Raw genomic sequence first — 52,508 nt, 5'->3', positions numbered from 1 at the left:
CAGAACACAAACAGGGCTTCCATGCTGGGAGACAGCGTCATTTCCTGCTCAACCAGTACGGATAAGCCATCGATGGATTTACGCATATCCACGGGCTCAGCGTACAGGTAGACCTGTATGCTGTCAGAGGGGCGAAGCATCAGAGGTCCTCCCGTGCTACTCGATTCAGCAACAGCAGCACATCAGCCAGGGTATGAATAGGTACTTCCAGGCGGACGCCGTTGGGTAATGACACCCTGGCCTGGACGTTTGGCCCCAGATCGACCGGGATGAATTTATTGCTCCGCTTGGGTTTGCTCAGGCGGGTGCGCCAGTAGCCGAAATTGGCGAGTTTCAGATCATGCTGTTTGCAGTACTCTGGCTGAGAAAGTCCGCTCTGCTGCCAGCCATCGATGTGCTTTTGCCAAAAGGTGCGTTTTTGTTCAGTCGTCATGGAATTGCCCTCTATTGTTGTGAGGGTGCAGGTTAGCGGGTAAGGTGGAATATTATTAGATGGGGTTTATCGACCGCTTACGCTAGACGCGGCTTCGCCGCTTGCTAGTAGCTAGAAAAAGCAAAAAGCCCGGCAGTGATGCTGGGCTTTTTTTGGTTTTAAGTAACTGCGATAGATGACAATATTGTGGGAGGCGCGCTGGCACGCCCTTTTGGTACCTCGCGGCAATGAAGTAATCGTTGTTCGAACGTCGCTTCGGGACTTGCTCGTAGTGCTTCGCTCGAAAAAACAAAGAGCCCAGCAGGTGTTCTGGAATTTATTAGCACTTAATCATAGATCTAAGGTATGTGTTCCCTTATCGTAATATGGTCCTACACCAAACTGGTCATTATTTAGCTCTGGATCAACCATTGATGTAGTCATGATAACTTGATAGCCAGTTTTTATATCTGAGCACAAATTCTTAACTATCAATTGAAAATTCTGACTTCGCTCCTGTGTCATACCTTTATCTTCTATATTATCAAGCATGGTAAAGCAGGGAAGCCTAAAACCTTCATCTTCGACAGCAACCAATAAAGCTGCTAAGTGAAAAGCGTTCTTTAAGACCACATTGGAGCTTGCAGAAAAATTTGCTCGCCCATCTAATCTAAAACTATCTGAAGGAAAATCAAAATCAAACAGCTTTGCAGAATCAAATGTTTTCTCAACCCCTCCATCTTTTTTCAGAATATCGACAACCTTATCAGATATTTTACTCTTAACTTTTGAAATTCTATTCGCTCGCTTTAAATTAAGCTTTGATAAATCTTCTTCAACTTTGTTTATTAACACTTGAATCTTTTGTTTTTCTTTTATCTTACCATCAATTTCTTTAGTTAGCTTAAGCTTCTCATTAAGCTCTTGAATCTGAGCTTCAATATAGCCTTTCCTTTCGGAAGTCTGAGCTATTTTCTCTTGATAATCATTTGTCAAAAGTGATGATTTATTATAATCATTTCTTAGAATCTCAACTTTCTGCTTAGACTCAGAAATCGAAAAAACCAATTCAACCTTGCGTTCTTTTTGCTCCTTTAATACTTTTCCGGTTTCACTAATTTGAAAATCTATAACATTTAATGCTTGCATATAGGAATCGCCAACACCTCTACTATTAGAGCATTTGCATAGATAACAAGTATTTTTACCCTCTCTTTCTAAAATTTCAGAGAAACAACTAGGACAAAATATAAAATCCACCTTATCAATTTCACCACTAACTATATTAGCCTTATTAAGAGCAGACCTCCTAAACTCCAAACTTTTCAAAAACTCTAAACTTTCTGCAATATCATATTCCAATGAAACATATTCACTCTCAAGTTTCGCTAAGCCTTTAGAGTTAGTTCCAATTTCATTCAAAACATCAGAAACCTTAGATTTTATTAAATCTGTAGACTTTAAAAGTTTTTCATCAGGACTAGCAGAATCTATATTCTTGTAAAGTTCAAAAATTAGAGTTTTAATTTCAGACTCAACTTCTTTGGTACTAAATCTTGTTCCGACTTTACCCAGCACGCCATATATTGTTTTAAGCTCAGATTCAGCCTTATCAAAGATTTTTCCTAGCTCGTAAAGCTTTTGTCTCATCGCATGAGATTCTAAGTCATCAAACCCAAAAGAGTACTCCCCTATTGCCATACGCATAGTTTCTTTATCATATGTAAAAGGCTCTGTTCGAAATATCTTTGAAGCAGGAGTATCTTGATCAACATATATAATTCTTAGAAATTGATGCATGGTCAGAGACTCTGCATCCGCAGTATTGTGCTGCTGCAAACCTAACAAACTAAAAATTTGCATAGAATAGCTTTTTCTAATATCACTTTTTGAATTCTTATAGACTTCCCACTGAGCATCAAAACCTATAGATGATTCATAATCACCTTCATGTATACTTATTGGAGGCCTGCTACCCTCTCCTTCAATCTGTCTCTTTAAAACATACTCCCTACCAGTCAAATTCACCGACAAAATTACTTCTGTACACTTTAGAGCTTCTTCCTTCCAATTATTCTTTTTAACATCTCCACCGAGCCCATAGGACATCAACTCCATTATCGTTGATTTTCCAGTTCCATTATGACCACGTATAACATTTAGACCAGAATGAAAAACTTGATCATAAACACTCTTGCCACCACACTTTACGATCATTCTACGAACAATCAACTTTGTACTATTGGTCATATTTATATTCCACTAAGCCAGACCTTGCCTTTAATCCATTAATCCCATCAAATGGAGTTACTGCAAGCCCATTTACCAAAACCTCAAAAACTTCATTCTTAATGTTTTCATCAGCGTATATTACTTCCATTATGACAGCAGGAACTTTATTAAAATAAACAAAGACATCACCTTCAAGAAAAGCATCTCGATCAATAATACCCTTTGATACAAGTAAAGAGATTGCAACATCAAAAGACTTAGAAACATCAAAAAATAATTTTTTCAAATTACCAACATGCTCAAAGCTTTCCTTCACTTTACCCACCGTCTTTTTATACTTTTTAATATCATTCGGCCACGGCTTTATTTTTTTCATATATTGAGGAAAAACAAAATAAAAACAAACAACTTTTAACCGCTCCAATTCCATGGGTTGAGCTGAGGAGTACATCACAAGCAAAACTCTATATATTATATGATTAATATCCTTTGCAGGATGAAACATATGAATCATTCAAACCACCTCAGATAACAATTACCGGTTAAAAGATACATCATCCCTCTTATTTGTTTAGCTGTCAGAGTTGCATCAGCAGGAGCGACTTCGTTTGCAATTGGATCTATAATCAATTTTGATATAGCTAAATCAATAATTTCAAAGGGCTCGTTATTTTTTATCATAGGAAATATTTGGGCATTAAACCGTTCTTCTATCTTAGATAGTAAATTCAAATGCAGTGCGCTTTCTTGACTTGCAAGCTGAAACTTTAATAATCTAGTAGCAAACTTATGCTTTTCATTCCTTGCGATAGAAATTAAGTCTTTTCTACCTGCCTTACTAAGCTTATTTTCTAATCCAAAGACTTTTCTTGAGTCTAAAGGCTCTTGGTAATATTCAAGTTCTTCTTTAACATTAAGAAAATTGACATCACTTTCATCTAAGTCACGATATCTTTCGATTAGGCTAATAAGTGCATCACTATCAACTTTTGGCGGATCAAAGTTAAGAGTATACTGATATTTACTCCCTATAAAAACATCACCGTTATCTATATTAACATTTGATATACTATTATCAGACTCTCCTTTCATTTTAGATGCGACTCCTTATTTCCAACAAACACATCACCGCTATTAACTTTAACGTCATTAATTTTCCCTTTAACTTCAGAAACACTCCCACCCTTACTTCCGACAAAAACATCACCATCACCTACCACAACTTTACTTATTCCTCCTTGTACTTTAGGCATATAGCTTTTTCTTTTATTCCCTATAAAAACCAACAACGCTATCGAAAACAAAAAAGTAAGAACCGCTAATACAATCAACGTATTATCGCCAATCTCTTTTCCTAAAATTTCTAAAAACAGGAAATACATCAATCCCGTAGCAATAGTTGCTATTGGAGATGACTTTACTGCTATTTTAAAAAGCTGTTCCATATCAGTCCCTAGTTATATAAGATAAATTTATTGAATAATTAATCACAGCAGTCCCTCTCGATAAATGGGGTCAGCGATAAATGGGGTCAGTGTAAAACTAGTCACGCCAACTCTCCTTCTGCTTTTAGTCCGGCATCATCTTTTTTCGTCTCTACACCGCCGCCCAGTTCTTTTGCCAACATCATCTTCAGCACTTCCGTTTTATAGGCGTATTGTGCGGGGACTCGCAGGAGTGGGAAGTCTGATTGTTTGCAGATGTTTTTCAGGAGTTCGTCGCGTTTTTGGCGGTGTTTCTGGTTGTGGGTTTTATCGTCGAGTTCGATGGCGGCGACGGGGGTCAGGTCGTCGGTTTTGCAGATGACGAAGTCGAAGTGTTTGGCGCTGATGCCGTTGAAGGCTTTCTGCCACTGGCTGCGGTTGCGGCTGGGTTGGGGTTCCAGCAGGTCGGCAACGCGGACTTTGCCGAACAAGCAATATTTGTCACTGTCTATGGCTTGCAGCAGTACGCCGTAGAAGGAGCGTTCCGCAGGGGTGAATAGCGGGCCTTTTTTTCGATAGCCTAATGCTGAGCTGTCATCTTTAGCGGATGAGCCGGTGCCTTTTAGGTTTTTAACAAAACCCGCAAGAATAACCACCGCGATTAACAGCAGTAGCGGGAAGAGCAGCGCATCCATATTACATCCATTTCAACAAGACGCTGTGCGTCTTCGATCCTCGGGTCTTCATGACCAACTACTGATTGCTGTCGCAATCTGGTAACGAACTAAAAGTTATTACCCGAATGTACTCCCAGACAGCACTCCGCTCAAGCCTAAGCCAAAATAAAAACGATCACTTATCCCCAAAACGGGCATGGCTTTTCGCTTTTCCGAAAACAAGCTTCGAATCAGGTTTGAAGCTAAGCTATGATAAGCGCCATAGATGGATATCAATACAAGGAATCGTATGAAAGAAGTAGCTAAGGAACCAAGAAAGCTTTCAGAAGTAATCAAAAATAATTCTTATATTTTACCCATCTCGGCTGGGCTCTTGGCCTTATTAGCCCCGATAGGATACCTCATTGGACTTGGATACCAGGCAGGTTATCTAGGTGCTTTTGGTGTTCCTACTTCTGCATTCCCACTATCTATCACCGACGGTTATATAAACGGCTACTATGTAATCCTTTTCTATGCCATAGATCTATTTGTCTATATAGCTGACAGCTCTTTTTGGTGGAGCGTTCTATGTACACTACTAATCTTATTTTTTATTTTCTATGTTTTCGTTAAAGCAGTGAGATATGGTCATCCAGAATCAGAGAAGCACATCCCGCTTCCAGAGAAAATACAAAATTTTCTCCACTATTTTCATCCCTCGCAAAACGACCTGACAGCTACTGCTCTGCTTTTCTTCAAAATGCTCAGCGTAGTCAGCACAGTTGTTTATCTGATGATTTTATTCATGCTCATTTGGATGATGATTACCCTCCTAAGCCATGAAAAAGGTATACAACATGCTACTGATTCTAAAGAGAGTTTTGTAAAAAGTGGGTGCATTCTTGATGAACACTCTCAAACATCTAAGTGCATAATCATCTTTGATAAATCCGAGCAAACTGTCGTCGAAGGACTACTGATAGCCCTTAATGATAAAAGGTATGCGGTATTTACAGAGGATGGTCCTGTCATTTCTGAGCTACCTGATGGAGCTAAAATCGTAAAGCATTTTGATAAACAGCATTTCTTAGATACCAAGCTAACTTCGCCCTAGTAAAGGCTGTCAATCAGTCAGCTTGTTTCTGAGAACAACCTATTGGCTTTACACATCTAGCCACTCTTGCGCTCTCTACGAGCATGTAACTCCCACACAAACTGCATATAGAGGCCAAGCCTCGCAGGCTTTTGCTTTTCGAGCAACGAACAACGAGCAAGTCGCGAAGCGACGTTCGAGCGACGGCTCTTCCCTAGCAAGCGACGCAGTCGCGTCTAACCCCTAGCAAGTCACGCAGTGACGTCTAACCACTCTCGCGCTCTTTGCGAGCCCTAGCAAGCGACGCAGTCGCGTCTAACCACTAGCAAGCGACGCAGTCGCGTCTAACCACTAGCAAGCGACGCAGTCGCGTCTAACAACTAGCAAGTCACGCAGTGACGTCTAGCCACTCTCGCGCTTTATGCGAGCACGCGAAGCGACGTTCGAGCCACGGCTTTTTCCATCAAAGTTTCCGTTCTGGTCACTGTCCGTGAGTCGACCTATAATGTTTAAAATAATCAATTTAATTATTGGATGCGGTTATGGAAGTGTTAAACGCCAGTGATGCCAAACGGGAATTCGGCGAGCTGATTTTAAAAGCTCAAAATGCGCCTGTTGGCATCAATAAAAACGGTAAACCTGTCGCCGTGATTGTCTCTGCCAGAGAGTATGAACAGCTAAAGACCCTGCAACAGCAGGCTCTGAAAGCTGAGATTGAGGCAGGCCTTGAAGATATTAAGCAGGGTAAAGTCAGCTCCGGATCTGAAGTTATTAACCGGTTAAGGCAGAAATTCTAGGAGACTATGATGCTCTACAGCTTTACGGATAAAGCTGAGAAAGACCTGGAGGGAATTCTGAGTTTTACCTTAGGACATTGGGGAAAGAGGAAAGTCGTCGAATACCTCAACGGCATTGAATCCACAGCACTCAATCTCAGTAATAACCCGGAGATGGGTGTTGATCGATCAGAACTCATCACTGGCGTTCGAAGCTTTCCTTATGAAAGCCATGTTATCTATTACACTCAAAGTAACGCTCATCTGATCATCATCCGTATTCTCCACTGCTCGATGGACCCAAATCTTCATATCAAAGGCTCAAGTACAGGGTAATACACTCGTTAACTGAGATTTCTTTTCGCTTTTGCTCTTCCGAGCAACTAACAACAAGCAAGTCGCGCAGCGACGTTCGAGCAACTAGCTAGCAAGCGGCGCAGCCGCGTCTAACCACTAGCAGGAAACGAAGTTTCCGTTCTGGCAACTTGTTCCCTCTCTTCCCAAATGCCAGAATACCCCCCTGTTCCTTAATCGTTTAAGTGCCATCCGATGCCTTCTATCCGTTTTGAATCTCGAACCGCCACACCTGCAGCCCTGCTACTGATGTTTCATGGTGTCGGGGCCAGCCCGGATTCACTGCAGCCGCTGGGTGAGTATCTGCACCAGTACCATCCGGGTCTGGAGATCCGGATTCCGGCCGGGTTCTCCCCTTCGACAATCTCCCCTGCGGGTTTTCAGTGGTTTGATCTGATCGGCGTGACCGAAGAGAACCGGCCTGCCAGAGTTCAACAGGTAATGCCTGCATTTGCTCAGCTGATTCGCGATGAGGCAACATCGGCTGGCGTACCACTCGATAAGGTCGTGTTACTGGGCTTTTCGCAGGGCACGATTATGTCGCTGGAATGGCTGAAACAGAGTAATGATGCAGTTGCCGGTATTATTGGCATCGCCGGACGTTTTGCCGGGTTACCACAACAAACACCGGCCTGCTCTGCCCCTGACAACCCTCTGCCGGTCTGTCTTATTCATGGTGAAGCAGATCAGGTGATCAGCGTGACCCAGTCGCAACAGAGCCAGCAGCACTTATCCGAACTTGGCATCAACAGCGAACTGCACCTGCTACCAAACACCCCACACACCATCACCCAGAACATGTACCCGCTGATTACAGACTTCATCCAAAAAGTAATATAGTCGCTCGTGTTTCTTTTCCGAGCCACAAGCAAGTCACGCAGCGACGCTCGGCCTTCGGCTGCTCTACCATCGGCACGGGGCGTGCCTCCCACAAAACCAAACCAGTCCGATTCAACCCCGCAGGCTTTTGCTCTTCCCTAGCAAGCGACGCAGTCGCGTCTAACCACTAGCAGGAAACGAAGTTTTCGTTCTAGCGACTCTCGCGTTCTTTGCGAGTCCGTTCTAGCGACTCTCGCGTTCTTTGCGAGTCCGTTCTAGCCACTCTCGCGTTTTTCGCGAGTCAAAGCGATTCAAAATTCGGACCTCTCGATAATTTTTTCGTTTCAGGATTTCCCCTCCATAGGATTTAGCCTACACTGAGATTTATGAAGCACGCAGAAAGCACTACCTTACCTCTCACCGCTACCCGCCTTACTCAATGGTGGCTGGCGTTGCTGCTTTTGCTGGTGCTGATTGTCATGCAGAGTCGGGTGTTGCCGCTTGAGACGCTTGCCAAACAGCTATTGTCGGTCAATGAGAGTAATGCAGAGCAGTTTTTGCTTCCGGCGCCTGTCGATGATGAGGATCAGCCTTGCGATATAGTGCTTTCAACTGCGCCTCACTACGCACTGCTATCACCGGACTCCATCAGGGTTTACTCCGAAAAATCACCACTGCCCAGCACTCGCTGGGTTACCCCATCCCCACGAGCACCACCCACCTTCGGCTAATTACTCATCACTTTTTCTATCTATTGATGACAGCCTTAAAGGCAGGATTACGCTATGAATAATTATAATGAACTGAAAACTATTCTTCTGGATGCGAACGATGATATCGCCCGTCCCTATGAATTACACGAATACACACTGGACACCCATGCGATTGAGGTGATGACCGATTTCGAAAAAGTCCAGCCGCTGATGATGGAACAGGATGTGTCCATTGATGAAGCCCGACAGATGATGCGCAAAGTACATGTGCGCTCTATCCTGGTGATCGACAAGGACGAAAACTTTCGTGGACTACTCACCATTGCTGATCTGGAAAGTCGTTCCGCGATGAGTATCGCCACCTCCGCCGGACTAAAACGGCATGATATCTCAATCAAAGAGGTGATGACCCCCCGCGAACGGTTACACGCGATGCCTCTGAGCGAGATAAACCATGCCTGTATCGGTGACCTGCTGCGCACTTTGCAGCACACCGGCACCCCGCATATGCTGGTTGTCGATACCACAAAGCATGAGATTCGGGGGGTGATCTCTTCCAGTGATATCGCCCGTCGCCTGAAAGTCCCGGTGGAAATTTCCAAGCGCGCCGCACACTTCCGTGAGGTTGTGAACGTACTGTTTGCCGGACGGGATACTTGATAGAGCAGTGGCCAGATCGTCGCTACGCGACTGGCTAGACGCGGCTTCGCCGCTTGTTAGTGGCTAGAAAAAGCATACAGCAGGCGCTGCGGTTTATTGGCGTTTTGTAGGAGCTGTGCCCACACAACGATAAACCTGGGAAAAGAACAGAACGTCGTGTAGGTACAACAACCTCGCTACGATAAACCAGGGCAATATAGACAACGCAGAAGACTCGGTTTGAAGGGGCTATTGTTCGGGGTGATGTCCGGGCAGTAGTATAACGGGTCATGATCTGCATTTAAGTGAATGGCTCGTTTATCAAAGCCCGGCTTTTTACCGGGCTTTTTATTCGGTAAAGATCTGATCTGACTATTTAAGCGGCAGATAAATATCGGTTAGCAGATCACACTCATCAACCTCGTGAATGAAGTTCAGGTATTGAAAAAAGCAGGGATAGTCCCGCAACTCTTCACCGCTTTCGGGCAGCCAGGTGCGGTACAGATAATAGATGCTCTCATCAATCTTCTCGTGACTGCCCCGAAGATGAATCACCGCACAACGCCCGCCTGGAATAACCCCGGACTTCACACCATAACCATTCGCCGGAACCTCTCCGTCAAACGAACCACAGACATCGAAGCGAAACTCTTCCGGCGCTGAGGTATTGGGGTCATTATAGGGTATGCCAAAGGTTTGACTGCTGTTAACCGGAGACAGACCGGTTTCTTTACGCCAGGCAATAAACTGCCCCACCGCATTCAGCACCTGTTCTCGGGGCCCTTTATGCTCAACCAGCGCCACCGGGGTTTCAGCAAAATTCAGAATCTCAACATTCATTTTCAGCACGCCTCCTGAAGGCATATCAAACTGGAATTTAGAGTGCCATTCCGGCCACTCAGGTGATGCCCTGAATCCACTGGGAGATTGTCCAAAAGTTCGCTTAAACGCCCGGGAAAACGCTTCAGGGCTATCAAACCCTGCTTCATACGCGATATCGATAATCCGCTGCTCATGCTCAAACGCTAACCGGAATGAAGCCCGTTTTAACCGCATCAGCTGGATAAAACGGACCAGACTAACGCCGGTAAACGCAGAAAACAGTCGATGAAAATGATACTTCGACAGCAAAGCGACATCGCTGAGTTGCGCCAACGTCAGCTCAGCATCAAGATTCTGATTAATGTAATCACAGACCCGGTTGATGCGCGAATCTTCGCTTTTCAGACTCATGCAAACTCCTCAGTATTCATGGCAGGGCTAATGATCGCACTGAGCGGGAACAGAATCCTGATCCCCGTTGCTGAATGTTAAAAGCAGTCGTTAGACGTCACTCCGTGACTTGCTAGTTGTTAGAAAAAGCGAAAAGACGGGTAGTGATACAGAGTTTTAACGTATTTAATGCATTTTCAAAGGCACATCCCTAGAGGCTTTTTGCTTTCCGAGCAACGAACAACGAGCGACGGCTTTTATCTAGCAAGCGACGCAGTCGCGTCTAACCACTAGCAGGAAACGAAGTTTCCGTTCTAGCGACTCTCGCGTTCTTTGCGAGTCCGTTCTAGCCACTCCCGCGTTCTTTGCGAGTCCGTTCTAGCGACTCTCGCGTTCTTTGCGAGTCCGTTCTAATCACTCTCGCGCTTTTAGCGAGTCCCCGCTCTTTTGGCGAGCCACGCCCTGCGGCCAACTGCATACGACTCTGTTGCGGCCGCTGTGTTTCGCCTGATATAGCATTTTGTCGGCGGTAGCAAAAAGCGATGAGCGGTCAAGTTTATCGGTTGGCACCATAGAGGCAACGCCAGCACTGATGGTCAACATGTTGCCAACATTCGAACCCGGATGGGCAATAGAGAGTTCGTAGATCTCCCGACGGCAACGTTCGGCAATATCAAGGGTGGCTTTGCGGCTGGTATCCGGCAGCAACAGGACAAACTCCTCTCCGCCATAACGAGCAATAAGATCTGTTGATCGGGCAACCACTTTCTGCAGGGTTTCAGCAACCCTTTTCAAGGCTTCATCACCGCGAAGATGGCCAAAATGGTCGTTATATTCTTTGAACATATCGATATCAATAACGATCAGCGACAGTGGCGCACGGTTGCGCATCGCATGAGCCCACTCCCGTTCCAGGGTCTGATCGTAAAGACGCCAGTTGGCAACGCCGGTGAGGCCATCCTGGAAAGAGAGTATTTCCAGCCTTTTGTTGACGCGCTGCAACTCGTCTTCCATCGCTTTACGCTCAGATATATCAAAGATAAATCCTATCAGCGATTTGGTGATGCCCTCTTCCCGGATAACATGAATAACATCCCGCACCCAGACATACTGTCCATCGGCGGTCAGTGCCCGGTAATCGATTTCGTGATCGAAGCCTTTATCACTTAAGGCGATACAGTTGTTAGCTGACTGCTCCCTTTCATCTTCATGAATACGGTCTATCCAGTCCTGCGCAGATGCCCAGCTGTCCTGAGACCACCCCAACAGCGACTCAATCTGCGGGCCAATATACTCAAACGCCTTGGTCTCCCAGTTAATCTTCCAGGGAATCGCCTTAGTAGACTCAAGTAACGCTTTGTATACGCCGTCCTCATCTTGATCGATCACGTTATCACTCTCCTTGCAACATAAGGAAACAGGGTAGTAAAACTTCGGAACAATAATTAAACACAACCTGATGGCTTAAATCGTCAGCACTCAATATAGCTTAGTTGGGCCAGTCGGGTACAATTCCCTGCGCCATACTCATGCTGTTTTCGTTATAAATCAGAACAGTATCAGCGCTCGCCAGCGCTGAATCAGCAACCGTCAGACCGTACTCACCCACCAGCGTGCCATCCCCATGAATCGTGCCCGAAGGGGTAATAAGGCCATAACCAAAGGGGATTCTGAAGGCTGTGAAGTGATACTCACACTCCACCTTTTTTCCGATCACGATATAACCGCCACAGGTATCAAAGAGCGGAATATGTACATGAGGAAAATCATGGGTTTCGACAAAAATACCGCCACCACCCGCCGTTTGCATGAGGAACTCTTTCTTATAGTCTTTGCCATATTCATAGCGCATCATCGCGGTCTGATATCTGCCTGATGAGATTGAAAAATGCTCACCGGTTTCGATCAGTGAAAGACCGTAATACTTAACGTTCGCACGGGTCGCGGTGACCGTTGGAATCGCAAAACCATCCGGAACCAGCAGCGTCCCCATGCTGCCAAAATTGTTGGCACTGCCGCCGTAAAATACTTCAATGCCGGCTTCCAGCGATTCCTGGGCGGTATACCATCGAGCGTTAACGGCCACATGGGGGGTGTCAGGTTGCGAGGCTGAAATTGCTTGCTGTGAGGCAATATCTATCACCCAGTTGGTAACCCCCTTCTCAACAAAGGCGATCTCCCCGTCGGTGCTCATAACAACCTTACTGGTATCTGGCTCACCATCTTTCACCGCATAGCGGGTCAGTTCTGCGCTTTTAACGATGGTTTCTTCCAACAGACTTTTATCCGGTTGATGCATATCCAGTCATCTCTTTATCGGGCAGCACCCGTGTAAAATAAACCTGAGCCCAAAAACGACTCCACTACTCGGGTAATGGCAATCCGGTTTTGATTTAAAGCGAGCTTAACCCGCAGCCAGATTTGTGTCAGGACCGGTGGCCTTAATCGGCCAGCTGCAGGCAAAGCGATTGCGGCCATTACGTTTGGCCTGATACAACATCCGGTCGGCGGCTGAAAACAGTTCACTCTGGTCAGTCCCCTGCTTCGGTTCCATGCTGGCAACTCCGGCGCTGATGGTCAGCAGTGGTCCGGTGCTCGACGCCGGATGTGGCAGTCCAAGTTCAAGAATACAGCGGCGGCAACGCTCGGCAATATCACGGGCAGCTTCGCGAGCGGTATCCGGCAACAGCAATACAAACTCCTCACCACCATAACGGGCAAAGAAGTCAGTTGAGCGAACCGCAACACTCTGCAACGCTTCGGCTACCTGTCTCAGACACTCATCACCCTGAATATGTCCACACTGGTCGTTGTAGTCTTTGAAATGGTCAATATCGATAACAATCAGGGAGAGGGAGCTACCGGAGCGCAGCGCTCGCGCCCACTCAGTGGTCAGAGTCTGGTCATAGAGGCGACGATTGGGGACTCCGGTCAGGCCATCCAGATAGGAGAGTGCTTCGAGCTTTTTATTCGCCCGCTGAAGCTCCTCTTCCATCGCCTTCCGCTCGGATATATCAAACATAAAGCCGACCAGATCAGTCGTCACACCATTCTTGCGAATAACATGGACAACATCACGCACCCAGACATACCGGCCATCGGCGGTCAGCGCCCGATAATCCGCCTCATGATCGGTGCCTTTTTCACACAGGTTGATGCAGTACTGCGCAGTGCTATCCCGCTCATCCACATGAATCCGATCGATCCAGTCCTGGGCTGATACCCAGCTGTCCTGACTCCAGCCTAACAGCTGTTCGATCTGGGGCCCGATATACTCAAACGCCTTGGTCTCCCAATTTATCTTCCAGGGAATAGCATTGGTTGACTCGAGCAACGTCTTGTAAACATCATCTTCTTGATTAATCACGTCATCTAACTCCATGAAACGTCCGCACCTAAGGTCGACTACCCAACCCCGATTAAGAAATGAAACGTTAAGTATAAAAACTTAATTTCCCGAATATAGCGTACTTCTCCCAGAAAAGGGCTATTCAGTACCTAAACTGCTAACTGAATAAATACTAACCAATTATTATTTCAATGCGAAGGCCATACATCTATCTGGCGACGATAGCGCCGCGATGATACTTCTGCTGCTCTATTCAAAGCAGCTATGCTATGCTCCGCGTCCATTTAAATGAATACCTCACCCATGACGGAGCACGACTGTGGACTACGATTTCACCCACGATATTTACGGCGCGTTCCGGGCTGAGTTTTCCATGGGCCATGAAGCCCTCGGTTATTGGCTGACCTATGAGTTAAGAAGCCGCCAGACGGTTATCGCTGAACTGATGACAATCATCGCTGAACTGCAAAACCATCAGCGCATGGACTATCGGATGGAAGGCGCTGAATACAATCTATTGCTCAGCCGGGATGAGGCCGTAGTGCGTGCTCATGCCCTGGATTCGGAGTTTGAAGAGGAACAACCGGAGGACAACCTGGTGTTCTATGATCAGGAGTCCACCGCCAGCTGCGGCCTGGATGACTTCATCGAGATTATTGAAGGCTGGCAAAGCTTTACGGCTGAAGACTAAACAGCCAGCCGCTAAGTTTACTTACTTAGCTTAATACGGCTTTAACGACTAAGCTCTAAGATTGGTTTTTCACGAAGTATAAAATAACTTCGCTCTGGTTATGTTCAACCAATGAGATCTTGCTTTATCGCCAAAAAAGTAAAGAATGACAAGACGTTTACAGGAGTGACGTAAAAAGCTTATCTACATTTGAGAGGGATCTGGATGTTTTCATTTTTTAATAAAGCCTTTTTAGCCGTATGTCTGACAATACTAAGTTTCTTTGCTATGGCAGGAGAGAATCAGGTTAAGCTTTATACTGTGGAGTTCCCCCCCTACACGATTATTGGCCCGCAAAACGCCATCAGTGGGATCGATGTAGAGGTCGTTAAAGCTGCGTTTGCCGCCGTTGGCATCGAGGCCACCATTTCCGAAGCTCCCTGGAAACGTATTGTCAAAAATATGGAGCATGGCAAAATTGCCGGCACACTTTCCTGCGCCAAAAACCCCACTAGAGAAGCGTTTATGCTCTTCAGCGACCCCACCAGTGAAAACAACCGGGTTGCCATCACCGCTAAAGATTTCGATACCCGCAAGCTGATAAAATTTGCTGATCTACACCATTACCAGGTAATTTCTGTAACTGAATGGGGAGTGGAACAACAGCTGACCCAACACGATGTAAACCATTCAACTACCCCCGATGTTGACAGTGGTATCCGTTCGGTGGTGTACCGAAATGTCGATGTATTCTATAGCGGCGAACTGACGACGCTGTACCATGCCCGAGAACTGGGCCTGCAAAATAAGATAAAGTCCCATCGATTAAACGATATAAAAAGTACACCATTACACCTGTGTCTCAGTAAGCAATACCCAGGCAATGAAGCATTGCTGGATCAATTCAACGCCGGACTCAACAAAATTAAAACTTCGGGGGAATTTGATGCGATATATAAACAGTATTTTTGACACAGCTTTCGCTGAATTTTCACATAGTTTTAGCGTAAAGCAGGAACATTGCCGATGAGTTCAACCTTTACTCAGCGTATCGCTTTTAAGCAAGCCCGGTCTGTACTACTGATCTCAGTGTTGTTGGGGCTTCTCTCAACCAGCTGGCAGATCTATATGGACTTTGATCTGGAAAAACTCAAGCTGCAGCAAGCGGTTGAGCGGATTACCCTTATGAACAGAGAGACGGCAACCCGTGCGGTCTATAATCTGGATAGCGAACTGGGGGGTGAGATCACCGCATCGCTGATATCCAATCCGATTATCATTCATGCCAGTATCATTGATGACTTCGGCGATAAACTTGCCGAACATAGCCGGGAACCCGCTGAGCAAACCCGGACCGCCTCCATAGTCAGCTCCTTTTTTCAGATCAGCAGTCATATTGAAACCCCGTTAACCGTAAGCCCATCCAGTAAGGATAGCGCGAAGCTGATTATCGACCTGGATACATCTCAAATTATCAACAACTATGCCCGCCGCATCACCACCAGCCTGACCGTCGGCATTATCACCAGTCTTATACTGGCAATGATATTCTTGGTGTTAATCTATCGTTACCTGTCGCGACCTATTCTCGATATTGCCAATTGGGTTAACCTGTTACGTCATAATGACCACTGTCCGCAACCACCTTACAATAAACCCGATGAGATCGGTGAGCTGGCTGAGGGGTTTGCCCGTCTCTGGCAGGAGAAAAACGAGAAAACAGACCTGCTAAATGAAACGATTAACAACCTGTCTAAAAGTGAACACTTTTCCCGCTCGCTGATGGATAACGCCGGTGATGCGATGTTTCTCTGCCGGCCTGACAGCACCATTGTCAGGGCCAACCATCAGGCTGAACAGACACTCAGGATCGATGGACAGTTGTTGATCGGTCAGTCGCTGGCAAACTTCAGTAAAAACTATACCGCCGAAGCACTGCAGGTGCTGTTTACCACCATCGATGACAAACAGATCAGCACCATCGAGGACGAGCAAAGCAGCACGCAGGGAGACCAGTTTCCGGTTGAAGCCCGCTGTATCAGAATGTGTCTCAACGATGAAGACTATATTATGATTCTGGCCCGGGATATCTCAGTCAGAAAAGCCGCGGAGAAACAGATCTTCGAACTGGCGTTTTTCGACACCCTCACCGGGCTCGCCAACCGCAGACTATTTATCGATCGCCTGAGTGCTGCGATAAACTTTCATCAGAACAGCCACCATTTTGGCGCAATCCTCTATCTGGATCTTGATCGTTTTAAAACGATTAATGATTCACTCGGCCACCCGGTTGGTGACGCCATTCTTTGCGAGGTAGCAACACGGCTCACCCGGATATTGCCGGAAAAAAGCACCTGCGCCCGCTTTGGCGGAGATGAGTTTGCTGTTCTACTGCCCGATACCGGAAAAACAGCGGAACTCTGTGCTGAAGTTGCAGCCTCCTGCGCGTTGAACATTTTGCAGGAGATGGCGCTTCCCTTTGTGATTGGTGACCACCAGCTCTACTGCAGTACCAGTATAGGCATTGCCATTTTCCCGGATAAACAAAATAACGCACTCGACGTCCTGCGCCATGCCGACACCGCACTCTATCGCGTAAAAACACTGGGCCGTAATAGTTACCAGTTTTTCGATCCGGAGATGCAATCCTCTGCTCAGGAACGGATGGAGGTGGAAAAAGGCCTGCATCAGGCGCTGGAACATAATGAGTTTGAGCTCTGGTATCAACCCCAGGTGAACAGTGATGATCAGATTCTCGGCGCCGAAGCGTTGCTGCGATGGCGACATCCGGACAAAGGCATCATTATGCCCGGGGACTTTATTCAGATCGCTGAAGAGAGCGGTCAGATTCTCGAAATAGGTAACTGGGTGTTAAAACAAGCCATCTCCCAACTGTCAGCCTGGCAAAAGCAGGGTTTGCCTGACCCATTTAAACGCCTCGCTGTTAATATCAGCCCGCTGCAGTTTATGCAGGTTGATTTTGTTGATCGTCTGCTGGATACGCTTGAAAAGGCTGAACTTCCCGGCTTACTGCTAGAGCTGGAGATCACCGAAAATATGTTGTTGAATAACTTTGACATTGCCTGCGGCAAGATGAAACTGCTTAAGCAACAGGGCATATCATTTGCCATTGATGACTTTGGTACCGGCTACTCTTCTCTGCGCTACCTTCATAATCTACCGCTGGATATACTCAAGATAGACAGGTCATTTGTTACCGGTCTGCGCCCCTCATCTGAACAGGCAGCCATTGTAGAGGTTATTATTGCCACCGCGGACCGGTTGAACCTGACAGTGATCGCCGAAGGCGTTGAAACCCTGAATGAACGCAGTGCGTTGATGGAGTTGGGCTGCAACTGCTTCCAGGGTTATCTGTTTTCCAAACCGATCAAAGCTGAGCAGTTCTACGACCGGTTGCAGCAAACAGCACAGAGCAGTCTGGTTGACGGGTAAGAGCATCGATGCCAATAACCCTGTCGTCTTATAACAACCCTGACCGGATCAGGTCGAAGCACTCCATGATCCGGGCAACATACTGATCTTTTGGTCGAAAGCTGCTACTGCTCTTACGCAGCATATCCTGCTCCATATGGTTCAACATCTTATTGAGTCGATAACGATGCAAGCCGGTAGCGGCCTGAAACGGATCGGAAATAATTCCCGCCAGCGCCGCAAAGGCCGACAGCAACGACAACACCCCTGCAATAGTGGCCACAGTAACACCAATGGACGGCGATGGCGGAAACACGCTGTAATACAGGTTACCTAAGGTTTCACCTAAGAAAAATTCACTGGCAGCCAGCTTAGTGCTGACCATCGTCGCCAGCATCAGCGCAATACCGATGCCGCCCGGGGTGAATTTCTGAAAGGCGAAGGCACCCAGTACGGTACAGGAGAGAGTATTGGTAATATCGGCGGAGGCGGTACGGGTAATGCGATACTGAGCCAGCGCTTCATCAACAATAGGCTCCATACGGGCATGAAAATTTACGCTATTCGCGCTACTCATCTCTTCCTGCTGATACAGCCCTCTCAACTCTTCCGCGATAAACCAGCTCAGGGACATCTCTGACTGGCCATGTTGTAACAGATCATTCAGCACCAGTTCACTGATATGGGTCTGCACCTGGGTGGTAAACCCCGCCGGAAAACGCCCCATTATGCGATATAACCCGCCTAGCCGGGAAGAACGACCGACAAAAAAGCGGATCATACTCACCAGCGCAAACAGCGGCGCCCAGAACAAATTGACCGGCGCTCGTAAAACATCAAAACCGAATGCCACCCGGTTAGTTTCTAATGCCGCCGGATAACTAAAGTGCTGTTTGATAAATCCAGGCACCCGCCCGCGACAGCTATCAAAATATCGACGAATACCGCTGACGACGGCCACTTGAATCGCCGCTTGCAGGGCGGCATCGGTGATCTGTTTATCAGGTTCTGAAAAGTGCATCGGGTTTGGCTGTTACTCAGTATTGGATTCTATAAGACCCGCAAACAGTTCCGGGGGTTCCTTGAATGAGTGATGTCTCATCGGTTTGCCGGACAGTTTAACGGCTTAGCATTACAAACAGCTTCAGTTTTGTAAAATTTCACCCCAATTTATACATCCGCCATGAATTTTCAGGTTCATTTCAAGTTCATCATGAATAGTGGTCTTGTAACCGCTAAAGACTCTCTGAACTACTGCGCTTTAGGGACATTTTTACGGGCCTCCGCGATCAACTTAACTGATCAGCCTGAAAAGGCCGGAGGCCACCATAAACCAGAGGAAGAATAATAATGATCACCACGATGAAAACCAAACTTTCCGGTGCGGCTATCGCAATGGCGGCTGCGGGTCTGGCCGGATGTGTAGGCGCTAATGCAGCCAGCTCTTCGACTGCAGCCCCAACAGATACTGTAGAACTCGGACATTGCTATGGGGTAAACAGCTGTAAGGGTCATAACGACTGCAAAACAGCAAATAATGCCTGTAAAGGGATGGCATCCTGTAAAGGTCAGGGTTTTGTTGCTATGCCAATTAAAGCCTGTAAAGATGCTGGCGGCACTGTCAGAGATGACTGGCGTGCTCAGATTGCTAAAGCAGAGCTTACCCAGTGCTTCGGTGTAAACGTATGTAAAGGGCATAATGACTGTAAAACGGCAGATAACGCCTGTGCCGGTCACGGTTCCTGCAAAGGTACCGGCTTTGTTATGAGCACCGCAAAATCCTGCGCGGATATCGGTGGTACAACCAAGTAAGTACTGCGGCTAAACGCTTTGCCTAACGCCCCTTTCCAACCAGCCAGGGGCGTTTCTGTTTACCTGATGGAGTTGCCATGAACGATCATTTTCTGGGCTTTGGCCTGGGGTTGAGAACCCAGCACTTTAATGATGTGCTTGAAAGCCGCCCCGATGTCGACTGGTTTGAGATTATCTCAGAAAACTTTATGGTTGCCGGAGGCAAACCCAAATATTATCTGCACGCCATTCGTGAGCAATATCCGCTGGTGATGCACGGCGTGTCTATGTCGATCGGTTCCACCGAGCCGTTGGACAAAGATTACCTGCAACGTTTGAAACTGCTGGCCAATGAGGTACAGCCGCAGTGGATCTCTGACCACCTCTGCTGGACGGGTCTGGAGGGTGTTAATAGCCATGACCTGCTGCCGATGCCCTATACCGAAGAGGCAATAGACCATATCGCCGGACGGATAATGCAGGTACAGGAAACACTGGGCAGACAGTTGCTGCTGGAAAATGTATCCAGCTATATCAGCTATACAGAATCAGTGATGTCCGAGTGGGAGTTTTACAGCGAAGTGGTTGAGCGTGCCGACTGTCTGATGTTATTAGATATTAACAATATCTATGTCAGTTCACGCAACCATAACTTTGATGCGCAAACCTACCTCAACTCAATCAACCCGGAGCGGGTTCGCCAGTTTCACCTCGCCGGCCACAGTGATTACGGCACCCATGTCATTGATACCCATGATCATGATATCTGTGATCCGGTGTGGGCGCTTTATCGCAAAGCTCTGCAACGCTTTGGGGCCGTCAGCACCATGATTGAACGGGATGATAATATCCCACCCCTGAATCAGTTACTGGACGAATTGCAGATCGCCCGTGATATTGCCGCCGAGGTACTGCCCTGCCCACACGCTGGAAAGCCTGCGGCACAGCTGGAGATCAGATGAGCAAATCAAGCGGAATGCTACACCTGCGCCAACAACAGATGATGGCAGCACTGCTGGCTGGGGATGATGCAATCACCGCTCATATCGCGGGTGACCATAACCTCGATGCACAACAACGTCTGTCAATCTATCAAAGCGGCTATCGATTACGCCTGCGGGAGGTGATCGATAACGATCATCCGGTGCTGGGCAGCTATCTGGGTGATGACCTGTTTGAACAGATGGTGGATGGGTATATCGAATCCGTACCGAGCAGATACCGCTCGCTACGCTACTATTGTGACCCACTGCCGGATTATCTGAAGCGCGACTCGTTTTTCGGTCAGTATCCTCACATTGCAGAACTCGCTCGGTTCGAACGCGGCTTGTTATCATCCTTCGATGCGCCGGACTGGGATACCGCATCAGTGGAAACACTGCAACAACTGCCACCGGAATTGTGGCCCGGGATGCAGTTACGATTTCACCCCAGCCTGCAGCTGTTTAGCAGCCATGATAATGCTGTTGAGATCTGGCAGGCGATCAAAGCTGACCAGACTCCCCCCAACCCGTCACAACAATCGGCCTGCTGGGTTATCTGGCGCAACCGGGAACGACTGACGGAGTTTCGTTCAGCAGCTCCGCTGGAACAGCGGTTAATACACTGTTTCATTGAGGGAGAGAACTTTACCACCGCGGCGGAATTAACCGCTGCAGAGGTCGGCGAAGAGGCCGCGGCGGCGGAACTACTCAGTGTATTAGTACGCTGGCTTGAGCTCGGCTGGATATCTCAGTTAACCGGTTTGGGGACGCAACCAACGCTGGAAATTGCCGAAAAACCTTAACCTGCCGTTTTCGACCAAGCGTTTATAAAAGGCTTTAATAAAGGGTTTGAGAAAAGTTTTGAAAGTGGGGGGGTCAGACTGGGTTGTTAACATGGACAGCGTTATTTACAGTACCCGACTCGTCAGCCAGTGTTATTCTGTTTCGCCCTCTCTGCTTACTGAGATACAGCGCGTTGTCGGCACGCATAATCGTCTGATCCATCGACTCATCAGAATGCCACTGGGCGATGCCGAAACTCAGTGTTACCACAGTCTCCGGCATACTATCCTCAGAGCACAATAGCTCAAGCCGGTGATTAACGTTGTCCAGCAAATTTTCCGCAGCCTTAGCAGAGGCATCCTGAAACAGAAGCAAGAACTCTTCACCGCCCCAGCGAATCAAAACATCACTCTTACGGATACTGCTGTGCAACAGGTCGGCTATCTGACACAAGACGACGTCACCAACAGCATGACCATAACTATCATTGATCTGCTTAAACCGATCAATATCCGCCATCACCACCGTCAACGGCTGCTTGGTTCTCAGAGCGTGCGCGTATGCCTGCTCTAACAACACCCCGCCCTGCCTGCGGTTAAACAATCCGGTTAAACTATCTCTGTCTGCCAGCATTTTCAACTCTGCCTGCTGACTCAGATGTAATCCACGCATAATCATAACGGCGAGAATCGACAGTATTCCCGAAACCAACATATTTATCAGTTTCATATAGAGCAGATATTCACTAAACGGAAACGCTAACACTGGCCTGACTAGCCCTACATTCAGTAGTGCAAACACCAGAACCAGCATGATCGCGGTAATAAACACCCGCCAGCGGCTACTGCTAGTATCCATAACAGCCAGAGCAGACATCGACCAAAGATAATACTGAAAGCCTGAATCAGCCCCCAGATAATAGGTTGCAACAACAGAATGGATTAATACTTCACAGCAGAAAAGCTGAATTGCCAGATTGATTCTGTTCCGATTACTCAGCCGTATACCATATGCCCATATCAGAACACTGATAACATTCAGCCAAGCCAGTATCTCAACACCGGTGAAATAAAAAAACGGTATCAGCAGGAAATGCAACAGTGCGGCCATCGGTGCGATAAACAAGATCACCTGTAAACGGTGATAATCGGATTGCGCCGAAGATTCCTGCTTCTGTAACAACGGCTTAATCATCCATAGAAACTCCAGACCATAGTCGGTTATGGTTTGGTTGTCTTGGGCCAGCGAAGATAATTAATGATCCACCAGCGTTAATGAGCGTTCTGAGTCAACGTCAGAAAACAGCTACATTAAATCAAGGTAATTATGTCGTGCAATAAAGTCAATTGTATAAAAGCACTACTCGACTCTATGACCGACTCTGCCCGACAGCCGGTTAAGGTGCTCTTAGCAGATAAGTGCTCACTTCAGCCTGATCCTTAATCAGCTTTTCCAGCACTTGCTGTTCCAGCGTCTCGTCTTTTTCAAGCAGGCTGTGTTTCAGATGAACTGAAAGCTTGTGCAAACCAAAAAATAGCTCAAACAACCCATCCAACTGCTGCCGGTAGATGTAAGCTTTTTGATCATGAAACACCTTTTCATAAGCGGTCTTTATCTCTATATACTCAGGTGTCCAGCGCATATTACGATAAAGTACAAAGCCATCAGCATCGTCGGCGGCCTTGAATTCCAGATATTGATTCCGCAGCTGATTACTTAATAAAACATAGTGCCCCGCCATCTGGCGGACAAACGCCTGTTGATTGGAAGGGTCAATCTGTTGAATATTGATAGCCGGGGGGGCTGCAGATTTCTCCTCACCGCACCCCGTCAGAACAAAACCTGATAAGCAGATAAACAGAACAGAGAAAGCGACAGATATTAGCCTGGTAACCGATTTCATAGATGAGCCTCTAACCTAAGTGATCACAAAAACAAGATGGCATACACCGCAAGGCCTTCTTTCTTTTCCAGACTCCAGAACACACTATACGCTGAATCTATTATCCGGAAATAGAAACTAGCCCAACAATTACCCAACTTGGGTAATCCTCCTAACGCGCTTTAATATTATTGAAAACAGCCTCAATCAACTCACCAACAGCGACGGTATTCAGACTTGTCTTCATATAGATGCGCAGACCAATCATTTGCACCTGCAGGTGTTTTGCCAGGATGTACGGATCCGAATGCTCTGCAATTTCACCCTGTTTAATCGCCTGCTGAAGAATTTCGGCAAATCGATTTTCTGTACGTTTAAGTAGTTCACGGGACAATTTCATCAGTTCGGGCTGATCATTCCGGGCCTCCGACAGGGTTTTCACCAGCATACAGATCTCGCTGGGATTGGTGTCGCGCCGTTCGATCACCACATTGCGAAAAAATGCCTCCAGTCCCGCCAGCGGTGAGCCCGCTTCCGCTATCCTCTGCTCCAGTACTGTCGCCATCTCCCGCGAGTAGCATTCAAGTGTTTCGCTATAGAGTTTCTCTTTACTGCCAAACGCGGCATAGATGCTTCCCGGCCGCATATCGAGTGCCTGTTGCAGATCCCGGGTTGACGCGCCATTAAAACCCTTTTCCCAGAACAACAGCATCGCTTTGTGAATTACATCTTCACGGTCATATTTAGCAATATTTGCCATCTCATCAGCCTTTTTGAACAGTTGTTCAAATTCTATCTTGAACAACTGATCAAAATCAAATAACCTAGAATAATTGAGCAGTCGCTCAAAAAAAACCAAAACTCAACAGTCAAGACAACACCGACTTCACTTTAAGGTTATATGATGAACAATTTAACTGTACACACGCTGGAAACAGCACCCGAAGCCAGTCAGCCACTGCTACAAAACTCAATCAGAAACTTTGGTTCACTGCCAAGCCTGCACGGCGTGATGGCGGAATCGCCTGTTGTTCTTGAAGCTTACCAAATGCTGCATAAGTGGTTTCAGGAAAGCTCTTTCAACGCTGATGAACTGACCGTTGTATGGCAAACAATCAACGTTGAGCATGAGTGTCACTACTGTGTTCCGGCCCATGCGGCTATCGCTAAAGCGATGAAAGTGGATGATGCACTGACCACTGCACTGCGCAACCGGAAGCCAATGCCCAGCGCAAAACTTCAGGCGCTTCACGATACAACCCTGCTGATCGTGCGTAACCGGGGGCAGGTAGATGAAACCGATATCGCCGCGTTTTACGCAGCGGGCTACACCCAGAAACACCTGTTGGAGATCATTCTTGGCCTGTCACAGAAAGTGATGAGCAACTATATCAATCACCTGGCTGACACCCCTATTGATGAGCGCTTTGCAGCCTTTGTCTGACAGTCCTTTAGCCGGCCAGTCACCGATGACTGGCCTCGCCAATGCCCCTTCTTCCACCAACCTTTTGCAAGCAATCAGCCGATAAAGCAAACAGAATGCGGAGTAAGAGCCTGACGATCGGTCACAAGAAAACGCTGCGGCGAATATTCCCTGTAGAGCAGAATAGTTGATGACAATGTGCATCGCCACGTAAACAACACTGACACGTTAACAACACAGGCTGATGGCATCGATATTGGTAGCGTCTGTCAGACAGCAGAGATGAGTAGCCCGGAAGAAACGGTCAGCACAACAGGCCACCCAATCAATCGGACAGTCAATCGGACAATCATTAAGATTTGTAGCAGATTTATGTCTGTTCCGGCACAGACATGAAACGCCTGAACGACAGGCATTAAAAAGGCCACATGTTGCGGCCTCTTTAGTCGTGAAACAGCAAATTACTTCTTACCATCGTCACTCATGAGCTTACGCACTTTGATAAATCCCCAGATCATAGCGCCAGCCATTGCTGCAACGCCTAGCAGGCTAGGCCACAGTGTTTCGAACAGATACGGATCCATAACAGTTACCTTTCTTGTGTTTCAAACTTGTTATTGATACTACTCCCGATAGCATTAGCAAATATTGATATAACTCAACAAGTCGACTGATTAGAGCAAATGGTCAAAACATAAAGCTGAAAACACGAAGCCTGAATACAAAAGCCCTGCGCAACATTAGCACAACCACTACCTCCCCTGCCTCTCATTGAAAATACGACCCATAAGCAACCAGGCAAAACTGCCGTTTAATCATGCTCCTGAAGCAGGGATTCTCACGGCCAGCCGGTCAAAGTTATCAACCTGAATCACCTGGCTCCAATCAATAAATCCAAAGCCTTTATTGATATATCAAAACATAGCTTTTGATAGTCTTCCTGCTCAATTGATGCCTTTTAAATAGAAAAATACAATCACAGAATACCGTGAAACAATCTCAATTAAATCCTTATTTATCAACAACTTAAAATACAAATTCAGTCAATATAAAATCCCATCAAAAATAAATTAAAAGCCCTTTTAAAACAATGGCTTACAAACCAAAGGATATCTTAAAATACTTTTGATTGATCAAAATTTATTATATAATAATCTTAATTAATTAAAGAATCTTCATTAAAAAGGTATTGATCATGCAAGAGAGAGAAATTAAGCTTCTATTTAAAGCGGGAGTGTTTGATTCCTGCCAGGCAGCACCGGTCTCTATTGCCCGTGGCTGGCGGCTGAAATTCATCACAAAACATAACGAAGTACTCACCCTTGATCTGCAACGCTCAAGAAGTGAGCGGGAATTTAAGAGTCTTGATGGCGCGGCCGCCGTTGCTAAACGAATCGGATTTGAATGGTTAAACGTTCAGATTGGCGATATGGAATGGCAGGAAAAAGTTTGATCATAAGAAAGCTGTTTCAGTGACTGTTGAATCACTGAAACGCTATTTGTAGTCGCCGGTGACGGCAAACGCCGCTCTGTTTACTGAAACAGTGGGCCCTGATGGATACAACCTGTCAGCAGCCAATTATGAGTAACACAGAGGAAGGGGAGCTGGTGAACTGCACGCGGCCCGGTACCTCAATAAAAATGAGATATAAAGAGGTACCGGCCCGGGCAAGAGGAGCTTGATTAAGCGCTTAATCAGCTCTAAAGATGAGCTCTAAAAATAAGCTCTTTAGCGAAGCGGTTAATCATTTTCCGCCGAGGGCGGCATCTATCTTTTTGTCGGTATTATATTGACTCAGTGCGTATACTGACCAGATCGCGGCGGGCAACCAGCCTACCAGAGTCAACTGAAGTATCAGACAGATAATGCCCGCAAAAGGCCTGCCGATGGTAAAAAACTGCAGCCAGGGAAGCAGCAGAGCTAACAACAATCGCATGGTTAAATCTCCTTTTTTATAACGTCATCAGTCCAGCCACTATCAGCCGATAATTCCGTCACGCAGTTCCGCTTCGGTCGCTTCACGTACGCTGATTACTTCGACTTCAAAGTTGAGAGTTTGCCCCGCAAACGGATGGTTGGCATCGATCGTGACTTCACCCTCAGCCTCATCAATATGAGTGATCATCACCAGTTGCGCGTCACCTTCTTCATCATCTAACTGGCACAGCATGCCCACTTCAATTTCATCAAAGCCGGCAAACGACTCAGCATCAATAATACTGACTTTTTCTTCGTCATACTCGCCATAGCCCTGCTCAGGTGGGACGGTAACGCTAAAGGTATCGCCCACAACACGCCCGTTCAGCGCTTGTTCCAGACCCGGTATAATATTTTTCTGGCCATGGATATAGGGCAGCGGCTCGCCATCCCGGGAGCCGTCCACTTTCTCCTGGTCTTCGTTAAAGAGGGTGTAATGGATCTCTACATAGCAGTTATTACTGATATTCATTTAGTTCGTTTCCATGGTTAATATTGTTGTCAGCCAGCTGCCAATCGCTTCAACCTCTGGCAGACAGAGGCCGTGATCTACCGGCCAGCAATGCCATTCAGGCTGATACCCTTGCTGTTGTAGCAGTTCACATGCCTGGACACCCAGGATCATCGGCACCACATCATCTTCACTGCCATGATGGATAGCAACCGGTATTGACCGGTTGGCATCAGTGCGGTGCTGTTTAATCAGTTCAGCAGTGGCCACATAGGTTGACAGGGTCAGCAGACCCGCCAGCGGTTTGGGACAGCATAGTGCAGTATGGTAAGCCACTGCGCCGCCCTGAGAGAAACCGGCCAGCACGATCTTTTCTGAGGGAATTCCCCGGGCTATTTCATGCTCAATCAGCGCATTAATCTGACTGACTGAACGCAGCAAGCCATCCACATCAATTTTGCGTTCCAGCTTCATTTCCAGAATGTCATACCAGGCAGGCATCTCCCAGCCCCCGTTCACCGTTACCGGTTGCACGGGAGCATTCGGGAATACGAACCTGACCGGCAGTGTATCCGGCAGATTAAGGGCCGGTACCACGGGCTCGAAATCATGCCCATCAGCCCCCAGCCCATGCAGCCAGATCACACTGGCAACCGCGGGCTGCACCGGTTCGACTTCGACACAGGGCAATCGTTGTTCTGTCATCTTTTAAGCTCCGTCAGTGTTCAGGGTGAGAGTCGGTCGATCTGCCACTGACCCTCCACCAGCGTATAGCTGAAGCGGTCATGTAGACGACTTGCCCGCCCCTGCCAGAATTCGAAATGACTGGGAATCAGGCGATATCCGCCCCAGAACTCAGGATAGGGAATATCCCCTTCAGGATGCTGTTGCTGTAGCTCAGCCACCGCCTGTTCCAGCGTTTCGCGGCTGTCGACCACTGAACTCTGATGCGAGATAGCAGCACTGATGCGGCTGCCAACCGGGCGTTCGTTAAAATATTTGCGTCCCTCTGCAGCGGAGAGTTTCTCTACCCGCCCCTGGATCCGCACCTGCCGCTCCAGCCCATACCAGTAAAACATCAGCGCGGCCTGAGGGTTATCCGCCAGCTCCTGACCTTTGTGACTGCGATAGTCGGTATACCAGGCAAAGCCTTCAGCGCCAAAATGCTTCAGCAGGACAATCCGTGCCGAGGGCATACCCGAAGCACTGGCGGTAGCCAGTGTCATCGAGGTGGCATCATCGGGACGGTATTCGGTGGCCGTATGCATCCAGTCAGCAAACTGCTGCACCGGATCAGCCGCCAGATCGGATCGGTTAAGAGGGTGCGCCTCATACTCTCGGCGCAGGGCTTTAAAATCACCCTGATCGGATTGACTCATAGATAACCTGAAAATTAAAACGCTGTGATTTTAGAATCCATTATGCAGCACCGATTTCGCTCATGCCGAAACAGATTATTCAGCCGCTATAATACTTCACAATGCGTTCAACATCACGGAGATACGCACCCCCGAACAGCAGCAGATGGTTCAGATAGTGATACAGATTATACAGATCAGCCCGGTCTCTCCAATCCGGAAGAATATCGCTATGAGCTTCATACACCTGATAAAAGCGCTGATTAAATCCGCCAAACATCTGTGTCATCGCCAGCTCCGCTTCTGCCCAGCCATAATAGACCGCCGGATCAATCAATACCGGTTCCCCATGGGGGCCACAGATAACATTACCCGACCAGAGATCACCGTGCAGCAGCACCGCTGGCTGAACGGGAACCCGATCAGGCAACCGGTCACACAGCCATAACAGCTGATCAAACAGCGCATGGGAGATCAGCTTGAGCGCCAAACAACGCTCGCCCAGCGACTGATAGCGTTGTCGCGCATAAAAACGGTAGCCATCCGCCTGCCAGCGGTTCACCTGCCGCGAGCCACCACAGAACGTATCGCGTTGAAACCCAAAGCCGCGTCCCGCGGGATCAGCGCACTGATGTTGCAAAGCCAGCCCCATGCCAAGCTGCCGGTCAAAATCTGCGGTTGGGGGCGCAGGGGATAGATACTCCATCAACAAATAATTACCCGACTGCAGCACCACCTCGGGCACCCTGAGGGTTTGGCTCTCAAGTGTCTGATAACCGAGCGTTTTCAACCCCCCAGCCTCTGCGGCGGCTTGCTCATCAGTCCCGCCCGGCACCTGCTTCAGAACCAATTCAACGCGGTTACCCTGCCTATTTTTCAGGCTGAGCTTACTGATCTGTGCCACACAGCCGCCACTCAGCGGTGTCACCCTGATAAGCTGCAAAGATTGCTGTTCTATCCATTTGGCTATGGGTTGAGGTAACAAATCTGGCATACTCTGAGTTCTGTTTTCAGCAATGGTTAATATCGCAATGCATGGCACACCTGAACATTTGACCGCTTGTCACGAATGTGATCTGCTGATTGAACAGGTAGCAAACCAGCCTGGCGAGGATGTTATCTGTCCTCGCTGCCATGCCCGTTTATATTACACCACCCCCAACAGCATTGAACGCTTACTGGCACTGTCGGTCGCGGGGCTGATTCTGTTTATCCCGGCGAATATTTTTCCCATTCTCAGCTTACGGGTTTTTGGCCAGAGTCAGAGCGAGATTATCCTTCAGAGCGCCATGTCGCTTTACGAAGGCGGGCTGGCGCTGGTTGCCCTGCTGATTCTTCTATTCGCGGTCGTGGTGCCGCTGTTCCAGTTAATTGCGCTGTTCTATATCAGCTCCACTCTGCACTACCGCTGGGAGGGACGTTTGCTCAGACAGGCGATGCTCAGCTATCAGCACCTGCGCGGCTGGGGGATGCTGGAGATCTTTCTGCTCGGCGTGCTGATTTCGATTATCAAACTGAAAGATATCGCTGACCTGGATATCGGCCTGGGACTTTACAGTCTCGGCGCGCTGATTGTGGTCATCACGCTCAGCAGTATTTTTTTCAATCCGCATCAGATCTGGCATGAGATCGACCTGCACCGCAAACAGAGATACGCTGATGACTGATCACCCTTCACCCCGACGCACCGCCCGCAATAGCGGCTATCTTCTGTGTATCGATTGTGAAAAGCTACACCGCATCAGTCAGGAGGGGCAACACTGTGACCGTTGCGGTGCCCGTCTGCACAGCCGCATACCCAATTCGATGAACCTCAGCTGGGCTAGCCTGCTGGCAGGAATACTGTTGTTTCTGCCGGCAAATCTGCTACCGATTATGACGTTCAAGTCGTTTGGCCAGGGAGAACCCAGCACCATTCTTGGCGGTATACTCCACCTGCTGGAACAGGATATGCTGATGATCGGTCTGGTGGTATTAATCGCCAGTATCGTCGTACCCGTATTGAAAATCATCGCTTTAACAATTTTGCTCTGCACCGTGCAGTTTCGCCTGCAGACCAATCTACGCCAGAAAACCATGATGTTTCGGGTAGTGGAGTGGATTGGTCGCTGGTCGATGCTGGATATTTTTGTAATCGGGATATTGGTAGCACTGGTACAACTGGGTAATATTGCCCATATTGAAGGCAACAGTGGCGCAACCGCCTTTGCGATAGTGGTGTTACTGACCATGTTTTCCGCTATCGCCTTCGACACACGCCTGATTTGGGATAACGGCATGCCGGAAGCGGATCTGCCACCCGAGAATACTGATCAAAAGGATGAACGATGAGTACCCCTCAAACTGATAATGCCCCTGCAACACCGCTGGTTAAACGCCATCGCGGACCGTCGGTAGTCTGGCTGTTACCCTTTCTGGCGGCGATTATTGCCGGCTGGCTGGTAATTAAAAGCTACCAGGATGCGGGCATTATGATTGAGGTGCAGTTTGAAACCGCAGAAGGCCTGGAAGCCGGTGTTACCCGGGTGATGTATCGGGGACTACCCACCGGAAAGATCAAAACGCTGAAACTCAATGAAGACCTCAAAAGCGTCACCGCCGTGATCGAAATGGAGAAAGAGGCGGCCGAGATTCTAGCCGATGGCACCCGTTTCTGGCTGGTCAAGCCACAGATATCGCTCAGCGGGGTAAAAGGGCTGGATACCCTGCTCTCGGGGTACTACATAGAGTTGCAGCCAGGCAAAGGCAATGAACGTTACAGTTTCGTCGCCGATAATGAACCTCCACCGCCGCTAAAAGACCGTCAGGGACTCTACCTTTCTCTGTTAGCCGATTCAGCACAATCGATACAGCGCGGCGCCAAGGTTTATTATCGTCAGATAGAGGTGGGCGAGGTTATCAATTTCGGGCTGACCGACAGCAGTGAACAGATCCGCATTGAGCTGTTTATCGAGCCTTCCTATAGTCACCTGGTCACCGACAGCACCCGTTTCTGGAACGCCAGTGGTATCAGTCTGAAAGCCAACCTGTCACGGGTCGATCTGCGCTTTGGCTCGCTGGCCGCGATCATCGCTGGCGGCATCAGTTTCTATACACCGCCCGATGATGAGAGTGTTTTAAGCCCGGGCCATCAGTTCCATCTGTTTGCGGACTTTGAAGCCGCTGAAGACGGCATTGTCGTTAATGTTAAATTCCCCGCCCGCACCAGTGTGCATGAGGGAACCCGGGTTATCAGTGAAGGGATTCAGATCGGCCGGGTCCAGAGTCTGCAGCTGAGCGAAGATCTGACAACCCTCAATGCCCGCTTACTGATCGATCCCCGCGCCCGTCCTCTGCTGCGCTCAGGCAGCCATTTCTGGTTACCCAAACCGAAGCTGTCCCTGAACCGGCTACAGAACATAGGCGATCTGATTCAGGGGTCTGCCATCGTGCTGCAACCGGGCACCGGGGAGGCGATGTTTAACTTCACCGCGCTGTCTACCCCGCCCGCTCACCGGCCGGAAATCTCGGGCCTCAATATCCGCCTTGAGAGCGACCGACTGGGGTCTCTCGACTTTGGTTCGCCGGTGATGTACCGGCAGATTCCGGTAGGTGAGGTAAACGGCTATGAACTCAGTGCTGACGGCAGCGGCGTACAGATCTATGCCACCATTCAGGAGCAGTACGCCGATCTGGTCAAACACAACAGTCGCTTCTGGGAAGAGAGTGGCATCAAAGTGAAAGCCGGTGTCGATGGCGTTGAGCTGGAAAGCGGTTCTCTCAGCAATATCCTCAACGGCGGTATCGCCTTCTTCACCCCCGATACCCGGGATCAGAAAACCGTCGCGCAGGAGCATAGCTTCCACCTGTTCCGGAACTTTGATAATGCCAGCAAGCAGGGGCGACTGCTGTACCAGGAAAACGCCGATAAACTGGCTGTGCGACTGAAAGCGGAAGAGTTGGGATCAATCAGCAGCGGCGCGCCAGTGCTGTATAAACAGCTGTCGGTCGGCACCGTCAGCCACTATGCGCTGTCAGAGGATGACAGTGTCATTATCCACCTGTTGATCGATAAGCCCTACCGCCACCTGGTTACCGATCAGAGCCGCTTCTGGAATGCCAGTGGCGTCGATGCCAGTCTCAATCGCAGTGGTGTCAACATTCACACCGAATCGTTGCAAACGCTCTTACGGGGAGGCATCGCCTTCGCCAACCTTAGCGATAACGGCAAAGCTGCCACCTCCCGCCAACTGTTTAAACTCTACAACAAACGCACTAAAGCATTACAGATGGGGCCGGATATCAGCGTCACCTTCCCGCCCGGACCGAACATCACCGTCGGAGCGAATGTCTATTTTAAAGGGCTGGTGATGGGCAGAGTGGAACAGGTCCGGCTGCTGGACAGTATGGGCAGCGCGGAAACCCGGATCGCCCTGACCGAGGAAGGCCGCCTACTAGCCCACAATGGCTCACGCTTCTGGATCGCCGCACCCCGGATCAGCCTGTCCGGCGTGGATTACCCAGAAACCTTGATCGCGGGCAACCATATCGAAGCACTGCCAGGCAATGGAGCACAGCAACTCAGTTTTACCGGGCTGCCCGAAAGTCCCGCAGAACGCAGTCTGCCGGGTCTTAACATTGTGCTGCAGACCCAACAACTCGGTGCCATCGACATCAACAGTAATATCTACTTCCGGGGTATGCCGGTCGGTTATGTCTCGGGCTATGAGCTGAGTGATGACAATCTAAAAATAAAACTCTTTGTGAATATTAAAGAGCGCTATAGTAAGTTGATTAACGAAACCAGCCGATTCTGGAATATCGGCGGCATTGATGCCGAATTTGGACTATTTAAAGGACTAAAAGTGGAAACCACCAATCTGGAAAGTTTTGTTCAGGGCGGCATCGCCTTCAGCACACGCAATACCAACAGTGAGCCGGTCAGCTCAGGTTATCAGTTTGAGCTCTATGAGCAGGAGCCCGACAAGTGAGGCCTACAATACTGCTGCAGATCGGTCTGCTCTGCATGCTGATGTTATCAACCGGCTGCGCCACCAACTCTGCCAGCAATTTCAAACTCAGTAATCTGGCGAAAAGTGATATCGACAGCGTCACGGATATGCATATCAAAGAGGTCCGTAAACTGTCCCGTGAACTGACCATCAAATTGTATAAGCGCAACCCCCGTGAACTGGCCAAAGCACCGCCCGGCACTACGGTAAAAAAACGCATCGCGCAGATTTTCAGTAATCAGCGCATCCAGGGGTTTACCGAGCTCAATGGCCTCAAAGGCACTGCCGCCATCACCCTCAGTTTCAGTGAAGAGTATCAGGGAGACCGGGTGTTTGCGCTGATGGCGGGCATCAGCAGTATGCTCTACTCCGCCTATAACTATCAGGATGAATTTTTTATTCTCGACGAGATTGATCAACAGAAGCTGTATAACAGCGCGCGCAACCTGGAAACCGTCTCATGGCAACTGAATAACCGTCAAGATCACACCGGCGAGCGTTATATACTCAGCAATGGCATCTCAGAGAATGGCATCCGCAACCTCAGTTATGAGCGGCTGTTTGGTAAGCTGATCAGCCTGCAGGATATGATGGCGCTGCTAATCGCAGACACCACCAACCGTAACATCACCCGGGTAGTCCAGAGCGCTGCATCAATGACCTTCCTGCCCATCTGACGGGCTTATTGCTTCATCTCTTTAATAAACTGATCCGACGCCTGGATCGAGCGCTGCATCTCTGCCAGCAAGCGGTCGATATCCCGCTTAATGCCACCAAACTCCCCTTTCAAAGAACCGATCGCCCGTGCATTGAGGTTATGTTTGAGGAACAGAGTGTTGTCTTTCAGCGCCGACAGCACCGGCTGCATTTTTGCTTCCGCCTTTTTCAGGCTGGTATGTAGAGCATTATAACGGGATTTTGTCTCTTTCAGGGCCTGGGCGCTCTGGCTGCGCAGCTTAGTATTGGTGTACTGACCCAGTTCCTCTTGCCATTCATCAAACAGCGCTTCGGCAACATCTTCAACCTTGCGAATATTGTCACTGACCGATTTGGCCGCCGCTTCACTATCATCATAGGCGGACTGCATATCGTTATAGACCGACTCCAGCTCGCCGCCATCAAAGTTCACCACTTTACGAAACTGGTCAAGCGCTGAAACAAACTCCTCCTGAGCATCGTCCTGAGCAGCACGGGTATCTTCAACCCGGTCTACCAGAATATCCCGTTTATGGATTCCGACCTTTTCCATCGCCGAATAATAGGCACTCTGACAGCCACTTAACAGAGGCAAAGCCAGAACACAGGCTAGTAATACACGTTTCATAACATTCCTTCTGAATCTGTCACAGCGGTTTATTGATACGGATATTACCGATTTTATGGTTCTGATTCAGTTCCAGACAGACATCCGCACGGGTGGGCATCTCCTCCAGCATATTACGGGTCAGTCTTTCATAATGCTGGATAAAGCGGCGAATCTCCCGTTCATTCATAATACGCAGGTGCTGGGTGGGCTGCTGGGTATCGTAGAAATAACGCACCCGCTCCGCCAGTTTTTTCTCCTGTTGAGAGCGCCACTCAAACACCGACTCCATACTTGGAACTTTAAGCATAATCAGTACATCGATCATGCCGAACAGTTCTTTGTAGCTGCCTTCAAGCTGCTGATTGACATAGTTGCGCCAGAATCCTAACGGGTCCTCACTGCGCTCCAGATCATTCACCGACTCAGCTAACTGACTCTCTGATTGTGCTGAAGCGCCAACACACCAGCCCTCCAGCACAATCACATCAGCTTCACCATGCCACTCCTGCCACAAGACGGGAGGACAGCGATCATCGATCGACTTATCAAATACCGGAATTTTTACGTTTCGGCCCTCTTCACCAAACTCCCCTTTGAGTGCCCGTATCAGCTCGAGACCCAAATCAACATCATGGGTGCCAGGAACCCCACGGGTTTTCAGCAAAGGATGGACAGAGTGCGCCAGTTTTTCCCGGTCTTCCCGGGTTTTATAGAGATCATCAATCGACAGACCGACCACTTTAAGGTCGAATCCCTCTTCGAGAATCACCTCCAGCAGATTAAACAGTGTCGACTTACCCGCCCCCTGGGCACCATTAATCCCCACCACCAGCGGCCCCTGCTGCTGCTCTTTGCGGGCCACCAGCCAGGCGCCCAGAGGGACATAGATAGTTTCTAATAATTCAACCAGACCAATATCGACCTTGAGCGATTCCAGTGTCGAGGCAAACGCTTTTTCAACCCGACGCACCGCCTGCTCACGCGCCTCCGATGTCAGACACAGCTGATTGGATGGCCATTTACAAAGTGAACTCATAACTTCGCTCCCTGATGCTTAACCCGATTATCACGCAACCACCGCTGGATTGCATTTATCTGTTCTGTTTCCATCAGTGATGGCGCATGGGTCATGCCTGGAATCCGGTAAAGATCGATATCCGGACGCAGCTGTTGCATCCGCTCTACAGTATCTGCGGTCAGTACATCGGACTGATCTCCCCAGATCAGCATCTGCGGACACCTCACCTGGCTCCAGACAGGCTCAAGATCAATATCCTGGATCTCCCGGCTTTGCTCCGCAATACGGGGGTCGTAGTGCAATCCATACTGGCCATCTGAGGTCTGCCGGTGACCATACTTCGCCAGGTGCTGCCATTGCTTGTTATTCAGCCCCTGATAGGCGCTATAGGTGGTACGCATATACTGTTCTACCGCCGCAACAGAATCAAAACGATGATCGCCCAGATAGTCAGCAATCCGCTGCAGCGCGGCTTTAGCGACAAAACTGCCGATATCATTCAGCACCAGCGAACGGATCGGAGAGTTTGGCAACGCCGCCAGGCAGGTGCCAATGATGCCGCCCATGGAGGTGCCGATCCAGTCAACCTGATCAACATCCAGACGCGCCAGCAGGGTCACCATATCGCTCAGATAGCGGGGAATATCATAATTTACGCCTGTCGGAAGCCAGTCACTCTCTCCCCGTCCAGGCATATCCGGGCATACCACCCGGTAATCCCTGCACAGCACCCGTGCCAGGTCATCAAAATCACGACTATTACGTGCCAGGCCGTGGACACACACCAGCACCCGGTCGTTATCGGCATCGCCCCACTCATGATATACCACCCGGTGAAAACCCTGGGGATCGAGTGCCATCACTGATCGGGTTCGCATAACTATCTCCTGTTTTCTGCAAGGTCATCTAAAACGACAACCGATACGTAAAGCTAACATCTGGTAAAGAATTGTAAAGTGCAGAACAAATCTACTTACGCGCCTGAATAGATGTATTATGATTTGCTAATCTATTCACTACAGCGACTGACGGACAGGTAATGGCTGAACAGCGAGCAAACTCTTTTTATCAAAATAATAAGCAATGGCTGTTATCCATACTCATTTTGCTGGGCGCTGTAGCAGTCTTTGTATTACTACAAATAACCAAACCGACTGCACCCTCTCGTCCAGCAAAAGAGAAAGTCTGGACCGTTAAGGTGATTACAGCAGAACCGGCCAGTTATTCCCCGCAGCTGTCCCTCTATGGCCAGATCGAGTCACCCTCCAGCAGTACACTGTCATCATCGATCAACGCCTTTGTTGAAAAACGTCTGATTTCCGAGGGCGACAACGTCAATGCCGGACAGCTGCTGGTGCAACTGGATAACCGCGATGCATCATTGCTCCTGGCCCAGAAACAGGCGGACGTTGACAGAATTGAGGCGCTGATTGCGGCAGAGAAAGTCAATTATCAGGCCAACATTAAAGCCTTAAAAATAGAGCAGGAACTGGTCGGCATCACCCAACTGACATTGCAACGTTACCAGGACCTTAGCAGCCGCAAACTGGCCAGCCAGAATCAACTGGATGACGCCCGCAAGACCAAACAGCTGCAGGCACTATCCCTCAACAGTCGTCAGCGAGCGATCGATGACCACCCTAACCAGCTGGCACAGCTGCAGGCGCAGCTGAAACAAGCCACTGCGATGCGTGATAGTGCCGCGCTCGATCTGGAGCGCAGCCAGATAACCGCGCCCTTTGCTGGCCGTATCGCGGCCGTCAGTGTCGCCGCAGGTGAACGGGTACGTAGTGGTGATGCACTGCTCACGGTCTATGACACCAGCACCCTTGAGGTACGCTCACAGGTTCCCAGCCGCTATCTGCCCCAACTTCAGCAGCAACTGAAGCGCGGCGAAACCATCATCGCCACAGCAACACTGGATGGTCAGCCACTTGAGCTGACCCTTGAACGCTTCGCTGCCGCAGTCGCTAACGGCAGTGCCGGGGTCGACGCACTATTTCGCATCAAATCCGATAACTATCGCGGCGAACCGGGTCGCTCGCTGTCACTGGATCTGACCATGCCGGAACAGAACAATCTGCTGGCGCTGCCGCCACAGGCGATCTTTGGCACTGACCGGATCTACACCGTAAAAGATAACCGGCTACAGGGTGGTACCATCGAGCGGATTGGCGATTTACGTAACAGTGAGGGCGAATCGAAAGTACTGGTGCGCAGCACGGCCATCCAGCCCGGCGAGCAGATACTGGCAACCCAGTTGCCGAATGCAATGACCGGTCTGCTGGTTGAAGTTGCCGGCAGCCAGACTGACAAACAGGCTGTAGCGAAGAGGGCCGCAAGCGCTGACGCGAAGTCTGCCTCAGCAACGGCCGAGGCGGAGTAAGTTATGCCGACCACTCAAGGGCCGCTGAAAAACCTGATCACCCTGTTTACAGAGCACCGGGTGGCCGCCAACCTGCTGATGATGCTGATGATACTGGCGGGAATCTGGGGGTTGAAAAAACTTAACACCCAATTTTTTCCCACCTTTGAACTGGATATTATCACCATCGCAGTACCCTGGAGCGGCGCGGCAGCGGAAGATGTCGAAAGCTCGATCATCCTACCCATTGAGCGGGAACTGAAATCCGTCAACGGCATCGACGCACTCTACTCAACGGCGACTCAGGGGTCTGCTTCGATCCGTCTGGAACTGGAAGAAAACAGTGATGTTGCGTATATCCTCGACGAAGTAAAACAGAAAGTCGATGGCATCACCAACCTGCCTGCGGATGCCGAAAAGCCGATTGTACAACGGGTGATACGCTACGATGATATCGCCAGAATACTCATTACCAGCGACAAAGCCACCGCACAGGAACTACGGATTCTGGCACGCCAGTATGAACGTGAGCTGCTGCAGCGGGGTATTCGTAAAATCGACTTTGTCGGCATGCCGGAGGAGGAGATCGCTATTCAGATCCCCTCCAGCCGCCTGCATGAGCTGGGTCTGAGTCTCAGTGACGTCGCCCAGATTATCAATCAGCGCAGCGTTGACCTGCCAGCAGGTACCGCCGCCCAGGGGGATGGCTCACGGCAGATTCGCAGCCTCAGTCAGCAGCGTGATGTCGAGGGCTTTAGTCAGTTGCCATTGATTACCGCCGAAGATGGCCGCCTACTGCGACTGGGCGATGTCGCCACCATTGACTGGCGTAATCAGGACAACCAAACCTATATCTCCTATCGGGGACAACCGGCGATCCAGTTGCTGCTGCGCCGCACGGAGAACGAAGACACCCTCAAAGCCGCGAAAATAATGCGTGACTGGCTTAGCGAACGGCAACCCACTCTGCCACCTGATATTCAGCTGATCGCCTTTGATGAGGGTTATGAAGCGATTCAGGAGCGGATTAATCTGCTCATTAAGAACGGCGTAGGCGGACTGGTTCTGGTGATCGCCACGCTCTTTTTGTTCCTCAACGCCCGGGTCGCCTTCTGGGTGACGGTGGGGATTCCCGTGTCCTTTATGGCCACACTGGCGGTGTTGTATGGCATCGGCGGCAGTATCAATATGATCAGCCTGTTCGGCATGATTATGGCCCTGGGTATTATTGTCGATGATGCCATCGTCGTCGGTGAGGACACCCTCACCCACCTGCAGATGGGCGAGCCCGGGTTGAAAGCGGCCATCGGCGGTGCTCACCGGATGCTGGCACCGGTGATGGCCTCCTCCCTCACCACCATTGCGGCGTTTTTGCCGTTGCTGCTGATAGGCGGCATTATCGGCAATATTCTGATCGACATCCCCACCGTGGTGATCTGCGTCATTATGGCGTCGGTGGTGGAGTGTTTTCTGATTCTCCCCGGCCACCTGCATCACAGTCTGCATAAAGCCGCCGACCTGCACCCGTCAAAAACCCGGATTAAACTCGACAGCCTGTTCAACAATTTCAAGAACGGGCCGTTTAGAAGCTGGGTAGAAAACGCTATACAGTTTCGCTGGGTAACCGTCACTATCGCCTTCGCTGCATTTATTATTGCCATCGGTCTGGTGAGCAGTGGGCAGATAAAATTTACTTTCTTCCCCGCCGTGGAGATGGAAACCCTGAATGCTAACATCCAGTTCACCTCGGGCAGTAGTCCTGAGCAGGTAGATAATTTCCTGCAACACCTGGATCAGACGTTGCGCCAAACAGAGGAGGAACTGGGCGGCAATCTGATTAAAATGGCCTTGCAGATCCACCGTAAAACCAATAGCAGCCGTACCAGTGAAGGTTCCAGTCAGGGCGATGAGTTTGGCGCCCTGTATGTGCAGTTCACCTCTATCGACAGTCGCACCATTACCAATAGCGAGATCATTAAAAAGTGGCGCAGTAAGATCATCTTGCCTGCAGGAATTGAAAAGTTCACCATCGATCTGAATCGCTCCGGCCCTCCTGGCAAATCACTCGAAGTGAAGCTGGTCGGCTCTGATGTCGAGCAGCTCAAACGAGCCTCGCTGGCGGTGCAGGATGTGCTCAGCCAGTATAACGGGGTCAGTAACGTCGATGATGACCTGCCCTACGGTAAATCACAGCTGATCTACGAGCTGACACCCGCTGGCAAAACTGCCGGGCTGACCCTGAACTCGGTTGGCCGGCAGCTAAGATCCTCCTTTGATGGTCAGCGGGTGCAGATCTTCAACAAAGGTGAAGATGAGGTTGAAGTCAGAGTCGTGCTACCGGACAGTGAACGGGATCGTTTCAGCGCTCTGGAGAATCTGCCGATTCTGCTACCCAATGGCGGCAGTGCGCCTCTGGCGAATGTGGTGCAGTTCTCTGACAAACAGGGTCTGGACCGCTTACAACGGGTTGATGGGCAGCTGGCGATTAAGATCACCACCGATCTTGATGAAGCGGTCGCCAACGCCAACGAGATAATCGCCGACCTGAGCGCAGGCAAACTGCAACAGATCACCTCAGAGTTCGGTGTTCAGGCGAGCTTTGAAGGTCGTAACAAAAACCAGCGGGAAACCCTCGCGGACATGAAGATGGGACTGTTAATTGCCCTGTTGCTGATCTTTATTATTCTCAGCTGGGTGTTCTCATCCTACAGCTGGCCGCTAGCGGTGATGCTGGCGATCCCTCTGGGGCTGACCGGTGCGATTGCCGGACACCTGCTGACGGGGCAGAATCTGACCATACTCTCGCTGTTTGGCTGCTTTGGCCTGTCGGGCATTGTCATCAATGACTCCATCGTACTGATCACCTTCTATCAGAAGCTGCGTAAAGAAGGGATGGGGGTGCATAAGGCGATTGTGGAAGCCGCCTGCCAGCGTCTCAGAGCGGTGTTACTCACCTCACTGACCACCATCGCCGGTCTGACGCCAATACTGTTTGAGACCTCGCTACAGGCGCAGTTCCTGATTCCAATGGCCACCTCACTGGTATTTGGTCTGGCGTTCGGCACCCTGCTGATCTTGCTGGTTGTGCCAGCATTACTGGTGATGCTGGAAAATGGCAAAGCGATGTTCAAATCGGCTTTCAGCCGGGAAAGCGCAACGCTGCAGCCATAGAAAGGAGCATAGTGGTTAACATCGGGCAGGGCTTATTAATAGTACTTAAAGGCTGCCCGATCAGACAACATGGCTGTTAACATAGTTTGCGATGATCTGCATATCCTGAGGATTAAGCTCGACAAACTTCAAGCCAAATTCGAAGCGGCTCTGCGACAACCGGCGAACATGGACTAAACGACACACCTCGGTCAGCTCCCCCTCAGGCATGCTAAAGCTGACCACATGCTCACTCACACCTTTAGCGCTGACATTATCGGTTTTTAACACCTGTTCCAGCGCCTGACTTCCGCGAATAGCCAGACCCTCAACGCTGAGATTGATAATACGGGCACCGGTATTATCACCCGGAATGCCAACCTGAACCTCGAAATCTGTTTCTACCCTAGGGTGCAATCGACTATCTGTAAGCACGCTTACCAACTCCCCGCTACTGCTCGGTTACCCACATAGATTATGTCTTTAATCGCTGTATGTCACTTATGTGATCGGCCAATGCAGATAAACTTCAATAGATTGTTGCTTTCATTGGCCTGCAGGCTTCCATCCGGTATAATTTCCGCTCTTTTGTCAGCGGCAATTACAAGGCATTTCAATGAACTCAGATCTGCAGAAGCTTCAGCCATACCCATTTGAAAAACTGGCTAAGCTGAAAGCCGGGGTAACCCCACCAACCGAGCTTGAACATATCGCGCTATCTATCGGTGAACCAAAGCACCCGTCTCCCGCTTTTGTGATCGATGAACTGAGTCAGAATCTGGACAAACTGGCTAACTATCCAACCACCGCCGGTACCCTTGAGCTGCGTCAGACCATCGCTGACTGGGCGACCCGTCGTTTCAAGTTACAGCCAGGCAGCCTCACCGGAGCCGATAACGTACTACCAGTGCTGGGTACCCGGGAAGCGATCTTTGCGTTTACCCAGTGCGCTATCAACAGAGCACCAGCCACCGAGGCTACACCGCTGCTGTTATCGCCCAACCCGTTTTATCAGATCTATGAGGGCGCAGCCTATCTGTCCGGTGCAGAACCCTATTATCTGAGCTGTATCGCCGATAACAACTTCGTACCCGACTTTGATGCGGTGCCTGAGGCCGTCTGGCAACGTTGCCAGCTGCTGTTCCTCTGCTCGCCAAGTAACCCCACCGGGGCAGTTACAGACGCCGAAACGCTGACTAAACTGATCGCGTTGTCCGACCAGTATGACTTTATTATCGCCTCCGATGAGTGCTACTCAGAGATCTACTTTGATGAAGCGAAACCACCAGTAGGCCTGCTGGAAGTCTGTGCGCAACTGGGCCGTCATGACTATAAAAACTGTATCGTCTTTCACAGTCTGTCAAAACGCTCTAACCTGCCGGGTCTGAGATCAGGGTTTGTTGCCGGTGATGCCGCTCTTATTGGTCCGTTCACCAGCTATCGCACCTATCATGGCAGCGCAATGTCAATTCCGGTTCAGCTGGCGAGTATCGCAGCCTGGAACGATGAGGCCCATGTACTGGATAACCGCGATAAATATCGGGAAAAATTTGCCGCAGTGCTCGATATTCTTGAGCCGGTGATGGATGTCAGGATGCCCGATGCCGGTTTCTATCTCTGGGCCGCCACGCCGATTCCTGATGAGCAGTTCACTCAGGGGCTGTTTGCACAACAAAACCTGACCGTTCTGCCGGGCAGTTACGTGTCCAGGGAAGACCAGAATGGCGATCTGCCGGGCGCAGGCTTTGTGCGCATGGCGTTGGTGGCGACACTGGAAGAGTGCGTCGAAGGCGCGCAGCGAATTCGCCGCTACGTTGAGTCACTGAACGCCTGAAGGAGCAGAGAATGACAACGCTATATGGTATTTCAAACTGCGATACGGTGAAAAAAGCGCAACGCTGGCTAACGACCAACAACGTCGAGTTCAGCTTTCATGATTTCCGCAAAGACGGACTGAGCGAAGCACAACTACGTGAATGGATCGCGGCACTGGGCTGGGAAGCGCTGTTAAATAAGCGCAGCACCAGCTGGCGCGCTCTGGATGATGAGATAAAGAATAGTATTGATGAAACCTCTGCGGTGCGCGAGATGCTGGCAACACCCACGCTGATTAAGCGTCCGGTACTGAGCCATGACAACCACGTTCAGGTGGGTTTCAAAGAGAGCGACTACAGCGCTCTGTTCACATAAATTTTAACCAGTTCTATGGAGTTACAAACAATGAGTACATTTGCATTCGGTCTGGGTATCGGCACTAAGTCTTCTGACGGTGAGTTACTGGAAGTTTATTTTAACAGCCCCCTGCTCAACCCTTCCGAGGCACTGATCCAAGCCGCTACTGATAAAGCCGGCTATACCGGTGGCAACCAGGCGATTGAGCTGACAGCGGAACAGCTGAGCGAGCTGGAAGCTGCATTTCTGGCGATTGATGCAGAAGATCAGGCCGAGATCGTTGAGATCTGCAAAGGTACTCATCAGCCGATGATTCTGACCATTCTGGAAACCGATAGCGACCCGGTCTCAACCGCAGAGGTTTACCTGAAGCTGACCCTGCTGTCGCACCGTCTGGCTAAGCCACACGGTCTGAACCTGAACGGCATGTTCGGCAAGCTGCCCAACGTCGCCTGGACCAATGAAGGCGCGATCTCCCTGGCTGATCTGCCAAAGCGTCAGCTGGCCGCCCGCGCGCAGGGCCGTATCATCGATGTACATTCGGTGGATAAATTCCCGAAAATGGCGAACTATGTTGTTCCTGCCGGCACCCGTATCGCAGCGACTTCCCGTGTCCGCCTGGGCGCACATGTTGGCGAAGGCACCACTGTGATGCATGAAGGCTTTATCAACTTTAACGCCGGCACACTGGGCGTAAGCATGGTAGAAGGTCGTATCTCTGCGGGTGTTGTGGTTGGTAACGGTTCTGACCTGGGTGGTGGTTGTTCGACTATGGGAACCCTGTCCGGTGGCAACAACGTCGTTATCTCGGTGGGCGAAAACTGCCTGCTGGGTGCCAATGCGGGTCTGGGTCTGCCACTGGGCGACCGTTGCACCATTGAAGCGGGTCTGTACATTACTGCCAGCTCTAAAGTCACTGTACTGGATGACCAGAACAACGAAGTCAGCACGGTGAAAGCCGCTGAACTGGCGGGTAAACCTGACCTGTTGTTCCGCCGCAACTCGCAAACCGGTCGCGTTGAAGTGAAGACCAACAAGTCAGCGATTGAGCTTAACGCAGAACTGCACGCACACAACTAAGCCTGCCGTTACTGGTTCAATCCAGGGGTGCTGCTAATTACAGCACCCCATTATCCTCCTCTCCAATTGCCACCCGGCGCTAAGGTAAAGCCAATGTCCCAACTCTCTGCCACTCTCGAACTGGCCAAACAGATGATCTCCTGTCGCTCGGTAACCCCGGAAGATGATGGCTGTCAGGAGCTGATGATCGAACGTCTGGAAGCGTTAGGATTTCACATTGAGCGCCTGCAATTTGAAGAGGTCAGCAACTTCTGGGCGCGCCGGGGAACCCAAGGCCCGCTGTTCTGTTTTGCCGGGCATACCGATGTGGTGCCTACCGGGCCGGAAGCTAACTGGGACCACCCGCCCTTTGAGCCGGTGATTGAGGATGGTTTTCTCTGCGGCCGTGGCGCTGCTGACATGAAAGGCAGCCTGGCAGCCTTTATCACCGCCCTTGAGCGCTTTATTGAGCACCATCCCGACCATGATGGCTCGATCGCCTTGCTGATCACCAGTGACGAGGAGGGGCCGTTCGTCAATGGCACCACCCGGGTAATTGACCACCTCGAAGCCCGCAACGAAAAGATTACCTGGTGTATTGTTGGCGAACCGTCCAGCACGGTTAAGGTCGGCGATGTCATCAAAAACGGCCGCCGGGGCTCAATCAGCGGCGACCTCACCATTCGCGGTGTTCAGGGCCATGTCGCCTATCCCCACCTGGTCGAAAACCCGATTCATATGGCAGCGCCGGCACTCAACGATCTGGCGTCTGAACTCTGGGATGAGGGTAATGAATTCTTCCCGCCTACCAGCCTGCAGATCTCAAATATTCACGCCGGTACCGGGGCGACCAACGTGGTACCGGGACATATCGATGTGCAGTTTAACCTGCGCTTCTCCACCGAGGTTACTGCCGATGAGATCAAAGAGCGAACCTACGCTATCCTTAACCGTTACGGTCTGAACTTTGACATCAACTGGACCCTCAGCGGCAACCCCTTTATTACCGACCGCGGTGATCTGGTGGATGCCTGCGTTGATTCAATTAAGTCGATCACCGGTCTGGATACCGAGCTATCCACCTCCGGCGGTACTTCCGATGGCCGTTTTATCGCACCGACCGGCGCACAGGTGGTCGAGCTGGGGCCGATTAACGCCACCATCCATAAAGTGAATGAGCGGGTTAAGGCCGATGATCTGGACACTCTCTCCTCTCTCTATGAAAACATTATGGCCAGATTGCTGGTACGGTAACCGGGATGACTTTTGCACTGAACTGCCCGGTCTGCCTGCAGCCCCTGCAAGGTGATAGCAAACATCTGGAATGCCCGGAACGCCATAGTTTCGATGCGGCAAAGCAGGGTTACTGGAATCTGCTGCTGGCCAATCAGAAGCGCTCGAAAGACCCCGGCGACAATGCTGAGATGGTGCTGGCACGACGCAACTTTCTCGCCCTCGGGCATTATCAGCCACTGGCTGACAGCATCGCCACCCGGCTGGCAGAGCGGGCAGCTGAGCATCCATCACCGCGCATCCTCGATATGGGTTGTGGCGAAGGTTATTACACCTGCCGTATGCAGCAACAGCTGGAAAAGAGCGCCACTGATTATCAGCTGGCCGGACTGGATATCTCCAAGCATGCGGTAAAATCCGCCTGCAGTCAGAGTAAAACCATCACCTGGATGGTGGCGTCCGGCGCACGTATGCCGGTCGCAGACGCCTCACTGGATCTGATCACAGTGCTGTTCAGCCGACTGATGTCAGACGAGTTCTGCCGCACCCTGAAACCAGGCGCAGAGCTGCTGATCGCCTACCCAGGCGAAGACCATCTGATTGAACTGCGCGAACTGATCTACGCAGAGGTGCGTCACTCCGGCTTCAACCCGGCGACAGTCCTGGGCGAACAATTTGAGCACATAGCCACAGAACCGGTGAGATACCGTTTTACCCTCCCCGACCAGACACAGATCAGTCAGCTACTGGCAATGACACCCCACGGCTGGCGGATCAATCAGGCCACCCGTGAACGCCTGGCAGAGTTGAATCAGCTAGAGCTGACCCTCGATGTCTGTCTGGCCCGTTTCAAGCGACGCTGAAACATGCTTAATCGCAGTGCCAGACAACGTCTGCGCTTACGTCTTATCCGCCGCGCTGACAACGTAAAGCAGAATCTGACGATTCTGCTAATCGGCATCGGCATCTTCATGCTCGGCTTTGTTATCCTTGTCGTGGCGCAATTTCTACTGCAGGAAAGCCTTGCGCGAGAGATTATCGCTCTGATCGGCCTTATTATTGCAATTTGCGGCGCAATCGTAGCGGCATTCGGCTATATTTGCCTCAGCATCCTGCGGATTTTCCGGTTCCTGTTAACCGATATAACACCTGCTAATAATTCCGACCAACGCCATGACTAAAGAGCACTGCCATGACCGAAGAGCAACGTCATCCCGATATTGAAATCTACATTAAAGACCGCTCACTGGACCGGATTAGCCGCTGGCTGGAGAGCCTCTGTCAGTCGCTTAAACGGGATTTTGAGCAGGGTCAGGTGCATCATTTTGTGGCGGTCATTAATGGCTGCGAGATCCCGGTGATGATCCATGAGAAGGTGTCGGGCAAAGCCTGGACCAGCATCTGGTTTAACTCCGATCAAACACCCTGGATCAAAGATCTTGATTGCGCTCAGCAAGCAGCCCGTGAGCTGGACACCGAAATACGCTGTATCGCCAGTGGCTGGACTTCAGGAGATGACCCCGATGAGTGGTGGCGGATCGAGCAGGAGACGGTGGAAAAGATTCACTGGAAGACGTAGCGCGTCAGGTACGCGCTTTCAGGCACTTAACTTTCAAACACTTAACGTTCAAGCGCTTAGCTTTAACGAATACGTTAACGCAATTACTCAGCAGGATTATGCCCGGGCGCTAAACTGCTGACCTGAATGATCAATCTCACTCAGCATCAACCGGCCTGCAGAGGCCAGACCAATACGGGCAAAATCGTCGGCGGCAGAGACGCTTTTAACCGGTGTATTTTCCTGCACCGACAGATGACTCAGCAAATAAGCAAAATCACCCACATTGCTTTTATTAATGGCACTGTTGAGACGACCGACCACCTCATCCGTATACAGCGAATCCGCATCGGGATATTCCAGAGACTGAGGCTCTGGCAGACTAAATCCACCGGTCGTGGTTCTGCTTTTCTGCGCCTGATACTCTGTGGTATTGATCAGGCTTAACAACATAGAGAACTGCGCTCCACGCCCCTCATTGACCGCATGGGCCAACGACGAGGTGTAAGTCTCGATCCGCTGTTCTAACTGTTCAAGCCGTTCTATCTGCATCAGATAACCACAAAACCAGAATTAATATAGTGTCAGTTATCATTCGGCCTAATGAGACATTTCTTGAATACTTTCTGTGACTTATTGTTCGCCCGGCGGCACATCAAAGTACCCTGGCCCCTGAACCAGAGTGATTGCCCATATTTACACAGCTTTACTGTTGCAGACTTACATTTTTAAAAAGTCGATAAACGCCTGCACCAACTGACTTGAATTAGCCTCAGGCTGCACGACCACCGACAACTGTCGGGACAGTTCTAATGGCGTCTGCAGCACCACCAGCTCCCCCCTGCGTAACTCCTCAGCAATCGATAACTGCGACAGACAGCCAATTCCCAGCCCAGCTTTAACCGATTGCTTAATCGCCTCCTGACGGTTGAGTGCCATCACCGCACCAACGCGGCCACCCACTTTCTGAATCGCCCGGTCAAATACTTCGCGGGTGCCAGAGCCCTGTTCACGAAGAATCCAGCGCTGCTGTGCCATCTGTTCAACATCGACTCTGCCACTCTGAGCCAGAGGGTGGCTGTGGCTGCAAAACACCTGCAGCTGATCATCTCGCCAGGGGACAATCTGCAGTTGCGAGTGCGACGCAGGGCCTTCGATCAGACCAATATGCGCCTGACCTTTCTCCAGCCGCTCAATGACCCCCCGGGTGTTAGCGATCTGCAGGTCCGGTTCAACCTGGGGATAACGTTCAACAAACTCCGCCATCATCCAGGGAAACAGATAACTGGCGATGGTGACACTGGCAGCCACCCGGAACGGGCCACTGATACCACTGCTATAAGGTGTTTTAAGGCTGTCGACATTGATTAGAATATCGCGCACCCGCGGCAGAATATCCCGGCCAGTATCGGTTATCACCAACTCCCGGCTGTTACGGCTAAACAGCCGGTAACCCAGTGCCGATTCGAGCTCCTTAAGCGCCTGACTGGCCGCCGACTGACTCAGCGCCTGCTCATCGGCCGCTGCGGTCAGCCTGCCAAGGCGGGCGGTTGCTTCAAATATCCTCAGCTGTCTCAGAGATAGATTCATTGTTCGGTTTTACTTATACCTAATGTTAAAAACATCCATTTTACTTAATGCATGAAAGATTGGAAGATAAGCCCACTCATCGATAAGCGAACCGATCCACCTGTTCCGGTCTTTTAAAGCCTGGGCTGCTGTGAACATAAGTAGAGCCTCAACCATGCCACGATCTGTCCTGCTCCCCGTTATCGCTGCACTGGCCCTAGGCCTCGCCAGCCTGGAATCGATTGCCAGAGCAGGACTCAGCGCCCTGCCCCTGGCCATTCTGCTGGGGATGATCTGGGGACATTTCGATCAGCGCACACTCACCTCAGGCGATACCCGCTTCACCCTCTTTTGCCAACAGCGACTTCTGCGCACCGGCATCATTCTGTTTGGTTTTAGTCTGAGCCTGGAGCAAATATTCGCAGTCGGATGGCAAGCACTACTGCTGGATGCCATTACCATTTTCACCATTTTCACCGCAGGCACCTGGATCGGCATTAAGTTTTTCAAACTGCACCGCGATGTTGCCATTCTCACCTCTGTCGGTAGCGCCATCTGCGGCGCGGCAGCCGTGCTGGCGACAGAATCGGTGCTCAAGCCTAAACAGCAACATGTCACCGTTGCGGTAGCCACCGTTGTCCTGTTCGGCACCCTGGCGATGTTCAGTTATCCACTGATCTATCAGTTTGCTGACATGAGCGAGCAGGCGTTTGGCATCTATATCGGCAGCACCGTACATGAGGTGGCGCAGGCGGTAGCGGCAGGAGAATCGATCAGTGCGGACACACTACAAACAGCAGTGGTGGTCAAACTGATTCGGGTGATGATGCTGGCGCCCTTCATCCTGCTGCTCAGTTCTCGCCTGAGTCGCGCTGATGATCAGGCCAGTAGCGGCGCAATCATCATCCCCTGGTTTGTATTCGGCTTTATCGCCGCGACCGCCGTCAACAGCCTGGTCGCGATTCCCGAGCCGCTGCTCAATCTGATCAAACTGACCAGCCAGTTCTGTCTGGCGCTGGCAATGGCGGCTCTGGGCTTACAAACCCGCTGGGTAACCATTAAACAAGCCGGACCTAAACCGCTGTTACTGGCATTAATACTGTTTCTGATGCTGATCTTCGGCGGCTATCTGCTGAACAAGGGGCTGATTATGGTTTAAACGATCGGAACAAAAGCCCACAGATGAGAAACCGTTCCGGGGCGATAGCTTTTTACGTCCAATGACTGAATAAGCGCCCAAGCGCTTTGCTCCTGAGCTCTTTGCTCCCGAACGTTCTATTCACGAGCTCTCCGATACGGATTAAAGTAGAATTGTCTATCTGTCGGTTCAACCGCCTTTTTCAATAATGTCTGAGAGTTAATAATCAAAGATGGGACGCTATCGACCACCGGGCGAGCCGCAATCGCGCTATATCACTGCAGCAGGTGCGAAACGCCTGGATGATGAATTGAAATATCTATGGAAAGTGAAACGTCCAGCCATTACTCAATCGGTTAAAGAAGCCGCCGCTCAGGGGGATCGCTCGGAGAATGCCGAGTACATCTACGGCAAGAAACAGCTTCGGGAGATCGACCGCAGGGTCCGCTATCTCTCTAAACGGCTGGATGTATTAACCGTTGTTGACCGCCTGCCTGACGACCACAACACGGTTTTTTTCGGTGCCTGGGTGACCGTACTGGACGAGAACGATAAAGAAGCGTGCTACCGCATCGTCGGCCCTGACGAGATTGGTGATATTGCAGGCTATATCAGCATGGATTCACCCATGGCCCGCCAACTGCTGAAAAAACACCTGGGCGATGAATTTTACATACTCCGCCCCGATGGCAACGAAACCTGGTATGAGATTACCGCAATAGAGTATCGGGAAGAGAAAGCTTAGAGGTCGCATAAAACGCGAGAGTGGCTAGACGCGACGGCGGTCCTCGCATAAAACGCGAGAGTAGCTAGACGCGACTGCGGTCCTCGCATAAAACGCGAGAGAGGCTAGACGCGACTGCGTCGCTTGCTAGAACGGCGCTTTGCGCCTGAAGTTGCTAGAAAAAGACTTAAGAGTGCGCGCTTGCCCTGCCAGGCGCTGTCTCGCTCCGCTCGGCTCGAGCCTTATTTCTTAAGAACAAGTTCTCATCATATACGTTTAACATTGTATTACTTTTCTACAGACGAAAAAAACCGCCTAATCTCTAAAAAAGAATAGCGGCTTAATTTAGAAGTGGTGGGTCGTATAGGATTACTGCGCGCTACGCGCTTGCCCTGCGGGCCGCCGTCGCGGGCTCCGGCGTTGTCTCGCTACGCTCGACTCGAACCTATAGGTTCTCATCCTATACGTTTGAAATTGTGTTACTTTTCTACAGACGTAAAAAAACCACCCTGCGGTGGCTATTTAGTAGAAGTGGTGGGTCGTATAGGATTACTGCGCCCTTCGGGCCATCGTCGCCAAGGCTTCGATGTTCAAAATCGCTCCAGGCGATTTTGTCGCTTCTCCTTCGCCTCTGGTCGTTCTCAGGACATCGGTTCATACGCGCTCCCGGCACGTATTCGCCTGCACCTGGGCGGCCCCCTGCCATCCTGTCTCAGCTGCCCTTTCACTTCCGGCAACTCAGCGCTGCGCTTAACGGGGCGGAAGAGCCTTGTACCAGCAGGTCATGCTGCCAACTGATTGGCCGGCTGCTCCGCTCAGGTTTTTGGGTGGGCATACAGTATATCCAGGCGTGCTATGAAAATTTGGCACCTTTATTACGGATGACAGGCTCCTTCATCCCGGCAGGTTTTGGCTAAGTCACTGAGTAAATTTAACTTTTTAGGTGGTCCGACTTCGAGATATGAAGCCGGTCCGATCAGTAAAAGAAGCCGACTCGTTTTCACGCAAGACGATAAATAGGGTCGCAGATATCGTTAGGACAATCAGATGGTTAAAACCGACATTCCAAGTGATCTGATGAGTGAAAACGAGCCGGCTTCATAACTATTATTAACCAGACAAAGGAGTTGTGTGCTTTGAATACCACTGGCCCCAACTTTGGACCAGAGAGAGTTTTTGATACTGCTTATAGAGGCGGAAAGAAATTAGTTTTTGAGTTCTTTAAGAACCTCACAATATTATCTACAGTTTCAATTTTAATAATTGTGTCATTTATGGAAAAGATATTTGAATCCCCCACACACCATGGCCTCGTGATTTGGGCTGTTTTTCTCCTTGCTTTAACCGTACTTTGTAGTCTTTTTCCTATGAAGGGACTTGCTGGCTTAGTTGAAGCTAGTGGTACTATAAATTCAAATTTGGTTTCAGTTGTAGGTTTAATAGCAATATTTTCTTTTGCGATAGCATTTGTACTTATGGGTGTTTTTTTTAGCCTTAACTTTAATATTCCCGTACAGTCTGGTTAACAAGACCTTCAAACTGATAAAATAAAATTGGCTATTTTCACTCCGTTCACATTTTAGCCAATCATTATTTTCCCCTTAATGAGGCTATATTTATTGGAACATACGTATATGTCATTTACTAAATATTTTTATTTATCTTTGGTTGTCGGATTAAGCGGTTGCAGTTCGAGTTCAAGCTATGATTCAGCCGCAAGTTGCGGTTCAGCAACTCCTGTATGTTTAGCTTTAGCGGCTGCTACAGATGCAGTTACAAATACTGGTAGCTC

The 52,508-nt window shown here is 49.8% G+C and carries 57 protein-coding genes and 1 other RNA gene; 30 read left to right on the top strand and 28 right to left on the bottom strand.

Translation table 11 applies throughout. The features are described from left to right. From tnpB to Q0499_RS05820, 7 genes are all read right to left on the bottom strand, one after another. The coding region (tnpB, locus tag Q0499_RS23670; RefSeq protein ID WP_363317776.1) for an IS66 family insertion sequence element accessory protein TnpB at positions 1 to 140 on the bottom strand (140 nt) is incomplete at its 3' end. Beyond that, positions 140 to 433 (bottom strand): hypothetical protein, encoded by a 294-nt coding sequence (locus tag Q0499_RS05845; protein ID WP_299197178.1) that lies wholly within the window; start codon positions 431 to 433, stop codon positions 140 to 142. The genes Q0499_RS05845 and tnpB, both read right to left, overlap by 1 nt. A 330-nt stretch (positions 434 to 763) precedes the next feature. Further along, complete coding sequence (locus tag Q0499_RS05840; protein ID WP_299197176.1) at positions 764 to 2,662, bottom strand: AAA family ATPase; 1,899 nt, start codon at positions 2,660 to 2,662, stop codon at positions 764 to 766. Then, positions 2,652 to 3,158 carry an ABC-three component system middle component 5 gene (locus tag Q0499_RS05835; protein WP_299197174.1) on the bottom strand — a complete coding sequence of 169 codons (507 nt, stop codon included), beginning with the start codon at positions 3,156 to 3,158 and terminating at the stop codon, positions 2,652 to 2,654. Before Q0499_RS05835 ends, Q0499_RS05840 begins: the two co-directional genes overlap by 11 nt. Next, positions 3,155 to 3,736: an ABC-three component system protein gene (locus tag Q0499_RS05830; RefSeq protein ID WP_299197172.1), complete on the bottom strand. Its 582-nt coding sequence runs from the start codon at positions 3,734 to 3,736 to the stop codon at positions 3,155 to 3,157. The genes Q0499_RS05835 and Q0499_RS05830 overlap by 4 nt, the downstream gene beginning before the upstream one ends. Next, positions 3,733 to 4,089 (bottom strand): hypothetical protein, encoded by a 357-nt coding sequence (locus tag Q0499_RS05825; RefSeq protein WP_299197170.1) that lies wholly within the window; start codon positions 4,087 to 4,089, stop codon positions 3,733 to 3,735. The genes Q0499_RS05830 and Q0499_RS05825 overlap by 4 nt, the downstream gene beginning before the upstream one ends. A gap of 101 nt (positions 4,090 to 4,190) precedes the next feature. Next, positions 4,191 to 4,763 carry a DUF2726 domain-containing protein gene (locus Q0499_RS05820; protein WP_299197168.1) on the bottom strand — a complete coding sequence of 191 codons (573 nt, stop codon included), beginning with the start codon at positions 4,761 to 4,763 and terminating at the stop codon, positions 4,191 to 4,193. A gap of 271 nt (positions 4,764 to 5,034) precedes the next feature. Between Q0499_RS05820 and Q0499_RS05815 the strand changes: the two genes are divergently transcribed. The 6 genes from Q0499_RS05815 to Q0499_RS05790 all read left to right on the top strand — a co-directional run bounded on the left by Q0499_RS05815 (position 5,035) and on the right by Q0499_RS05790 (position 9,142). Next, a complete protein-coding gene (locus tag Q0499_RS05815; RefSeq protein ID WP_299197166.1) occupies positions 5,035 to 5,841 on the top strand; it encodes a hypothetical protein in 807 nt (268 codons plus the stop codon). 521 nt (positions 5,842 to 6,362) lie between these two features. Then, positions 6,363 to 6,617, top strand: coding sequence for a type II toxin-antitoxin system prevent-host-death family antitoxin (locus tag Q0499_RS05810; RefSeq protein ID WP_299197165.1), 255 nt, complete (start codon positions 6,363 to 6,365; stop codon positions 6,615 to 6,617). A gap of 9 nt (positions 6,618 to 6,626) precedes the next feature. Beyond that, the gene (locus tag Q0499_RS05805; RefSeq protein WP_299197163.1) at positions 6,627 to 6,932 is read left to right on the top strand and encodes a type II toxin-antitoxin system RelE/ParE family toxin; all 306 of its coding nucleotides are present in this window, start codon (positions 6,627 to 6,629) and stop codon (positions 6,930 to 6,932) included. Positions 6,933 to 7,145: 213 nt separating this feature from the next. Then, positions 7,146 to 7,790 carry a dienelactone hydrolase family protein gene (locus tag Q0499_RS05800; RefSeq protein ID WP_299197160.1) on the top strand — a complete coding sequence of 215 codons (645 nt, stop codon included), beginning with the start codon at positions 7,146 to 7,148 and terminating at the stop codon, positions 7,788 to 7,790. A gap of 365 nt (positions 7,791 to 8,155) precedes the next feature. Next, complete coding sequence (locus Q0499_RS05795) at positions 8,156 to 8,500, top strand: hypothetical protein (protein ID WP_299197158.1); 345 nt, start codon at positions 8,156 to 8,158, stop codon at positions 8,498 to 8,500. Between the two features lie 54 nt (positions 8,501 to 8,554). Then, complete coding sequence (locus tag Q0499_RS05790; protein WP_299197155.1) at positions 8,555 to 9,142, top strand: CBS domain-containing protein; 588 nt, start codon at positions 8,555 to 8,557, stop codon at positions 9,140 to 9,142. 351 nt (positions 9,143 to 9,493) lie between these two features. Here Q0499_RS05790 and Q0499_RS05785 read toward each other — a convergent pair whose 3' ends face one another. The 4 genes from Q0499_RS05785 to Q0499_RS05770 form a co-directional block, all read right to left on the bottom strand. Beyond that, positions 9,494 to 10,354 carry an AraC family transcriptional regulator gene (locus Q0499_RS05785; RefSeq protein ID WP_299197153.1) on the bottom strand — a complete coding sequence of 287 codons (861 nt, stop codon included), beginning with the start codon at positions 10,352 to 10,354 and terminating at the stop codon, positions 9,494 to 9,496. 393 nt (positions 10,355 to 10,747) lie between these two features. Further along, positions 10,748 to 11,722 (bottom strand): sensor domain-containing diguanylate cyclase, encoded by a 975-nt coding sequence (locus Q0499_RS05780; protein ID WP_299197151.1) that lies wholly within the window; start codon positions 11,720 to 11,722, stop codon positions 10,748 to 10,750. A 100-nt stretch (positions 11,723 to 11,822) separates the two neighbouring features. Continuing rightward, positions 11,823 to 12,632, bottom strand: coding sequence for a hypothetical protein (locus Q0499_RS05775; protein ID WP_299197149.1), 810 nt, complete (start codon positions 12,630 to 12,632; stop codon positions 11,823 to 11,825). Positions 12,633 to 12,737: 105 nt separating this feature from the next. After that, positions 12,738 to 13,715, bottom strand: a complete 978-nt coding sequence (locus Q0499_RS05770; RefSeq protein ID WP_299197146.1) for a sensor domain-containing diguanylate cyclase — start codon at positions 13,713 to 13,715, stop codon at positions 12,738 to 12,740. Positions 13,716 to 14,001: 286 nt separating this feature from the next. Here Q0499_RS05770 and Q0499_RS05765 point away from each other — a divergent pair, with 286 nt between their 5' ends. From Q0499_RS05765 to Q0499_RS05755, 3 genes are all read left to right on the top strand, one after another. Further along, complete coding sequence (locus Q0499_RS05765; RefSeq protein WP_299197144.1) at positions 14,002 to 14,373, top strand: YacL family protein; 372 nt, start codon at positions 14,002 to 14,004, stop codon at positions 14,371 to 14,373. Positions 14,374 to 14,640: 267 nt separating this feature from the next. After that, positions 14,641 to 15,324, top strand: a complete 684-nt coding sequence (locus tag Q0499_RS05760) for a transporter substrate-binding domain-containing protein (RefSeq protein ID WP_299197142.1) — start codon at positions 14,641 to 14,643, stop codon at positions 15,322 to 15,324. Positions 15,325 to 15,378: 54 nt separating this feature from the next. Further along, entirely contained in the window at positions 15,379 to 17,805 is a 2,427-nt protein-coding gene (locus Q0499_RS05755) for an EAL domain-containing protein (RefSeq protein WP_299197140.1), read from the top strand. Between the two features lie 28 nt (positions 17,806 to 17,833). On the opposite strand, the gene Q0499_RS05750 is transcribed toward Q0499_RS05755, so the two are convergent. Continuing rightward, positions 17,834 to 18,805, bottom strand: a complete 972-nt coding sequence (locus Q0499_RS05750; RefSeq protein WP_299197139.1) for a DUF6635 family protein — start codon at positions 18,803 to 18,805, stop codon at positions 17,834 to 17,836. Between the two features lie 329 nt (positions 18,806 to 19,134). Here Q0499_RS05750 and Q0499_RS05745 point away from each other — a divergent pair, with 329 nt between their 5' ends. The 3 genes from Q0499_RS05745 (at position 19,135) to Q0499_RS05735 (ending at position 21,361) form a co-directional block, all read left to right on the top strand. After that, on the top strand, positions 19,135 to 19,596 hold the full coding sequence (locus tag Q0499_RS05745; RefSeq protein ID WP_299197137.1) for a hypothetical protein: 462 nt from the start codon (positions 19,135 to 19,137) through the stop codon (positions 19,594 to 19,596). Positions 19,597 to 19,673: 77 nt separating this feature from the next. Beyond that, a complete protein-coding gene (locus tag Q0499_RS05740) occupies positions 19,674 to 20,537 on the top strand; it encodes a DUF692 domain-containing protein (protein ID WP_299197135.1) in 864 nt (287 codons plus the stop codon). Then, positions 20,534 to 21,361: a DNA-binding domain-containing protein gene (locus Q0499_RS05735; RefSeq protein WP_299197132.1), complete on the top strand. Its 828-nt coding sequence runs from the start codon at positions 20,534 to 20,536 to the stop codon at positions 21,359 to 21,361. The genes Q0499_RS05740 and Q0499_RS05735 overlap by 4 nt, the downstream gene beginning before the upstream one ends. Positions 21,362 to 21,434: 73 nt before the next feature. Here the strand turns inward: Q0499_RS05735 and Q0499_RS05730 are convergent, their stop codons facing one another. The 3 genes from Q0499_RS05730 to Q0499_RS05720 form a co-directional block, all read right to left on the bottom strand. After that, positions 21,435 to 22,535: a GGDEF domain-containing protein gene (locus Q0499_RS05730; protein ID WP_299197130.1), complete on the bottom strand. Its 1,101-nt coding sequence runs from the start codon at positions 22,533 to 22,535 to the stop codon at positions 21,435 to 21,437. 202 nt (positions 22,536 to 22,737) lie between these two features. Beyond that, positions 22,738 to 23,244 (bottom strand): hypothetical protein, encoded by a 507-nt coding sequence (locus Q0499_RS05725; protein ID WP_299197128.1) that lies wholly within the window; start codon positions 23,242 to 23,244, stop codon positions 22,738 to 22,740. Positions 23,245 to 23,395: 151 nt separating this feature from the next. Beyond that, positions 23,396 to 23,983, bottom strand: a complete 588-nt coding sequence (locus Q0499_RS05720) for a TetR/AcrR family transcriptional regulator (protein WP_299197126.1) — start codon at positions 23,981 to 23,983, stop codon at positions 23,396 to 23,398. Between the two features lie 144 nt (positions 23,984 to 24,127). Between Q0499_RS05720 and Q0499_RS05715 the strand changes: the two genes are divergently transcribed. After that, positions 24,128 to 24,667 (top strand): carboxymuconolactone decarboxylase family protein, encoded by a 540-nt coding sequence (locus tag Q0499_RS05715; RefSeq protein WP_299197124.1) that lies wholly within the window; start codon positions 24,128 to 24,130, stop codon positions 24,665 to 24,667. Positions 24,668 to 25,107: 440 nt separating this feature from the next. Here Q0499_RS05715 and Q0499_RS05710 read toward each other — a convergent pair whose 3' ends face one another. Then, positions 25,108 to 25,230, bottom strand: coding sequence for a hypothetical protein (locus Q0499_RS05710; RefSeq protein WP_299197122.1), 123 nt, complete (start codon positions 25,228 to 25,230; stop codon positions 25,108 to 25,110). 611 nt (positions 25,231 to 25,841) lie between these two features. Here Q0499_RS05710 and Q0499_RS05705 point away from each other — a divergent pair. Beyond that, positions 25,842 to 26,099: a hypothetical protein gene (locus Q0499_RS05705; RefSeq protein WP_299197119.1), complete on the top strand. Its 258-nt coding sequence runs from the start codon at positions 25,842 to 25,844 to the stop codon at positions 26,097 to 26,099. 292 nt (positions 26,100 to 26,391) lie between these two features. Here Q0499_RS05705 and Q0499_RS05700 read toward each other — a convergent pair whose 3' ends face one another. The 5 genes from Q0499_RS05700 to Q0499_RS05680 form a co-directional block, all read right to left on the bottom strand. Then, positions 26,392 to 26,583, bottom strand: coding sequence for a YqaE/Pmp3 family membrane protein (locus Q0499_RS05700; protein WP_299197117.1), 192 nt, complete (start codon positions 26,581 to 26,583; stop codon positions 26,392 to 26,394). A gap of 42 nt (positions 26,584 to 26,625) precedes the next feature. Continuing rightward, on the bottom strand, positions 26,626 to 27,096 hold the full coding sequence (locus Q0499_RS05695; protein ID WP_299197115.1) for a peptidylprolyl isomerase: 471 nt from the start codon (positions 27,094 to 27,096) through the stop codon (positions 26,626 to 26,628). After that, positions 27,097 to 27,780, bottom strand: a complete 684-nt coding sequence (locus Q0499_RS05690; RefSeq protein WP_299197113.1) for a dienelactone hydrolase family protein — start codon at positions 27,778 to 27,780, stop codon at positions 27,097 to 27,099. Between the two features lie 20 nt (positions 27,781 to 27,800). Then, positions 27,801 to 28,454, bottom strand: coding sequence for a pyridoxamine 5'-phosphate oxidase (gene pdxH / locus Q0499_RS05685; protein WP_299197111.1), 654 nt, complete (start codon positions 28,452 to 28,454; stop codon positions 27,801 to 27,803). Between the two features lie 79 nt (positions 28,455 to 28,533). Further along, positions 28,534 to 29,427: a fructosamine kinase family protein gene (locus tag Q0499_RS05680; RefSeq protein WP_299197109.1), complete on the bottom strand. Its 894-nt coding sequence runs from the start codon at positions 29,425 to 29,427 to the stop codon at positions 28,534 to 28,536. Positions 29,428 to 29,449: 22 nt separating this feature from the next. Between Q0499_RS05680 and Q0499_RS05675 the strand changes: the two genes are divergently transcribed. Genes Q0499_RS05675 through Q0499_RS05660 form a run of 4 tightly spaced genes read left to right on the top strand, consistent with a single transcriptional unit; the run spans position 29,450 to position 34,101 of the window. After that, positions 29,450 to 30,100, top strand: coding sequence for a paraquat-inducible protein A (locus tag Q0499_RS05675; protein ID WP_299197107.1), 651 nt, complete (start codon positions 29,450 to 29,452; stop codon positions 30,098 to 30,100). After that, positions 30,093 to 30,764: a paraquat-inducible protein A gene (locus Q0499_RS05670; RefSeq protein ID WP_299197105.1), complete on the top strand. Its 672-nt coding sequence runs from the start codon at positions 30,093 to 30,095 to the stop codon at positions 30,762 to 30,764. The genes Q0499_RS05675 and Q0499_RS05670 overlap by 8 nt, the downstream gene beginning before the upstream one ends. Continuing rightward, complete coding sequence (locus tag Q0499_RS05665; RefSeq protein WP_299197102.1) at positions 30,761 to 33,403, top strand: MlaD family protein; 2,643 nt, start codon at positions 30,761 to 30,763, stop codon at positions 33,401 to 33,403. The genes Q0499_RS05670 and Q0499_RS05665 overlap by 4 nt, the downstream gene beginning before the upstream one ends. After that, positions 33,400 to 34,101 carry a hypothetical protein gene (locus tag Q0499_RS05660; protein WP_299197100.1) on the top strand — a complete coding sequence of 234 codons (702 nt, stop codon included), beginning with the start codon at positions 33,400 to 33,402 and terminating at the stop codon, positions 34,099 to 34,101. The genes Q0499_RS05665 and Q0499_RS05660 overlap by 4 nt, the downstream gene beginning before the upstream one ends. A gap of 5 nt (positions 34,102 to 34,106) precedes the next feature. Here Q0499_RS05660 and Q0499_RS05655 read toward each other — a convergent pair whose 3' ends face one another. Genes Q0499_RS05655 through Q0499_RS05645 form a run of 3 tightly spaced genes read right to left on the bottom strand, consistent with a single transcriptional unit; the run spans position 34,107 to position 36,626 of the window. After that, a complete protein-coding gene (locus Q0499_RS05655; RefSeq protein WP_299197098.1) occupies positions 34,107 to 34,748 on the bottom strand; it encodes a DUF2959 domain-containing protein in 642 nt (213 codons plus the stop codon). Positions 34,749 to 34,767: 19 nt separating this feature from the next. Then, positions 34,768 to 35,766, bottom strand: coding sequence for a hypothetical protein (locus Q0499_RS05650; RefSeq protein ID WP_299197096.1), 999 nt, complete (start codon positions 35,764 to 35,766; stop codon positions 34,768 to 34,770). Continuing rightward, positions 35,763 to 36,626 (bottom strand): alpha/beta hydrolase, encoded by an 864-nt coding sequence (locus tag Q0499_RS05645; protein ID WP_299197094.1) that lies wholly within the window; start codon positions 36,624 to 36,626, stop codon positions 35,763 to 35,765. The genes Q0499_RS05650 and Q0499_RS05645 overlap by 4 nt, the downstream gene beginning before the upstream one ends. A gap of 161 nt (positions 36,627 to 36,787) precedes the next feature. Between Q0499_RS05645 and Q0499_RS05640 the strand changes: the two genes are divergently transcribed. Then, a complete protein-coding gene (locus Q0499_RS05640) occupies positions 36,788 to 38,134 on the top strand; it encodes an efflux RND transporter periplasmic adaptor subunit (RefSeq protein WP_299197092.1) in 1,347 nt (448 codons plus the stop codon). Positions 38,135 to 38,137: 3 nt separating this feature from the next. Next, complete coding sequence (locus Q0499_RS05635; RefSeq protein ID WP_299197090.1) at positions 38,138 to 41,284, top strand: efflux RND transporter permease subunit; 3,147 nt, start codon at positions 38,138 to 38,140, stop codon at positions 41,282 to 41,284. A gap of 60 nt (positions 41,285 to 41,344) precedes the next feature. Here the strand turns inward: Q0499_RS05635 and Q0499_RS05630 are convergent, their stop codons facing one another. Then, the gene (locus Q0499_RS05630) at positions 41,345 to 41,698 is read right to left on the bottom strand and encodes a PilZ domain-containing protein (protein WP_299197087.1); all 354 of its coding nucleotides are present in this window, start codon (positions 41,696 to 41,698) and stop codon (positions 41,345 to 41,347) included. Between the two features lie 181 nt (positions 41,699 to 41,879). On the opposite strand from Q0499_RS05630, the gene dapC reads away from it, so the two are divergent. The 7 genes from dapC to Q0499_RS05595 all read left to right on the top strand — a co-directional run bounded on the left by dapC (position 41,880) and on the right by Q0499_RS05595 (position 47,306). Next, positions 41,880 to 43,097: a succinyldiaminopimelate transaminase gene (gene dapC / locus Q0499_RS05625; RefSeq protein ID WP_299197085.1), complete on the top strand. Its 1,218-nt coding sequence runs from the start codon at positions 41,880 to 41,882 to the stop codon at positions 43,095 to 43,097. 11 nt (positions 43,098 to 43,108) lie between these two features. Next, complete coding sequence (locus Q0499_RS05620; protein ID WP_299197083.1) at positions 43,109 to 43,453, top strand: ArsC family reductase; 345 nt, start codon at positions 43,109 to 43,111, stop codon at positions 43,451 to 43,453. Positions 43,454 to 43,483: 30 nt separating this feature from the next. Continuing rightward, positions 43,484 to 44,515 (top strand): 2,3,4,5-tetrahydropyridine-2,6-dicarboxylate N-succinyltransferase, encoded by a 1,032-nt coding sequence (gene dapD / locus Q0499_RS05615; protein ID WP_299197081.1) that lies wholly within the window; start codon positions 43,484 to 43,486, stop codon positions 44,513 to 44,515. A gap of 93 nt (positions 44,516 to 44,608) precedes the next feature. Continuing rightward, complete coding sequence (gene dapE, locus Q0499_RS05610; RefSeq protein WP_299197079.1) at positions 44,609 to 45,748, top strand: succinyl-diaminopimelate desuccinylase; 1,140 nt, start codon at positions 44,609 to 44,611, stop codon at positions 45,746 to 45,748. 5 nt (positions 45,749 to 45,753) lie between these two features. Further along, entirely contained in the window at positions 45,754 to 46,590 is an 837-nt protein-coding gene (locus Q0499_RS05605) for a putative RNA methyltransferase (protein WP_299197077.1), read from the top strand. Between the two features lie 3 nt (positions 46,591 to 46,593). Next, positions 46,594 to 46,908 carry a hypothetical protein gene (locus Q0499_RS05600; RefSeq protein WP_299197075.1) on the top strand — a complete coding sequence of 105 codons (315 nt, stop codon included), beginning with the start codon at positions 46,594 to 46,596 and terminating at the stop codon, positions 46,906 to 46,908. A gap of 11 nt (positions 46,909 to 46,919) precedes the next feature. Next, positions 46,920 to 47,306: a hypothetical protein gene (locus Q0499_RS05595; RefSeq protein WP_299197072.1), complete on the top strand. Its 387-nt coding sequence runs from the start codon at positions 46,920 to 46,922 to the stop codon at positions 47,304 to 47,306. Positions 47,307 to 47,402: 96 nt separating this feature from the next. On the opposite strand, the gene Q0499_RS05590 is transcribed toward Q0499_RS05595, so the two are convergent. Together Q0499_RS05590 and Q0499_RS05585 are read right to left on the bottom strand one after the other, a co-directional pair. Then, positions 47,403 to 47,837 carry a hypothetical protein gene (locus tag Q0499_RS05590; protein ID WP_299197070.1) on the bottom strand — a complete coding sequence of 145 codons (435 nt, stop codon included), beginning with the start codon at positions 47,835 to 47,837 and terminating at the stop codon, positions 47,403 to 47,405. A gap of 168 nt (positions 47,838 to 48,005) precedes the next feature. After that, on the bottom strand, positions 48,006 to 48,875 hold the full coding sequence (locus Q0499_RS05585; protein ID WP_299197068.1) for a LysR family transcriptional regulator: 870 nt from the start codon (positions 48,873 to 48,875) through the stop codon (positions 48,006 to 48,008). 154 nt (positions 48,876 to 49,029) lie between these two features. On the opposite strand from Q0499_RS05585, the gene Q0499_RS05580 reads away from it, so the two are divergent. Continuing rightward, positions 49,030 to 50,013: a putative sulfate exporter family transporter gene (locus Q0499_RS05580; protein WP_299197067.1), complete on the top strand. Its 984-nt coding sequence runs from the start codon at positions 49,030 to 49,032 to the stop codon at positions 50,011 to 50,013. Between the two features lie 211 nt (positions 50,014 to 50,224). Then, positions 50,225 to 50,737 (top strand): transcription elongation factor GreB, encoded by a 513-nt coding sequence (gene greB / locus Q0499_RS05575; protein WP_299197064.1) that lies wholly within the window; start codon positions 50,225 to 50,227, stop codon positions 50,735 to 50,737. Positions 50,738 to 51,068: 331 nt separating this feature from the next. Here greB and Q0499_RS05570 read toward each other — a convergent pair. Beyond that, a non-coding RNA gene (locus tag Q0499_RS05570) (RtT sRNA) lies at positions 51,069 to 51,196 on the bottom strand. A gap of 656 nt (positions 51,197 to 51,852) precedes the next feature. On the opposite strand from Q0499_RS05570, the gene Q0499_RS05565 reads away from it, so the two are divergent. After that, positions 51,853 to 52,242, top strand: a complete 390-nt coding sequence (locus Q0499_RS05565; RefSeq protein WP_299197062.1) for a hypothetical protein — start codon at positions 51,853 to 51,855, stop codon at positions 52,240 to 52,242. Positions 52,243 to 52,508 lie beyond the last annotated feature (266 nt).

Origin of the sequence: uncultured Amphritea sp. (assembly GCF_937127095.1) — a bacterium.
GTDB lineage: Bacteria > Pseudomonadota > Gammaproteobacteria > Pseudomonadales > Balneatricaceae > Amphritea.
This window is presented reverse-complemented; position numbering and strand designations above follow the sequence as displayed.

What these genes read in the sequence shown, in the direction of transcription:
- Q0499_RS05845 (WP_299197178.1), bottom strand. Translation starts at nt 433, where the DNA reads ATGACGACTGAACAAAAACGCACCTTTTGGCAAAAGCACATCGATGGC.
- Q0499_RS05840 (WP_299197176.1), bottom strand. Translation starts at nt 2,662, where the DNA reads ATGACCAATAGTACAAAGTTGATTGTTCGTAGAATGATCGTAAAGTGT.
- Q0499_RS05835 (WP_299197174.1), bottom strand. Translation starts at nt 3,158, where the DNA reads ATGATTCATATGTTTCATCCTGCAAAGGATATTAATCATATAATATAT.
- Q0499_RS05830 (WP_299197172.1), bottom strand. Translation starts at nt 3,736, where the DNA reads ATGAAAGGAGAGTCTGATAATAGTATATCAAATGTTAATATAGATAAC.
- Q0499_RS05825 (WP_299197170.1), bottom strand. Translation starts at nt 4,089, where the DNA reads ATGGAACAGCTTTTTAAAATAGCAGTAAAGTCATCTCCAATAGCAACT.
- Q0499_RS05820 (WP_299197168.1), bottom strand. Translation starts at nt 4,763, where the DNA reads ATGGATGCGCTGCTCTTCCCGCTACTGCTGTTAATCGCGGTGGTTATT.
- Q0499_RS05815 (WP_299197166.1), top strand. Translation starts at nt 5,035, where the DNA reads ATGAAAGAAGTAGCTAAGGAACCAAGAAAGCTTTCAGAAGTAATCAAA.
- Q0499_RS05810 (WP_299197165.1), top strand. Translation starts at nt 6,363, where the DNA reads ATGGAAGTGTTAAACGCCAGTGATGCCAAACGGGAATTCGGCGAGCTG.
- Q0499_RS05805 (WP_299197163.1), top strand. Translation starts at nt 6,627, where the DNA reads ATGCTCTACAGCTTTACGGATAAAGCTGAGAAAGACCTGGAGGGAATT.
- Q0499_RS05800 (WP_299197160.1), top strand. Translation starts at nt 7,146, where the DNA reads ATGCCTTCTATCCGTTTTGAATCTCGAACCGCCACACCTGCAGCCCTG.
- Q0499_RS05795 (WP_299197158.1), top strand. Translation starts at nt 8,156, where the DNA reads ATGAAGCACGCAGAAAGCACTACCTTACCTCTCACCGCTACCCGCCTT.
- Q0499_RS05790 (WP_299197155.1), top strand. Translation starts at nt 8,555, where the DNA reads ATGAATAATTATAATGAACTGAAAACTATTCTTCTGGATGCGAACGAT.
- Q0499_RS05785 (WP_299197153.1), bottom strand. Translation starts at nt 10,354, where the DNA reads ATGAGTCTGAAAAGCGAAGATTCGCGCATCAACCGGGTCTGTGATTAC.
- Q0499_RS05775 (WP_299197149.1), bottom strand. Translation starts at nt 12,632, where the DNA reads ATGCATCAACCGGATAAAAGTCTGTTGGAAGAAACCATCGTTAAAAGC.
- Q0499_RS05770 (WP_299197146.1), bottom strand. Translation starts at nt 13,715, where the DNA reads ATGGAGTTAGATGACGTGATTAATCAAGAAGATGATGTTTACAAGACG.
- Q0499_RS05760 (WP_299197142.1), top strand. Translation starts at nt 14,641, where the DNA reads ATGGCAGGAGAGAATCAGGTTAAGCTTTATACTGTGGAGTTCCCCCCC.
- Q0499_RS05755 (WP_299197140.1), top strand. Translation starts at nt 15,379, where the DNA reads ATGAGTTCAACCTTTACTCAGCGTATCGCTTTTAAGCAAGCCCGGTCT.
- Q0499_RS05750 (WP_299197139.1), bottom strand. Translation starts at nt 18,805, where the DNA reads ATGCACTTTTCAGAACCTGATAAACAGATCACCGATGCCGCCCTGCAA.
- Q0499_RS05745 (WP_299197137.1), top strand. Translation starts at nt 19,135, where the DNA reads ATGATCACCACGATGAAAACCAAACTTTCCGGTGCGGCTATCGCAATG.
- Q0499_RS05740 (WP_299197135.1), top strand. Translation starts at nt 19,674, where the DNA reads ATGAACGATCATTTTCTGGGCTTTGGCCTGGGGTTGAGAACCCAGCAC.
- Q0499_RS05735 (WP_299197132.1), top strand. Translation starts at nt 20,534, where the DNA reads ATGAGCAAATCAAGCGGAATGCTACACCTGCGCCAACAACAGATGATG.
- Q0499_RS05730 (WP_299197130.1), bottom strand. Translation starts at nt 22,535, where the DNA reads ATGATTAAGCCGTTGTTACAGAAGCAGGAATCTTCGGCGCAATCCGAT.
- Q0499_RS05725 (WP_299197128.1), bottom strand. Translation starts at nt 23,244, where the DNA reads ATGAAATCGGTTACCAGGCTAATATCTGTCGCTTTCTCTGTTCTGTTT.
- Q0499_RS05720 (WP_299197126.1), bottom strand. Translation starts at nt 23,983, where the DNA reads ATGGCAAATATTGCTAAATATGACCGTGAAGATGTAATTCACAAAGCG.
- Q0499_RS05715 (WP_299197124.1), top strand. Translation starts at nt 24,128, where the DNA reads ATGAACAATTTAACTGTACACACGCTGGAAACAGCACCCGAAGCCAGT.
- Q0499_RS05710 (WP_299197122.1), bottom strand. Translation starts at nt 25,230, where the DNA reads ATGGATCCGTATCTGTTCGAAACACTGTGGCCTAGCCTGCTAGGCGTT.
- Q0499_RS05705 (WP_299197119.1), top strand. Translation starts at nt 25,842, where the DNA reads ATGCAAGAGAGAGAAATTAAGCTTCTATTTAAAGCGGGAGTGTTTGAT.
- Q0499_RS05700 (WP_299197117.1), bottom strand. Translation starts at nt 26,583, where the DNA reads ATGCGATTGTTGTTAGCTCTGCTGCTTCCCTGGCTGCAGTTTTTTACC.
- Q0499_RS05695 (WP_299197115.1), bottom strand. Translation starts at nt 27,096, where the DNA reads ATGAATATCAGTAATAACTGCTATGTAGAGATCCATTACACCCTCTTT.
- Q0499_RS05690 (WP_299197113.1), bottom strand. Translation starts at nt 27,780, where the DNA reads ATGACAGAACAACGATTGCCCTGTGTCGAAGTCGAACCGGTGCAGCCC.
- pdxH (WP_299197111.1), bottom strand. Translation starts at nt 28,454, where the DNA reads ATGAGTCAATCCGATCAGGGTGATTTTAAAGCCCTGCGCCGAGAGTAT.
- Q0499_RS05680 (WP_299197109.1), bottom strand. Translation starts at nt 29,427, where the DNA reads ATGCCAGATTTGTTACCTCAACCCATAGCCAAATGGATAGAACAGCAA.
- Q0499_RS05675 (WP_299197107.1), top strand. Translation starts at nt 29,450, where the DNA reads ATGGTTAATATCGCAATGCATGGCACACCTGAACATTTGACCGCTTGT.
- Q0499_RS05670 (WP_299197105.1), top strand. Translation starts at nt 30,093, where the DNA reads ATGACTGATCACCCTTCACCCCGACGCACCGCCCGCAATAGCGGCTAT.
- Q0499_RS05665 (WP_299197102.1), top strand. Translation starts at nt 30,761, where the DNA reads ATGAGTACCCCTCAAACTGATAATGCCCCTGCAACACCGCTGGTTAAA.
- Q0499_RS05655 (WP_299197098.1), bottom strand. Translation starts at nt 34,748, where the DNA reads ATGAAACGTGTATTACTAGCCTGTGTTCTGGCTTTGCCTCTGTTAAGT.
- Q0499_RS05650 (WP_299197096.1), bottom strand. Translation starts at nt 35,766, where the DNA reads ATGAGTTCACTTTGTAAATGGCCATCCAATCAGCTGTGTCTGACATCG.
- Q0499_RS05645 (WP_299197094.1), bottom strand. Translation starts at nt 36,626, where the DNA reads ATGCGAACCCGATCAGTGATGGCACTCGATCCCCAGGGTTTTCACCGG.
- Q0499_RS05640 (WP_299197092.1), top strand. Translation starts at nt 36,788, where the DNA reads ATGGCTGAACAGCGAGCAAACTCTTTTTATCAAAATAATAAGCAATGG.
- Q0499_RS05635 (WP_299197090.1), top strand. Translation starts at nt 38,138, where the DNA reads ATGCCGACCACTCAAGGGCCGCTGAAAAACCTGATCACCCTGTTTACA.
- dapC (WP_299197085.1), top strand. Translation starts at nt 41,880, where the DNA reads ATGAACTCAGATCTGCAGAAGCTTCAGCCATACCCATTTGAAAAACTG.
- Q0499_RS05620 (WP_299197083.1), top strand. Translation starts at nt 43,109, where the DNA reads ATGACAACGCTATATGGTATTTCAAACTGCGATACGGTGAAAAAAGCG.
- dapD (WP_299197081.1), top strand. Translation starts at nt 43,484, where the DNA reads ATGAGTACATTTGCATTCGGTCTGGGTATCGGCACTAAGTCTTCTGAC.
- dapE (WP_299197079.1), top strand. Translation starts at nt 44,609, where the DNA reads ATGTCCCAACTCTCTGCCACTCTCGAACTGGCCAAACAGATGATCTCC.
- Q0499_RS05605 (WP_299197077.1), top strand. Translation starts at nt 45,754, where the DNA reads ATGACTTTTGCACTGAACTGCCCGGTCTGCCTGCAGCCCCTGCAAGGT.
- Q0499_RS05600 (WP_299197075.1), top strand. Translation starts at nt 46,594, where the DNA reads ATGCTTAATCGCAGTGCCAGACAACGTCTGCGCTTACGTCTTATCCGC.
- Q0499_RS05595 (WP_299197072.1), top strand. Translation starts at nt 46,920, where the DNA reads ATGACCGAAGAGCAACGTCATCCCGATATTGAAATCTACATTAAAGAC.
- Q0499_RS05590 (WP_299197070.1), bottom strand. Translation starts at nt 47,837, where the DNA reads ATGCAGATAGAACGGCTTGAACAGTTAGAACAGCGGATCGAGACTTAC.
- Q0499_RS05585 (WP_299197068.1), bottom strand. Translation starts at nt 48,875, where the DNA reads ATGAATCTATCTCTGAGACAGCTGAGGATATTTGAAGCAACCGCCCGC.
- Q0499_RS05580 (WP_299197067.1), top strand. Translation starts at nt 49,030, where the DNA reads ATGCCACGATCTGTCCTGCTCCCCGTTATCGCTGCACTGGCCCTAGGC.
- greB (WP_299197064.1), top strand. Translation starts at nt 50,225, where the DNA reads ATGGGACGCTATCGACCACCGGGCGAGCCGCAATCGCGCTATATCACT.